Genomic DNA, 48,397 nt, shown 5'->3' on the forward strand with positions numbered 1-48,397 from the left:
CCCCCCCCCCCCCCGCCCCCCCGCCCCCCCCCCCCCCCCCCCCCCCCCCCCCCCCAGGCCAGGGTCAAAAAAAGACGCATCGGAGTTCCGGTCATGGAGGCGAAGGCCAGAACGCCGGCGGCTGGCTGCCGCCGGCGCCCATAACCCCCGCGCCAGGGGATAGGCGGCGCGGGGGAGGCGGGAGACGACTAGCCCTTAGGCTGCGAGCCGTGACGACCCATGCTCATACACATGTCGCGCATGGCCGCGTCGCCCTTCATCATCGGGCAGTCGCAGTCCGCAGCCCGCGCGTGGTCACGGGGCGCCGGCGAGCCCGGGACCTTTTCGACCGGGCGGAAATAGTCGTGCGGGTTCGCGGGAGGCGGGGCGACGCGCAGACGGTAGTCGCCCTGCGGTTCAGCCGGAGCGGCAAGGGCCTGGGTGGCGGCCGACAGGCCGAGCGTAAGCGCCGCAGCGCTGATGGCGGTGAGCGTTCGGAAGGTCATGATCCTTCTCCATTCCGATGGCGCCCGTCGGTTGGACGGGCTGGTCTGGTTGGGCGGCGTCCGTTCGCGCGCCTGCGGTCACTCACTGCGAGTTCATGCAGACGCCGACGCCAACGCGTCAGGCCAGCGGTCTGGGAGGATGAAAGAGCAAGGGCGCGAGCACGCCCTCGCGCGTCAAGTCGGAGGGGGGGAAGCGCACTCCCTCGTAGATGAAGGCATGCGCGATGCCCGCCATCGTGGGGATTGGCGGCGCAACTGTGGCGCAGCCCATCTTGCCAATGCAGTCGAGCGTGACGCCCTTGCACGGCGTCGGCTTGGACCGGGGCTCGGGCGCATCGGCCTTGGGCGACATGCCGGGCATGTCGGCGCAATCCATCCCCGCCATTGCAACATGCTCGGCAGCGACGGCCGCCTCAACCCTCGCCATCATCGGCATGGCGCGAGCGGTCGTCTGGCCGACAAAGCCGACCAGGGCGAGCGCTGCGACGAAGATGCGGATCAGGTTCCACATGGGATGATATGGGTATGCCGGAGCACAGACTAGCGCAAGGTCGGGCGCGATGCTGAAACGCGGGCGCCACTTAGTAGTACGCACCGCTCGCGCGGCCCCCTCGCATTCCGCGCTCTCCGCCAGGGACCCAAGGCTCGACGCCGGGTGTGCGATGGCGCCCTCAATCCGCCATCCAGGGGTGCTGAGGATTGGCGCGGAACAACGGAACCTCGTTCATGACCCTGCTTCGATCCGCCGCCTTCGCCGCCGTGTTGGCCTTGGCAGGTTGCACCACGAAGGCGCCCGAGACCTTTGCCGAGCCGAAGGCCGCGGGCGAGCCTGCGTCCGCGACGGATTATGGTGTCGACATTCCGACTCGCGACCCCGCAGTCGAGCCTAAGCAGCGTTAGCGCGATCTAGGGTACATCGGCCTCGAGTTGGTTTAGCCAAAGATGCGCTGAGCCGTCCGAAGGCGCCCGCCAGTCGCCCCGCGGAGAGAGGCTTCCTCCTGAGACCACCTTGGGGCCGTTCGGCATGGCCGAACGCTTGAACTGACTGAGCTCGAAGAACCGGTAGAGAAATGTCGCGAGCCAACCCTTGATCTGGCTCAGATCGTAGCTGTTGCGGGCAGCGACAGGGAAGTTGGGCGGCCAATCGCCAGCCTTTGCATCGCGCCAGGCGTGCCAGGCGAGAAAGGCGACCTTGGACGGCCGTAGGCCAAAGCGCGTGATGTAGTAGAGGTTGAAGTCCTGCAGCTCGTAGGGCCCAACCTTGGCTTCAGTGCTTTGGAGGGCGCCGACCTCGTCAGCTGGGATGAGTTCTGGGGAAATGTCGGTCGCCAGGACCTCCAGGAGAGTTTGCGAGGCCTGCGCCTCGAACTGGCCGCTTGTTGCGGCCCACCGCACCAGGTGTTGGATAAGGGTCTTCGCCACCGAGCCGTTGACGTTGTAGTGGCTCATTTGGTCGCCGACACCGTAGGTGCACCACCCCAGAGCCAATTCCGACAGATCGCCGGTGCCCAGAACCAGGCCATTTCGCTGGTTGGCGAGTCTGAAGAGATAGTCCGTGCGCAGGCCTGCCTGAACATTCTCGAATGTCACGTCGTAGGTCGGTTCGCCCTTGGCGAAGGGATGGCCCAGGTCCTCCAACATGCGGCGCGCGGAGGGTCTTATGTCGATCTCTTCTCCGGTCACACCCAGCGCATTCATCAGCGCCCATGCGTTGGCCTTGGTTGCGTCGCTCGTAGCGAAGCCCGGCAGGGTGAAGGCCAGGATATTCGCTCGGGGTAGTTCGAGCGCATCGAAGGCCTTCGCTGCGACGACCAACGCATGTGTAGAGTCGAGACCACCCGACACGCCTATGACGATGCTACGGACCTTGGTCGCCCTGAGCCGCTTAACCAGGCCCTGCACCTGGATGTTGAAGGCTTCATAGCAATCCCTGTCCAGCCTCGTCGGATCGTTCGGCACAAACGGAAAGCGATCAATCTTCCGCCGTAGGCCGACATCCTCATAGTGGGGATGGTGGGAGAAGCGAATTCGACGGAAATGCCGTTCGGGATGCCCAGCGGCGACCGCTGCATTGTTGAAGGTGGCCGTGCGCATTCGCTCCAGGCGCAGTCGCTCTACGTCGATATCGGCGATCGCCAACTGCGAATTCTGGGGAAATCGCGTCGTCTGGTCCAGCAACACGCCGAGTTCGTGGATTGTGGCCTGACCATCCCACGCCAAGTCCGTAGTGCTCTCACCAGGTCCAGCCGCGGAGTACAGGTAAGCGGCTTGGCAACGGATGGACTGGGAAGCACACAAAAGCGCCCTGTCATCGGCTTTGCCGACCACGATGTTCGACGCTGATAGATTGCAAAGGATCAGGGCTCCTGCGAGCGCCGCCTGTGAGGAGGGCGGCGTGGCGGACCACATGTCCTCGCAAAGCTCCGCGTGAAACGTGAAATCGGGCAGATCCTCGGCTTCGAAGATGACATCCGTACCGAAGGGGACAATCTGTTCGCCGAACCGCATTTCCAGGCCGGTCACACCTGCGCCAGGCGCAAACCAGCGATTCTCGTAGTATTCGCGGTAATTGGGCAGGAATGACTTGGGGATCACGCCGAGAATGCGACCTCGGCTGATGGCCACAGCACAGTTGTATACTCGGCCGTTGTGCGGCAGCGGCGCACCAACGAGCAGGACCGGGGCCAAATCGATGCTGGCGGCCGCCAGGCCGACGATTTCATCGCGTACTTGCTGCAGAAGCGCGTCCTGGAGCAGCAAATCGTCGATCGCATAGGCGGAGAGGCCAAGCTCCGGAAAGAGCATCAGATCCACGCCCGAGTCGTGGCCGCTTCGGAACAGCGCCAGGGTTTCTGCGGCGTTGGCCGACGGATCGCCAACAGATACGCGCGGTGTGCAGACGGCGACCCGGACGAAGCCGTGTTGGTGAATTGCGGCGAACCGGGCGGCGTTGGTCATTGGTTTCCTCGTCATTCGAGCAGCTAGCAGGCGCTGCAGGGCTCACCCCGCTCTCAACGCTGGCGCCTGGCATGCGAGATCAAGGGCGGTCCAATGGCCGCGGCCCAGGTGACGCGCAGCGTTCAGAAAGCGTCTCGATCACCCGACATTCGCCGGCAAGACCGTTGCAGCCGGCTTCAACCATCCGCTTCAGTTCGGAGCGAAGCGCCTGGAGTTGCGCGATCTTGCTTTCGACCGACGCCAGTTGCTCCTCGGCGAGTATGTTGGCGTCGCCGCAGGCTTGGTCTGGATCGTCGGCCAGGTTCAGCAGCGTGCGGATCGCTTCGATTGGGAAGCCAAGCTGGCGGGCATGCTTGATGAACGCTAGGCGCTGCGCTGCGCCGTCGTCGTAGACGCGCCGATCACTTGCTGTTCGACGCGGCTCCGGAAGGAGGCCGATCTGCTCATAGAAGCGGATGGTCGGAACCTTCACGTCCGCGGCCTTGGCGAGTTTTCCGATGGTCAGGGCAATCATGGCGCCTCCGCGTGACGCAGCGAAAATAGCCGCTTGATTCTCTAGTTACTAGAGGATGTAGGTTGGCCAAATGTCGAGCTGCTGCACTTTCCAAATGGCTGACGGAGCTGGCCGGTACGGCTGCGCTTCGCGTTGGACGGCGCTCGACTCTTACGGCGCAACGGTCGCCCTGGCGCGCGCGGGGGCGCCGGCACGGCGAGCTTCGCATTCGCCCTTGGCCTAGGAGGGGCGGTTGGTGCAGGTCTCGTCCTGGAGGCGCAAGATCGGGATGCTCCTAGCGGCCCTGGTCCTTAGCGTGCTCGCGTTCGGACCGGGCCTAGACGGCCTGCTATGCCGAGATGCTGGGAGCCTGAGCGCAGCCGCTACTGAAATGCGCACGTCAGTCGCCGCCGCGGATTCAGGCATTCCCGTCGGGCCTGAAAGCAGAGCTGGCGTTTGCTTCTTCGGGCACTGTCACCACGCTACGCCGTACATTCCGGCGCCGGCGGCCGCAGCATCGTTGCCGACCAACCTGACGAGCATCGCCCACCCGATCGTGCGGACCAAGGTGCTCACGTCGGATCCCAAGTTCAGCTTCATCCGCCCTCCTAGAGCCTGACGGGCCCGGGCCGACGCGCCCATTCCGTCACGTTCACGAGGGACATCATGAATTCCAAGTTTTGCAGGCCCCCGTTGGCGCGCCTGCTCCTCCTTGCCAGCTTGAGCACGGCGAGCGCCGCCATGGCAGAGCCGGCTCCTCCCTATGGCGCCCTTCTGGCGCAGGCGCGCATCAGCGCCCCGCGCCTGGCGGAGACTGAAGCCGATATCGCCCAGGCGCAGGGCCTAGCGCGCCAAGCGATGGTCCGACCAAATCCGATCCTGGGCGTCGAACTGGAGAACTTCTCCGGGTCCGGGCCCTATGACGGTCTTGATCGATCCGAAGCCACCGCGTCGATCGAGCAAACCCTCGAACTCGGGGGAAAGCGTTCGATCAGAATCGCGGCCGGGCAGGCCGGGGTCCGTGCTGCGCAGGCGCAGGCGGAGTTGGCGCGCGCTGAGTTTGCAGCTCAGCTCGCGGTCGCCTACGCCGAGGCCGAGGCTGCCGCCGCCAAGGTCGCCCAGGCTGAGGATGGCTTGATCGCCGCCGAGACCGACGCAAAGGCCGCGCGGGAGCTTGTCGATGCCGGCCGGGAGGCAGAGCTGCGCGCGCTGCAAGCGGCTGCGGAGCGGGATGCTGCGCAGGCCGAACGCGATCAGGCGCAGAGCGTCCGGGACGCGGCTTTCGCGAAACTATCGGCGCTCGCGGGATCGCCAACGCCATTCGATTCAATTTCCGAGAGTCTGTTGGTCCGCGCGCCAGCGGTGACAGCCAACCCTGACGCGACCGCGCCGGCGGTCCTGGCCGCACGCCTCGGGCGTGAAGCCGCCGCTGCAAGAGTGCGGGTGGAGGCGCGGCAGGCGGTTCCTGATGTGACGATATCAGCAGGCGTCCGCCAAATTCGGGAGGACGACTCGACAGCCTTCGTCGCGGGCATTTCTGCACCGCTCCCCCTCTTCGACCGCAATCGCGGCGCAACCGACGCGGCGCGCGCCGAACTGTCGGCGGCGGACGCGCGACTACGGCAAGCCGAGTTCGACGCGGTCGCTGACTTGCGCGCAGCCCAGTCGCAAGCGCGAAGCGCCGCCTCGCAGGCCGCCGCCGCGAGCGCCGGAGAGTCCGCCGCCGCCGAGGCCTATCGGCTGGCGCGGCTGGGCTATGAGGCTGGTCGATTGCCCCTTCTTGAACTGTCGAGTGCGCGACGCGCCCTGGTCAACGCCAGGATCCGCACGCTTGACGCCCGGCTGGCGCTCGTTCGCGCCGAAGCCGAGATCGCCCGGTTGACCGGGCGCACCCCCTTCGGAGCCTAGGATGCCGTTCGACAAGAAGACCCTTTTTACAGCCGCGGCGCTCGTCGCGGCGCTCGGTGCTGGCTTCGGGATCGCCAAGCTCTCTGATCGGCCCCCAGTCGCAGAGGCTGAAGCCGAAGCGGGCGAGGGGCATGCCGAGGGCGGCGGAACCGAGGTGAAGCTCACCGCCGAACAGGCGCGAGCAGCCGGAATCGCCATCGTGACGGTATCGCATGGAGGCGCAGGCGACCTGCGGCTGAGCGGGCGAGTTGAGGCGACGCCGAGCGCCCGGGCCGCCGTAGCCGCTCCGGTGTCGGGGGGCGTCGTGCAGCTTTTGGTCGCGCCGGGCGCGAGCGTCAGAGCCGGCGCGGGCCTGGCGGTCATCCGCAGCGCCGAGGGAGCCGCCGTGCGCGCGGAGTCCATAGCGAGCGGCGCGGAGGCCGATGCAGCGCGCGCGGCGCTGGCGCGTGAGGAGCGGTTGTTCAAGGCAGGCGTCACCGCGCGTCAGGATTGGGAAGCGGCGCGGGCCGCCGCCACACGCGCCAGCGCTGAGGCCGCCGCCGCGCGCGCCAAGGTCGCCGCATTCGGTACGCCGGGTGAATCGGGGACGACGATTGTTCGCAGTCCGATCGTGGGCGTGGTGACCAGCCTGCAGGTGGCGCCCGGCGGGTTCGTCGGTCAGGGCGGACCAGTGGCCGAGGTGACCAATCCAGCTCTGGTCGAGGTGGTGTTCAACGCGCCGGCGGAGGCTGCGGCCAAGCTTCGCGTCGGCGCGCCTCTGACCGTGTTGGGAGCAGATGGCGCAGAAACCAAGGCCGTCATCGCTGGAATTGCGCCGATGGCGCAGAACGCGACGGGTGCGGCGGTCATCAGGGCTCGCCTGAGCGACGGCCGGCTGACGCCGGGCGCCGCCGTGAGCGCCGCCTTCTCGACCGAAACCGGAGGCTACCCGACCGTGCCCTCGGAAGCGGTGCAAACCGTCGGCGGGCGACCCGTGGTCTTCATCGCAGAAGAAGACGGCTTCCGAGCCCAGCCGGTGACACCCGGCCGATCTGGCGCGGGGTTCACCCAAATCGTCGGGGGGTTGAAAGGCAGCGAGCGCATCGCCGGTCGCGGCGCCTTTGTGTTGAAGGCTGAGCTCTCCAAGGGCGAAGCCGGGGACGAGGACTGACGCCATGTTGAGCAACCTCGTGGCGCTCTCGGTGCGCCACCGAATTGTCGTCGTGCTCCTCACCCTCCTGGTGGCGGCCTGGGGCGTCTCAGAGCTATTCCGGCTCCCGATCGATGCGGTGCCAGATATCACCAACAAGCAGGTGCAGGTCACGACCATTGCGCCCGCCTTGTCCCCCGAGGAAATCGAACAACGGGTGACCTTCCCCGTCGAGACGGCGATGGGCGGCATTCCCGGCCTCGTCGAGACCCGTTCGATTTCCCGAAACGGCTTTAGTCAGATCACCGCCGTGTTCGAGGACGGCACGGATCTCTACTTCGCGCGCCAGCAAGTGAACGAACGCATCGAAGCGGTGCGGGAGGAATTGCCGGCCAATGCGAAGCCGGAGATGGCGCCGATCACCACCGGCCTTGGCGAGGTCCTGATGTGGACGGTGGAGTTCCGTCCGGTCGCGGGCGCCCGCGCCGGGGTCGCAGGGCCTCAGCCGGATGGTTCCTACCTCACGCCGGAAGGCCAACGTCTCGTCACCGAGCGGCAGAAGGCGACCTACCTTCGGACGGTCCAGGACTGGATCGTCACGCCACAATTGCGCACCACGCCTGGGGTCGCGGGCATCGACACAATCGGCGGCTACGTGAAGGAGTATGTGGTTCACCCTGACCCGGCCCGGCTGTCCTCGTATGGGGTCGGGCTGAACGAACTGGTCGAAGCCGTCGAGCACGCAAACACCGTGGCCGGCGCGGGCTACATCTCGCGGGGCGGGGAGGCCTTCGTGGTCCGCGCAGACGCCCGGGTGATGTCGCTCGAGGACCTCGCATCTGCGCCTGTCACGAACCGCAACGGCCTGGTGGTGCGGGTCTCCGACGTCGCAAAGGTAGAGCTTGGCCAAGCGGTTCGGCTCGGAGCTGCTCAGGAGAATGGCCACGAAGTGGTCATCGGCACCGCCCTGATGCTGGCGGGCGAAAACAGTCGGACGGTCGCCCATGCCGTCGCCGAACGGCTCGAAGAGATAGGCCCGTCGCTGCCGCCGGGGGTCGCAGTGAAGACCGTCCTCAACCGCACGGACCTGGTGGATCGGACGATCCGCACCGTGCAGCGCAACCTCGCGGAGGGTGCGTTGCTGGTCATCGCCGTACTCTTCTTCCTCCTGGGGAACGTGCGTGCGGCGGTCATCACCGCGTTGGTGATTCCGCTCTCATTCCTCATCGGCGTGATCGGCATGAACCGGTTCGGCGTGAGCGGAAACCTGATGAGTTTGGGCGCCCTGGATTTCGGCCTGCTCGTCGATGGCGCGGTCGTCGTCGTGGAGAACACGCTCACCCGTATGGGGCTCCGCCGACAAGACGTAGGCCGTGATCTGACCCTCAGCGAACGGCTGGAGGAGGCGGTCGGGGCCGCCAAGCAAATGGTCCGGCCAGCCGCCTTCGGCCAAGCCATCATCCTGCTCGTCTATGCGCCGCTGCTGGCGCTGGAAGGCGTCGAAGGCAAGATGTTCCAGCCCATGGCCGCAACAGTCATGCTGGCTCTGGCCGGGGCCTTCGTCCTGACCTTCACCTTTGTGCCGGCCATGACCGCGCTGCTGATCAAGCCTCCTGCCAAGGTGCATGAGACGAAGGTCGAGGCGGCCGCGCGCCGCTGGCTCGAACCGGCCACGCGCTGGGCGGTCGGACGACCGGTGCAGATCGGCGTTGGGGCCGTTGTCGCGGTGCTGATCGGCTTGCTGACCTTCTTCTCTCTGGGACGGGAGTTCATCCCGACGCTCGATGAGAAGGACGTGCTGCTGCAGGCGGTCCGCGTGCCGAGCGCCTCGCTTGAGCAGTCCATCGAGATGCAGGCGCGGCTCGAGAAGGTGCTGATGCGCATTCCGGAGGTGGCTTTCGTGTTCTCGAAGACCGGGACGGCCGAGGTCTCGACGGACCCGATGCCGCCAAGCTTCAGCGACACCTTCATCGTCCTCAAGGACCAGAAGGATTGGCCTGACCGTAGTCTCTCGAAGGCCGAGGTCGCTGAAAAGGTCGAGAAGGTCGCGGCGACACAGATCGGCAACGCCTACGAGCTGACGCAGCCGATCCAGATGCGGTTCAACGAGCTCATCTCCGGGGTTCGGTCGGATGTGGCTGTAAAGATCTATGGCGACGACTTCGCGGCGATGGAGCGTACAGCCAACCAGATCGCTGATGTGCTGCGTGGAACGCCTGGGGCCGCGGATGTCAGGGTCGAACAGGTGTCAGGCCTGCCCATGATCACCGCCGAAGTCGACCGCGCCGCGGCGGCGCTCTATGGCCTTCACGCCGCTGACGCTGCCGACGCGGTGCAGATCGCTTTGGCCGGCCGCGAAGCTGGCTGGGTATACGAGGGTGACCGCCGCTTTGACGTCGTAGTTCGGCTTCCCGATGACGCCCGCAACGATCTTGCGACGGTGGCTCAAACCCCGCTGGCGGTAAACGATGGCGCGAGCTTTGTTCCGCTGGGCTCCGTCGTGCGCTTTCGCGAGACCGAGGGGCCAAACCAGATCAGTCGAGAGAACGGAAAACGCCGGATCGTCGTCCAGGCGAACGTCCGTGGCCGAGACCTGGGCGGCTTCGTCAGCGACGCGCAGGCGGCGGTGGCAAAGGATGTCGCGCTTCCGGCTGGAACCTGGCTCGATTGGGGTGGGCAGTTCGAAAACCTCCAGCGGGCCGAGGCGCGCTTGGCGATCGTCGTTCCCGTGGTCTTCCTGCTAATCGTGGTGCTGCTCTACTTTGCTCTGGGTTCGGCAGGCCAGGCCGCGCTGGTGTTCGCGTGCGTCCCGCTAGCGCTCGTCGGAGGCGCGCTCGCGCTGCTTCTGAGGGGCATGCCCTTCTCGGTGTCCGCCGCAGTCGGGTTCATCGCGGTTTCGGGGGTCGCGACACTGAACGGGCTGGTGCTGATGCAGGCGATCCGGGAGCGGCTCGATGCCGGACTGGCGCCCGACGAGGCAGCGGTGGACGGCGCGATGCGGCGTCTTCGAGCGGTCTTGACCACCGCCCTCGTGGCGATCCTAGGCTTTATGCCGATGGCATTGGCCCACGGCGCGGGCGCCGAGGTTCAAAAGCCGCTGGCGACGGTCGTGATCGGTGGCCTTTTGACCGCGACGATCCTGACCTTGGTTGTCCTTCCGACCTTCGCCGGCCGGGTTTTGGCGCGCAGACGGGTGACGGGGGTTTCGCCATGACCTCTCTATCGCCCCAGGACCATGCACAGCGGCGCACCTTGCTGATCGTGCTGGTTCTGAACGTCTTGCTCTTCGCGGGGCTCGGAGTCGGCGGCGTGCTCGCCGACTCCAGCGCTCTCATCGCGAACGCGGCCGACAACGCCTCGGACGCCGTCGTCTATCTGTTGAGTTTCCTCGCTGTCGGCCGGGCGCTGCACTGGAAACAGCGGGCGGCGCGCATCTCCGGCGTGCTCCTGCTGGTCTTCGCCGGCGGTGTCTTGCTCGACGTCGGGCGGCGATGGCTGTTCGGGGCCGAGCCCTTCGGCGGAACGATGATCGTGATGGCGCTCGTCGCTGCGGCGATCAATCTGATCTGCCTGCTCTTGATCCGCCGGGCTCAAGGTAAGGACGTCAACATGCGTGCGGCAGAGACCTTCAGCTTCAACGACTTCGCCTCCAATGGCGGCATTCTCGTCGCCGGCGGTTTGGTCATGTGGCTGAAGCAACCCTGGCCCGATCTTGTGGTCGGTCTGATCGTGGCCCTCATTGCTGCGAAGGGCGGATTGGAAATCCTCGAGGACGCTCGCCAGAGCGGCGAGGAAGATCCTGGAGCCGAGCGATGATCAGGGACCGCCGTCGGCGTGATGCATTCGCTGCGGAAGCGGCATCGGCACGCCTGGCGTTTGCCCGTGGCGACCTCGACGAGGCCTTTCGCAGACTCGAACGAGCGCACGTTCTCGGTCAGCCATGGGCCGGGCCTCATAGCTGGACGCACTGGATGATGCTGCGCGTCGGTTGGCGCCGACGAGATGCGCGCGAAGTTCGTGGTCAAATCCTTAGGCTAGCGGCCGGAGGAGCGCTCTCCTGGCTTGGCTGGCTGCCGAGCGGAAATACCGGCGGCGCAAACGTGTCGGCCGTCCTGCCGATGGCCCTGCCGCCGGATTTGGAGGAGCTCTGCAGGTGATCGCCACGCGTCAGTCGCACCCGATTTCGATTATGAGGAGGATGCTTCATGCAAGTGCCCAGTTCAGCTGTGCTCGCACGGATCTACACTGACGAAGACGCCCTCCATGGCGACGAACCGCTGACGACTGTGATCGTCCGGCGGGCGCTGGAGGCCCAACTCGCCGGAGCCACGGTGCTTCGAGGCAGCCTCGGCTACGGTCATTCGGCTCGGCTACACGCCCATCGCACGCTGAGCCTGGACGACAACATGCCCGTGGTGATCGAAATCGTGGATGCTGAGGCGCCGCTGCGGAGTTTCATCGAAACGCTCCGGGAATTCCGGGACATCGGCCTTATCACCTTCGAGAAGGTCGAGGTCGTGCGTTACGGACTGCAGGGTGACCGCTAGACGTCATCGCTCGGCGGCCGGTTACGACCAGCTAAGATCGTATGCAGGGATTCCGGACGCAGGTGGGTGTAGCGGCGCAACATCTTCCAGTCCTTGTGTCCGGTCACCAGCGCGACCTGCTCAATTCGATAGCCGGCCTCGAAAAGACGGCTGGTTCCGTCGTGCCGAAGATCGTGGAAGTGCAAATCGTCAATGTTCAGCTCGCGGCACGCTCTGGTGAAGGCCGTCCCAGCCGACTTGTGGACATAGGGGAAGATCCGGTCGTCCTCGTTGGCCCGGATCGCGCGCTGCTCTTCAATGAGGGCCAACGCGTCGTATCCTGACACCGCGAGGAGGGGGATCCGCTGGTCGTTCCCCTTCTTCTGCCGCGGATCCTTCCGGTCGCGAATGGTGAGCATTTTCGTCCGCGTATTGAGGTCGCTCCAGGTGACCCTGCAGATCTCCTCCTGGCGCATGGCTGTGGCGATGGCGAACCTGATGATGCGGCTCATCGGCATGGTGAGGCGTTCGTTGGCGTCAAAGTGGGCGAAGAGGGCGGAGAGCTCTTCCTCGCTCGGTCTGCGATCTCGTTCGTTGCTCTTGCCGACCAGTCCGAGGCGCTTAAGGGCGATGCGAGCCAGTTCGACGGGCTCGACCTTCACCGGCACGCCGTGAACCGCCGCCGCATGCGAAAGGATTAGGCGGATCGCGCCGATGTCCATGCTGACAGTTACCGGACCAGCTCCGGCCGCCGCTCTGTTCCGGCCAAATTGGACAAGACGCTCGCGATCGACCTCCACCAGCTTGAGCTTCCCCAGTGTGCGCTTGAGCATCTGCAAAGTGGCGTCCTTAGAGCGACCAGGTGCGCGTCCGACTTCCTTCATGTCGTCGATGTGTAGGTCGATGAGTTCGCCGAAGGTGCGGATGCGAGCTAGGCGGGTGGCGAGGGGCGTTTCGCCGCGATCGATCTGGCGTTCGGCGTCGAACGCCCAAATCTTGGCATCCTCGTGCCGAAGGAAGGTCTCGCTGAGCGTGCGGCCTTTGCGGCGGACTTGGGCCCGCCAGCGGCCGGATTTTTGTTTGCGGATCGAGGCCATTTTTGCGTGCAGAACGGGTGCAGTGAGTTGGCGAAAGGGGGCGAATTCCGTCGAAAAATGGCGTAGAACCGCGCGTCCGGCGGCCAGCCTAACTCCTTAGGTTATATGGAAAAACTAGCGCAATTTCAAGCACATAGGCTGTCTATTGCACCTATGATGGACTGGACGGACCGGCATTGCCGCAGTCTGCATCGCACGCTGTCGAGCCGGGCGCTGCTCTATACCGAGATGCTGACCACCGGGGCCGTGCTGCATGGCGACCGTGAGCGGCTGCTGGCCTATGACCCCGCCGAGCATCCGGTCGCGCTGCAGCTGGGCGGCTCGGAGCCGGCCGACCTAGCCGCCGCGGCGAAGATCGGCGAGGCCGAAGGCTATGACGAGATCAACCTCAATGTCGGCTGCCCCTCAGACCGGGTGCAGAGCGGCCGGTTCGGCGCCTGCCTGATGCGGGAGCCCGAGTTGGTGGCTGAGTGCATGTCGGCCATGGGCGCGGCGGTGAAGATCCCGGTCACGGTGAAGTGCCGGATCGGAGTCGACGACCAGGATCCTGAGCAGAGCCTGTTCCAGCTCGTCGATCTCTGCGCCCAGGCCGGGGTGTCCAGCTTCGTCGTCCACGCCCGCAAGGCGTGGCTGAAGGGATTGTCGCCGAAAGAGAACCGCGACGTGCCGCCGCTCGACTACCCGCTGGTGCACCGGCTGAAGCGCGAGCGGCCCGACCTGACCATCGCCATCAATGGCGGGATCGGTTCTCTGGATGAGGCCGAGCCGCACCTGGGCGCCGTCGACGGGGTTATGCTTGGGCGCGCCGCCTATCACACGCCGGCGCTGCTGGGCGAGGTCGATCGGCGGGTGTTCTGCATGGCCGTCGAGGACGTGGACGCCTTCCGGGCGGTCGAGCTCTACCGACCCTATGTCGCGCGCGAGCTGGCGCGCGGGACGCATCTGGCGGCGATGACGCGCCACATGCTGGGGCTGTTCCACGGCCTGCCCGGAGCGCGCGGCTGGCGCCGCGTGCTGACGGTCGAGGGCGTGAAGTCGGGCGCAGGCCTTGAGGTGATCGACGCGGCCCTGGCCCAGGTCCTACGGGCGCAGGATGAGCGCCGTGCGCGTAGCCTCGAAGCTGGCGAGGCGGCCTAGATAGGTCATGCCGAGCAGCGAGCTTTCCAGCCCGCTCTCGATCACCATGGCGTCGACGTCGTTTAGCGCGGCGCCTGCCACCGAGACGCGGCCCAGCTTCACGGCCGCGGCGCGGGTCTCGCCCGACGCGGTGACGACCTTGTAGTTGTAGTCGAGCTTGTCGGTGGCGATGCCGAGGCGCTGGGCGTCGGCCAGGGTCAGGGCGACGGCGCTGGCGCCGGTGTCGACCAGGAAGCGCACGCGCGAGCCGTTGACGTCGGCCTCGGCCCAATAGTGGCCATCGCCGCCCTTGGCGATCGAGGCCGGCTGGGCGTGGGGCGCGGACTGCGGTGCAATGGCGAGCGCCGCGCGCAGTTCCGGCTTCGGATCCGTGAACGTGTTAAGGGCCTCGGCCGCGCCCACCGCAGACACGGCGCCCAGAAGCGCCACCATCGCCAGTTTGAGCATGTCCCACACCTTGCCGCTTCGGCTTCACCGCGGGCCGTTTTCGACCCTGTTCGGCGCGGACCTTACGGCGGCGAGGTTTGCAAGGCGTGAATCGGGAGTTTCCGAAAACCTAACTGCAGCAAAGGCTTAAGGTTAAAACATTCCCAACTTTTCGGGTCGGATCCGACTGCGGCGCGAAGGCAGTTCGGCCATGATCCGGGCCCGGTCCTCGTCGCTCAGCTTGGCCCAGCCGGCGACCTCGCTGAGGCGGCGATAGCAGCCGAGGCAGAGGCCGCTCTCGCCATCGACGACGCAGACCTTGATGCAGGGGGTCTTGATGGGGGCGGGCGGCGTGACGGGAACGTCGGTCATGGGTCCGGGAGGGGGCGGCTGATCAGGGGATAGCGTAGGTGACGGTGGCCTGGGCCGCCAGTCGGTCGGGATGTTCGGTCCAGAGCCGAACGTCGCATACTGCGTTGCGCCGCCCGAGCCGCAGCATTTGCGCCTCGGCGTACAGGTCCCCAGGCTTGGCGCCGCGCAGGAAGTTCATCACCAGCGAACTGGTCACCGCCATCAGCTGGTCGCCGATGTGTGCAAGGATCAGCGCGTAGGCCGCGGTGTCGGCCAGCGCCATCAGGTTCGGGCCGGAGATCAGCCGCCCCGGGCGCAGCATGCTGTCGTGGTAGGCGCGCACGAGAACCGCCCGTCCGGGCGCGACTTCCGTCACACGGGGGAAGTGGGCGTCGGATCCGTCGGGAAAAGCGCGCCGAAGCAGGGTGTTGACCTGGTTGGCGTCAAGCGTGAGCGAAAGTGTCATGCCTTAGCTTTGCGTCGCGCGGGGATCATTACAAGGTGTTTATGTTTCGTAGTAGATGCGGCGTTTCATTGCTTTAATTTAATCTGCGAATACTAATCATTGCCGGGAATTCATTTGAGTGTTCGTGCCCCCGCGAGCAGTTTCCCCTCATCGAATTTCGAGGGAGTTACGCCATGAAACTGTTCGCCATCGCCCTGACGTCCGCTGGTTTGCTGGCTGCGGCCGGTTCCGCTTCGGCGGCCGTGAGCGACGTGGATTATCTGAAGGCCAACCGCTGCCGTGGACTGGCCGCCTCGGGCATCGCCAGCGTCGACACCGCGTCGATGGACGCCTTCATCAAGAGCGAGGGCCGCACGCGCAACGCCTTCGTCACCGATCGCGGCAAGACCGAGTTCGACAAGGCCAAGCGCGAAGGCAAGACCGACAACACTGACCGCAAGGCGCGCCTTGTCGCTGAACTGAACGGCCCCTGCCAAGCCTACAAGGGCTAACGCCCCGACCGCCTGTCGGTCCCCACCCGGCAGTCGCTTCCCGACTGAGCGCCCGTGTCTCCCCCGGCCGGGCGCTCTTTTCTTTTGCGGCGGAACCAGGCTTGGCCATAGGCTTTGATGGATGGAGGCTGTGGCTGGGCGATTGGGTCGGTGATGGATTTGTTGAGGCCCGGCGAGACGTGCTGGCGCAAGGAGCGCGCGGGCCGCGCCGCCTTTCTGGTCGATACCGAGGCCTACTTCACGGCGGTCTTCGAGGCGCTGCGCAAGGCGCGCCGATCGGTGCTGCTGCTGGGCTGGGGGTTCGATCCGCGGGCGCGGCTGTTCCCGGACGGCTTCGATGGCCCCTCCGATCCTGACGAGGTGGGCCGCATCTTGGTGGCGCTGGCCAAGGCGCGACCGGATCTCGACATCCGGGTGCTGATCTGGAAATCGGCCCTGCCGATCGCGGCCAGCCAGCAGTTCTTTCCGCACAAGGCCCGCAAGTGGTTCCGCGGCACCAATGTGAAGTTCTGGCTCGACGACCACGTGCCGTTCGGCGCCTGCCATCACCAGAAGGTGCTGGTGGTCGACGACGCTCTGGCGTTCTGCGGGGGCGGGGACATCAGCGTCGATCGCTGGGACACGCCCGGCCACCTGGAGCATGACCCGCGGCGGATCATGCCCGACCAGCACCATCACGCCCCACGCCACGAAGTGATGATGATGGTCGACGGCGCGGCGGCGCAGGCCCTGGGGGACCTGGCGCGCGAACGCTGGCGCCGCGCCACGGGGGAGGCGCTGCCCAAGCCTGAACCGACGCAGGAGGATCCCTGGCCGGCCTACGTCCCTGCGCACCTGAGCGACGTCGATGTCTCGATCCAGCGCACCGAACCGGCCTGGGACGAGCGTCCGGAAGTGACCGAAATCCGTCGCCTGACCATCGAATCGATCCTGGCGGCCAAGTCGGTGATCTATCTGGAGAACCAGTACTTCGCCTCGCCGCTGTACGCCGCGGCGTTGGCCAAGCGGCTGGCGGAACCGGACGGGCCTGAGGTGGTGCTGATCTCGACCGGCCAGAGCCCGAGCTGGTTCGACCAGCTGACCATGGACCGGGCGCGATCCAACATGCTCTGGCGGCTGCGTTCGGCCGACGTTTTCGGGCGGTTCCGCGCCTGGTATCCGACGACCCCGGCCGGGACGAAGATCATCGTCCACTCCAAGGTGACCATCATCGACGAGGGCTTGGCCCGGGTGGGGTCGGCCAACCTCAACAACCGCTCAGGCGGCTTCGATACGGAGGTCGAGCTCGGCGTGCAGGTGGAGGACGGCCGTGAGGAGCGCACCATCGGCGCCCTACGAGACCGGCTCATTGGCCACTTCCTGGGGTGCACGGGCGAGTCCGTGGCCAAGGCCAGGGCCGAGCGCGGAGGGATGATCGCGGCGATCGAGCACCTGAACGCGCAGGGGCGGCTGTCGCCGATCCTGCCGATGAAGCAGACGCTGCTGGGCGAGATCATCGCCACCTATCACCTCGGCGATCCGTACTCGGTGGCCGACTCATGGCGGGCCACGCGCCGACGCGACCTGCTCTACACCGAGGACCTGATGCACACCCGGTTCATGCCACGCTGAAGTCCATCACCAGCGGCAGGTGGTCGGAGGCCACTCGGGTCAGGGGATCGAAGGGAGCGAACACGTTCTCGACCTTGATCTCCGGGCTGACGAAGATGTGGTCGATGCGCAGCACCGGCAGAGCCGAGGGAAAGGTCGAGGTCGGCGAGCGTTGCGGCGAGAGCCGCCGCGCCGCGGCCAGCTTGGCCGCCAGGGTGCGATAGACCACCGACGAACCGGTGGCGTTGAAGTCGCCGAGCAGGATCGTCGGGCCTTGGCGCATCGGGTGCTCCAGCCAGGCCGGGCCGGCGAGCCAGGCGGCCTGGATCTGCTGCTCGCGGGGCACCAGGCCCAGATGGGTGTTGATCACCTGCACGGGGCGGCCCTCCACCTCGGTCGAGATCCACACCGCGCCGCGCGGCTCCAACCGCGGAATCGGCGCGTAGCCGGGCAGGGGCCCGGTCTGAATCATCCGCTCGGGGTAAACGGTGAGGATGGCGTCGCCGTAGAGCTCCTCCTCGACGCGCAGGGCCGGATGGAAGTGGAAAGCCATCTTCAGCCGCCGCGCGATCTGGTGCGCCTGGTCGACGCCGCCGGTTCGGGCGCGGCCGACGTCCAGCTCCTGCAGGGCGACGATGTCGGGTTCGAGTCGGGCGATCACCTCGGCCACGCGGCCGACGTCGAGGCGCCGGTCCGTGCCGACGCAGCGGTGGACGTTGTAGGTGAGGATGCGCGGCATGGAGCTCAGGGATGCACGCCGCGGGCGCGCGACGCAACGGCTCCAACGCTGGTGCAAGGCGAAGGTTCGCGAGATATCCGCCACAGGTCTGCGGGCCGCTACCTTCGAGCCGTGTGCGGGTTTGCATTTCCGCCCGGATGGAGGCCAAGTGAACCGCGATAAGTTGATGTGACGCTTACGTAAGGGTCATCTTCACATTGTCACGCGAGGCGCGTATGTTCCGCGCCCAACGAAATACGCTGTAAATGCTCGCGCCTGGGAGCCGCCTATGAACCTCGACTTTTCGCCTGAAGACGCCGCCTTCCGTGAGGAGGCCCGCGCCTTCATCGCCCAGAATTATCCCAAGCAACTGCGCGAGAAGCAGGATCGCGGCGAAGAACTGAGCAAGGAGGACTATCTCTCCTGGCACCGCATCCTGGCCAAGAAGGGCTGGGCGACGCCGTCGTGGCCGGTCGAGTTCGGCGGCACCGGCTGGACCCCCACCCAAAAGTACATCTGGTCGGAAGAGCAGGCTCGCGCCGACACCCTGGGCATCCTGCCGTTCGGCGTGTCGATGCTGGCCCCGGTGATCTACACCTTCGGCACCCAGGAGCAGAAAGAGAAGTTCCTGCCGGGCATCCGCGACGGCCTGGTGTGGTGGTGCCAGGGCTATTCGGAGCCGGGCGCCGGTTCGGACCTGGCTTCGCTGAAGACCAAGGCTGAGCGCGTCACGGGCGACGACGGCAAGGAGTACTACATCGTCAACGGCCAAAAGACGTGGACGACGCTCGGCCAGCACGCCGACTGGGGCTTCTTCCTGGTCCGCACCGACCCGGACGCCAAGCCGCAGTCGGGCATCTCGTTCCTGCTGATCGACATGAAGACCCCGGGCATCGAGGTGCGCCGCATCACGACCCTGGAAGGCGGCCATGAGGTCAACGATGTCTTCCTCGACAACGTGAAGGTGCCGGTCGAGAACCGGGTGTTCCACGAAAACCAGGGCTGGACCTGCGCCAAGGCGCTGCTCGCCCACGAGCGCACTGGGATCGCCGGCGTCGCCCGCTCGAAGCGCGGCCTGGAGAAGGTCCGCGAGATCGCCTCGACCGAGCTGTCGGACGCCGGCGGCAAGCTGCTGGCCGACCCGTTCTTCAAGCGCAAGGTCGCCGAGCTGGAGATCGACCTGACGGCGCTGGAGTTCACCGAACTGCGCACCCTGGCCGGCGAAAGCAGCGGCAAGGGCCCGGGCCCGGAAAGCTCGATCCTCAAGATCAAGGGCACCGAGATCCAGCAGCGCCTGACCGAACTGGTGCTGGAAGCGGTCGGCCACTACGGCGCGCCGTATCTGCGCGACCTCGGCCACAACACCAACATCGGCCCGGACTACGCCGACGGCGTGGCCGGCAACTACTTCAACATGCGCAAGACCTCCATCTACGGCGGGTCGAACGAGATCCAGCGCAACATCATCGCCAAGATGGTGCTGGGCCTCTAAGCGCCGATCGTCTTAAGTCAGAAAACAACACTTATTTCCCGCCTGGGCCGGAGCGCCCGGGCGGGGTGATGCACGGGGAAACCAGATGGATTTCAGCTTCACCGAAGAACAGTCGATGCTGCGCGACACCGTCGCGAGCTATCTGGCCGATCACTACAGCTTCGAGCAGCGCCGTGACGCGCTGAAGGCCGAGCCGGGCTGGCGTCCGAACGTGTGGAAGGCTTTCGCCGAGGAACTCGGCATCCTGGGCGCTCCGTTCGCCGAGGAACTGGGCGGCCTGGGCGGCGGCTCGACCGAGAACATGGTCATCATGGAAGAGCTCGGGAAGTCGCTCGTCGTCGAGCCCTACCTCGGCACCGTTGTGATCGGCGGCGGCTTCCTGAAGCATTCGGGCTACGCCGGCGCGGCAGACCTGATCGGCGGCATCATCGGCGGCGAGACGATCATCGCCTTCGCCTATGCCGAACCGCAGGCCCGCTACACCTGGCAGGACCTGAAGACCATCGCCAAGAAGGACGGCGCCGGCTACGTGCTCAACGGCCAGAAGGCCGTGGTCATCGGCGCGCCGTACGCCACGCACCTGATCGTCACCGCCCGGACCGGCGGCGGCCAGCGCGACGCCCAGGGCGTCTCAGTGTTCATCGTGCCGAAGAACGCCAAGGGCGTGACCACCCGCGACTACCCGACCGTCGACGGCTTCCGCGCTTCGGAAGTGACCTTCGAGAACGTCGCGGTCGGCGCTGACGCGCTGATCGGCGCCGAGGGCGCGGGCCTGTCGCTGGTCCAGAAGGTGATCGACGAAGCCGTCGTCGCCACCTGCGCCGAAGCCTGCGGCGTGTTCCGCAAGCTGCACGAAGGCACCCTGGAATACACCAAGCAGCGCAAGCAGTTCGGCCAGCCGATCAGCCAGTTCCAGGTCCTGCAGCACCGCATGGTCGACATGTTCATCAACCTCGAGCAGTCGATCTCGATGACCTACATGGCCAACATCAAGCTGGCCGACGACGACGTCGAGCGGGCCAAGGGCGCTTCGGCGGCCAAGGTGCAGATCGGCAAGGCGGCCAAGTTCATCGGCCAGAACGCCATCCAACTGCACGGCGGCATGGGCATGACCGACGAAATGGCCATCGGCCACTACTTCAAGCGCGCCACCATGATCGAGAGCGCCTTCGGCTCGACCGATCATCACCTGGCTCGCTACGAAAACCTGAGCCTGGGCGCCGCGGCCTAAGCCGCCGACGCAAAGCGACATCGAAGCGCGTCCGGTCCGCCGGGCGCGCTTTTTTTGTGCCTGGCCGACTCTGACGCAGAAAAAGTTCGTCGCGAATGTCGGGACGGCCCGACCTGCGTCGTCCTGGGGTGCGTAACCCCCGGAGGAGTCCCCCATGCGAATGATCTTTGTGAACCTGCCCGTGAAAAGCGTGACGGCGTCCCGCGATTTCTTCGGCGCGCTGGGATTCACGTTCAACGAGCAGTTCTGCAGCGCCGACACCGCCTGCATGGTCATCGAAGAGAACATCTTCGCGATGCTGCTGGAGCATCACCGGTTCAAGGATTTTGTGACCGGCGACATCGCCGACGCGCACAAGACGACCGAGGTCCTGACCTGCCTGTCGGCGAGCAGCCGCGCCGAGGTCGACGATCTGTTGAGCAAGGCGCTGGCCGCCGGCGCCAAGCCCTGGAAGCCAAACACCGACATGGGCCCGATGTACGGCTGCAGCTTTCAGGACCTGGACGGCCACGTCTGGGAGCTGATGTACATGGACCAGGCGGCGATGGCCGAAGGCGCCGCGCCGCAGGCGGCCGACGCCTAGCGGCTCACCCGAAGACGGCCGCCAGCCGCGCGTGCTCGGCGGCCATTTCGGCGCGGAAGCTGTCCTTGGACCAGAGGCGGTAGTCGCCCTGGGCGTAGGCCTGGGCGTTGCGCCAGTAGAGGAACGCGTTCAGCGCATTGGCGCGGCTGTTGTCGCGGGTCTTGGTCGCCACGCCGGGCGAGCCCATGACGATGGAATTGGCAGGTATCACCGTGCCTTCCTTCAGGAAGCTGCCGCCCGCGACGATCGAGCCGGCGCCGATCACGCAGCCGTCCATGATCGTCGCGCCGATGCCGATCAGGCAGTTGTCGCCGATGTCGCAGCCGTGCAGCGTGACGTGGTGGGTGATCGAGCAGTTCTCGCCCACGATGGTCGGCGTGCCCGAGCCGACATGGATCATCACGAAGTCCTGGATGTTGGTCCGCCGCCCGATCACCACCTTCTGGCTCTCGGCGCGCACCACGACGTTGCACCATATCGAGGCCTCCGGCGCGATCTCCACCGCGCCGAAGATCCGCGCCGACGGATCGATCCAGGCCGAGCCCTGGTCTTGGACGTCGGGGCCGAGGAAGGGGGCGGTGGTCATGTCTGGAACTCCGATAGCGAACTGGGCGCCACAATCGGAGATTTCCCAAACGTCAGACAAGCGCCGCCCTTGCCAAACGCGGGCCAACCGCGCCTAACCGCAGGGTCATGGCCCTTCGCGACTTCGCCCTCCTGGTTTTCGTCTGTCTGCTTTGGGCGGCCAACAACATCGTCTCGAAGTATGTCGTGGCCTACCTGCACGCGCCGCCGCTGTTTTACGCGGCCGTCCGGTTCATCCTCGTCGCGGCGGCGGTGTTCCCCTGGCTGCGCAATCCGCCGCGGCCTCTGTGGCGCCTGCTGCTGATCGCGGTGTGCATGGGCGCCGGCTCATTCGCGTTCATGTTCATCGCGCTGAAGACCGCCAGCCCCTCGTCGGCGGCGATCGTGAGCCAGCTCATGGTGCCGACCACCACCTTCCTGTCCTTCATGCTGCTGGGCGAGCGGCTGAACCGCCGCCGCTTGCTGGGCATCAGCCTGACCCTGATCGGCGCCCTGGCGGTGATGTGGGACCCGCACGGCTTCACCCTGACCGGCGGCCTGGCCTTCGTGCTGGTCTCGGTGGTGCTGGGCTCGCTGGGCTCGGTGCTGATGAAGCAGATGGAAGGGGTCAAGCCGCTGCAGTTCCAGGCCTGGGTGGGACTGGCCTCGGCTGCGGTGCTCATCCCGATGTCGCTGATCTTCGAGCCCGGCGGCGTCGAGGCGGGCCTCTCGATCGGCTGGCGGTTCTGGGTCGCGGTGATCTTTTCGGCCCTGGTGGTCTCGGTGTTCGGCCACACCGCCTACTACTGGCTGATCCAGCGCTACGAGGCGAACCTGATCTCGCCGTTGACCCTGATGACCCCGCTGGCCACCATCGGTCTCGGAGTCGTCATCACCCATGACCCGTTCGACGCCCGCATGGCCTTCGGCGCCGCGGTGGCGCTGGCGGGCGTGCTGATCATCGCCATGAGGCCCAATCAGATCATGCTGCTGCTGCTCAATCTTCGGGGGCGCGCCCGATGAACTTCATCGAAGCCGTCTCGCCGAATTTCAACGAGCGTAAGGTCCCGCCGGACATCATCGTCCTGCACTACACCGGCATGCAGACCGGCGAGGAGGCGCTGGCCTGGCTGTGCAACGAGGAGTCCAAGGTCTCGTCGCACTATCTGGTCGAAGAGGACGGGCGCGTGTTCCGCCTGGTGCCCGAGGAGCGCCGCGCCTGGCACGCGGGCGTGTCGTCCTGGAAGGGCGAGACCGACATCAACGGCCGTTCGATCGGCATCGAGATCGTCAATCCCGGCCACGAGTGGGGCTATCGCCCGTTCCCTAAGCCCCAGATCGACGCGCTGATCGAACTGTTGGGCGACATCCGCAGCCGCTGGCAGGTCGAGGACGGCCGGATCATCGGCCATTCCGACGTCGCCCCGGCCCGCAAGGACGATCCGGGCGAGCTGTTCCCCTGGAAGACCCTGGCGCAGGCGGGGCACGGCCTGTGGGTGGAGCCGAACGCCGCCCCGGGCGCCAGCTTGGCCGAGGGCGAGGAGAGCGCCGGGGTGTTCGCGCTGCAGGCGGGGCTGACGCGGCTTGGCTACGACTGCGCGCCGTCCGGCAAGTACGACGCCGACACCACCACCATCGTGCGGGCCTTTCAGCGCCACTGGCGGCCGGAAAAGGTCGACGGCGTCGCCGACGGTATGACCCGCGCGCGGCTGATCGGCCTGCTGCGAGCGGCGGCCGGGGCGTGAGCGCGCCGGCGATCCGCGCGACGGCGGCGCAGGACGCCGAACAGGTGCTGGCGCTCTATCGCGCCGCCGCCGGCGGGGCGGGCGGCCTGGCGCGGCGTCCGGACGAGATGGACCTGGCCTATGTCGAGGGCTTCCTCGCCAAGGCGCGCGCCGGCGGCGTGAGTTTGGGGGCCTGGATCGATGGACGGTTGGCCGGCGAGATCCATGCCAGCCGTATTGGTCCGGAGCAGTTCGCCCATGTGCTGTCGGACCTGACCGTCGCCGTCGACCCGGCCTGGCAGGGCCGGGGCGTGGGGCGGGCCCTGTTTGCGGCGCTGTTCGAAGCCGCGCGAGCCTTGTCGCCCCAGGTTACGCGTATCGAGCTGATGGCCCGCGAAGGCAATATCGACGCCATCCGCCTCTATGAGCGGCTCGGTTTCGTGATCGAGGGGCGCTTCGTCCAGCGCGTGCGCATGCCCGACGGACGGCTCGAGGACGACATCGCCATGGGACTGCTGCTGGCGCCGGCTTGACGGCGGGGGCGAGCAGCGTCAGCAGTGCTGGCCACGAGATTTCCGCCTTCCGGCATACCATTATTTCGAAATTGAGGGACGTTTTGATGCGCAACCTGTTCAGCGTTGAGGGCAAGGTCGCCCTGGTCACCGGCGGCAGCCGCGGCATCGGCGAGATGATCGCCCGCGGCTATGTCGAGAACGGCGCCAAGGTCTACATTTCCTCGCGCAAGGCCAATGTGTGCGACAGCCTGGCCGAGGAGCTGTCGAAGTACGGGACCTGCATCTCGCTGCCCTTCGACCTGTCGAACATGGAGGGCATCACCGGCCTGGCCGCCGCCCTGGCCGAGCGGGAGGACAAGCTCGACATCCTGGTCAACAACGCCGGCGCCACCTGGGGCGCGCCGATCGACGAATATCCCGAGGACGGCTGGGACAAGACCGTCGACCTCAACGTGAAGTCGATCTTCTTCCTGACCCAGAAGCTGCTGCCGCAGCTGCGCGCCGCGGCGACGCACGAGAACCCGTCGCGGGTCATCAACATCGCCTCGGTCAACGGCATCGAGCCGCCGGCCCTGGAGACCTACGCCTATTCGACCTCGAAGGCCGGCTGCATCATGCTGACCCGCCACCTGGCCAAGCGGCTGGCGCCCGAGCACATCCTGGTCAACGCCATCGCCCCCGGCCCCTTCCAGAGCCACATGATGGCCGCCACCCTGGCCCGGGCCGGCGACGCCATCGCCAAGTCGAACCCGCGGGGCCGCATCGGCACGCCCGAGGACATCGCCGGGGTGGCGATCTTCCTGGCCAGCCGCGCGAGCGCTTACACGACGGGCGCCGTCGTGCCCTGCGATGGCGGTTCGGCCGAGTTCTAGACCACGTTCGTCATCCCCGGCCGCGCAAGCGCGCCGGGGAGCCATAGGCGCGAGCCCGGCCCGCTAGGCCCGGCGTATGGATGGCTGGGACCTGCGGCCCGGCCATGACGAACCAAGAGAGAAGGTTCGCACGCCATCCCGGTCTTGCTGCGCAAACCGGGATGGCGGCTATTGGCGCTACCCCCGCCGTCCTCTTCCCCCGGGGCGGATCGGGGCCGGCGACCAGCCGCCCTTGCCGGGTTTGTGGACGCCGCCGGCCTTACCGCCGTTCAGGGCCTGGTGGCCGTGCTGCTTCAGGGAAAGCTGGCGTTCGATGATCGCGCGGGCGCGCTCGGACGCGGTCGGTTCGTGGGCGGATTCCGGGTGCGGCGCCGGCGCGCGCGGTTCGTCTGATTTCGGCATATTGTGTCCAGTCGACATGAAGCGCCCGCGCGCATGGGCGCGGCGGGGCAGGGAACAGGCGTCAGCCTGGGGTTCCTCAGGGCCTCAATCGATCACAGCACACACGTAGATATCCTCTGCCGGACAGCTCGCTAGAAGCTAGGCGCGAGGAGCGGGTTCCGCAAGGCTGGGCTGGAGGCGCTGCTCCAGCCCCGCAATCAGCAGGTCGACGCCGAACTCGAACCCCGCGTCGATGTCGGGCGGTCCGCCTTGCAGCGCCCAGGCCAGGTTCGGCTGCAGCTCCAAGGAGGGCGGGGCAGGGCGGGCGCCTTGCGCCTCGTTCGCACGGCGCGTGACCTCGAACCGCGACCAGCCGACCACATAGGACAGCGCCGTCCCGTAGGCGGCGATGGCGTCGGCTGGGGCAAGGCCGGCGTCGCGCATGATCCCCAACGACAGCTCCAGCGGGCGCGCGGCGCGCGGGCCCGAACTGTAGTCGTCGGGGAACAGGCGGGTGATGTCGCGCGTCTCGACCAGCCGGCGGCGCAGGACGCCGGCCATCCGCTTCAGGTCTGCACGCCAGTCGCCGGTCGGAGCGCCATAGTCGAGGTCGGCGATCAGGTGGTCGAAGAGCAGCAGGGAGAGGCCTTCCTTGCTCTTCACGTGCCAGTAGAGCGCGGGGGCCTGGACGCCCAGTTCGGCGGCGACGCCGCGCATGGTCAGCCGGTCGTACCCTTCGCGTTCGAGCAGGCGCGCGGCGGCCTGGACGACGTCTTCACGCGACAGCTGGGGGCCGGGCTTACGGGGCATGGCGACCTTATTGACGCAAGCGGGGCGTCGGCGCTAGCTTGTTATTTAACGGCGTTAAATAAAGGTGCCCCCATGCAGGCCCCGCTTCCGCCCGTCCCGGTCCCGCCGCCGCGGCCGCTGCCCCTTTGGCAGGTGCTGCGCGTCGCCCGAGGCAACACGCTGGCGGTGATCCCGCAGGGCGCGTTCGTTGAGCCGGTGTTCGCCCAGCGCAGCCCGCTGGGGCCGAGCTTCCTGGTCAGCGCGGCGGAAGGCGTCAAGCACGTGCTGCTCGACGCAGCCGACAACTATCCGAAGGCCGCGATCCAGAGCCGGCTGTTCGAGGCTTTTCTCGGCGAAGGCGTCCTGACCAGCGAGGGCGAGGTCTGGCGGCGGCATCGCCGGCTGATGGCGCCGGCCTTCGATCCGCACAGCGTCCAGGCGGCCGTTCCGACCATCACCGCCACCGCACGCGAGGTGATCGGGACCTGGCGGCCGGGGCAGGTGATCGATGTCTCAGAGGCGATGGGCGACCTGACCCTGAAGATCATTGCGCGGGCGATGTTCTCGGCGGCTGGGGACGACCTGGGGCCGGTGATGGAGCGGACCCTGCGATCGGCCGAGGCGGTGCTGGAGCGGTTCGGGCTGGCCGACTTCACGCCGGGCTTGAGAGGGCTGCGGGCCCGCGACCGCGAGCGGCGGATCGCAGCCCTGTTCACCGTGTTCGACGCCTGGATCGCGCGGCTGATCGCCGAGCGCCGCGCCGCGCGTGGCGACGGCGACCTGCTCGACCGGCTGATCGCCGCGCGTGACCCAGAGACGGGGCGGGGGCTGAGCGACCGCGAGGTGCGCGACCAGTTCGTGACCATCTTCATCGCCGGCCACGAAACCACCGCGGTGGCCCTGACCTGGACCTGGTACCTGCTGGCGCTGCACCCGCAGGTCGAGGCGAGGCTGCATGCGGCGCTCGACGCCTCGCCCGACGCGCCGCCGACCTATGCGCGTCAGGTGATCGAGGAGGCCATGCGCCTGTTCCCGCCCGTGCCGCGCATCCCGCTGCGCCAAGCCAGGGCTGAGGACGAGATCTGTGGCGTGCGCATCCCCAAGGGAGCGCTGGTCTGCGTCGCGCCCTGGGTCGTGCATCGTCATCGCGACCACTGGGACGATCCGGAACGCTTCGACCCGGACCGTTTTGCGGGCGAGCGGCCGGCGCGCTACGCCTATCTGCCGTTCGGCGCGGGGCCGCGGGTCTGTATCGGCGCCTCGCTGGCCATGACCGAGGCGGTCGAGGTGCTGTGCGAGATCGCCCGCCGCTACCGCCTGAAGCTGGTCGATCCGGGCGAGGTGGGCATGAAGCCGCGGATGACGCTGCGCCCGGTGGGACGAATTGGGATGGAGCTGGTCGCGCGGGAGCCTTGACCGGCGGCGCGGGGCGGCCCAATTAGCGCGCGGACCAGACGGCCGGGCGATCGCGGCTGCTTTCGGGCAGTCGAGGAAAGTCCGGGCTCCACTATGACATGGCGGCGGGTAACGCCCGCCGGGGGCGACCCCAGGGATAGCGCCACAGAGAGCAGACCGCCCCGGTTTCGATCGGGGTAAGGGTGAAAGGGTGGGGTAAGAGCCCACCGCGGACCTGGTGACAGGGACGGCATGGCAAGCCCCGCCAGGAGCAAGACCGAATAGGGATTCCGCGCCCCGCAAGGGGTAGGGCCGTCATAGGCCTGAGGCGTCCGGGTAGGTCGCGAGAACCGTCCAGCAATGGGCGGTCCAGAGGAATGATCGTCGCGCCCGTTCGCGGGCGGCACAGAACCCGGCTTATAGGCCGTCTGGTCCGTACTTCCGTCCCGCTTATCCACCGCCGTCCACAGGTAGGGCGGCTATACTTAAAGTGTTCATTGTATGTTCTGTGGATATCAGCTGTGGATGACTGCATCTCAGCCGTAACGTCTTTGGGATTCCCCAGAAATTGCGGCCTGGAGTCATTGTCTCCCAATTGATCCCATGTTAACCCAATCAGCATCCGTTGAGGATCGGCGGCGCGTCGGAGCTGGAGGCTCTGCGGGTCCGAAACGGGGTGAAGTTGGCGGCTCGCTCGGAGCCGCGATCTGGGGCGCGGCGAGATGTTTCTCTCGACCTTCGAGAAACAGGTGGACGCCAAGCGGCGCATCGTGGTGCCGCAGGAATTCCGCGCGCTCGTCTCCGGCCCCTTCGACGGCATCGTCTGCTTTCCCTCGATCGAGGCCGACTGCATCGAGGGCGGCGGCCGCGCCCTGTTCGACCGCTACGTCGCGCTGATGGACGAGATGCCGTTCGGCGACCCGGTGCGCTCGGCGATCGAGCTGTCGGTGCTGGGCGGGCAGGCGAAGATGAGTTTCGACACCGCCGGCCGCATCACCCTGCCTGAGCAGCTCTGCGACCAGTTCGGCCTGACCGATTGGGTCGTGCTGGTCGGCCTGGGCGACCGGTTCCAGATCTGGGAGCGCGAAGCGTTCCAGGCCCATCGCGCCGCCCAGCGCGAACTGGCCCGCGCCGGGCTGGCCGAGCTCCGCGCCCAGCAGCGCGCGGCCAAGCTGGGAGCCGCTTAAGTGAGCGCGCCCCACACCTCGGTCCTGCTGGATGAAGTTATCGCCGCGCTGGAGCCGGCGAGCGGCAAGCTGATCATCGACGGCACCTTCGGGGCCGGCGGCTACAGCCGCGCCTTCCTGGCGACCGGCGCCGATGTCGTCGCCTTCGACCGCGACCCGAGCGCGCGCAAGTTCGCCGAGGGGCTGGGCGAGCGTTTCCGCCTGGTCGAGGGGCGCTTCTCGCAGATGGCCGACGAACTGGGCGAGGGCGTCGCCGATGGCGTGGCGCTGGACCTTGGCGTCTCGTCGATGCAGCTCGACCAGGCCGAGCGAGGGTTCTCGTTCATGCGCGACGGGCCGCTGGACATGCGCATGGGCGCCGACGGCCCCACCGCCGCCGACATCGTCAATACCGCCGAGCCGGCCGAGCTGGCGCGGATCTTCTATGTCTACGGCGAGGAGCGGCAGTCGCGCCGCGTGGCCGCTTTCATCGCCCGCCGCCGGGCCGAACAGGCCTTCACCCGCACCCTGGATCTGGCCGAGGTGATCGAGCGCGCCCTGGGCGGGCGCCGCGGGGCCAAGGTGCATCCGGCCACCCGTTCGTTCCAGGGCCTGCGCATCGCGGTCAACGAGGAGCTGTCCGAACTCGAGGCCGGCCTGGTCGCCGCCGAGCGGGTGCTGAAGCCGGGCGGCCGGCTGGCGGTGGTGACCTTCCACTCGCTGGAAGACCGGATCGCCAAGGCCTTCTTCACCGAGCGTGCGGGCAAGACCCCGGGCGGCTCGCGCCACGCGCCGCCCGTCGAAGCCGGCGCGCCGCCGAGCTTTCAGCTGCTGTTCAACGGCGCCCGCGCCCCCAGCGAGGCCGAGACCGCGACCAATCCGCGCGCGAGATCGGCCAAGTTGAGGGTGGGGGTTCGCACCTCCGCTCCGGTATGGAAGGAGGCGGCATGAGTCTCCTCACCCGCAAGATTCGGGGCTTCCGGCTGGTCGACGTGGTCGCGCTGGGGGTTCTGGTCGCTGTGATCCTGTCGGTCTACCTGGCCAAGACCATGGCCGGGCGCGAACGCGCGGAAATCGCCGCGGTCGAAAAGCAGATCGACGCCGAGAAGGCCCGCATCCGCCTCTTGCAGGCCGAGGTCGCCCACCTGGAGCAGCCCTCGCGGATCGAGTCGCTCTCGACCGCCCATCTGGGCATGGGGCCGGTCGGCGCCAAGCACGAGACCACCATCGACAAACTGGGCGAAGTCGCCCTCGGGAAGCCAAAGCCGTGAGCCTTGCTCATCCATCGTTCGAAGCGCCGGGCTGGCGCTGGCTCAAGGCCAAGGTCTGGGGGCTGGAGCACGCCTTCGAGCGCGCCAAGGCGGCCGGCAAGGCCGAAGACGACACGCGCATCCGCATCTTCTTCGTGCTGGCGCTGTTCGCGACCGCCTTCCTGCTGCTGGCGATCGGCGCGACGCGCGCGGCCCTGTTCTCGGACGCCGGCCGCAGCGGCGGCTACGCCGCGCCGGTGGGGGCCTCGCGCGCCGACCTGGTCGACCGCAACGGCGCCATGCTGGCCGCCGACCTGCTGCACTATGGGCTCTATGTCGACCCGCGGGAGATCTGGGACGCCGACGAGACCCGCCGGGCCCTGCGCTCGGCCCTGCCGAACCTGAACCGCCAGCGCCTGGAGAAGGTGCTGAGCGGCGAGCGCCGCGGCTTCGTGGCCGCAGGCCTGACGCCGGAAGTGCGCGCCCGCATCCACGCCCTGGGCCTGCCGGGGGTGACGTTCGAGCCGGAGGAGCGCCGGGTCTATCCGCTGGGCACGACGGCCGCCCACCTAGTCGGGTTCGCCGACACCGGCGGCGTGGGCCTGGCCGGCGCCGAGCGGGCGTTGAACGACACCATCCGCGGCAATGCGGCCTCGAAGACGGCGGTGGCGCTGTCGATCGACCTGCGGGTCCAGGCCGCGCTGGAGGATGAACTCTACAAGGCGGCGGCCGAGTTCCAGCCGCGCGGCGCGGTGGGCATCGTGACCAACGTCCACACCGGCGAAATCCTCGGGATGGCCAGCTATCCGACCTTCGACCCGAACCAGGTCGCCAAGGCCGACGACAACGCCAAGCTGAACCGTGCGGCCGCGTCGATCTACGAAATGGGTTCGACCTTCAAGGCGTTCACCGTCGCCATCGGTCTGGACACCGGCGTGGCCAATCCGTCGTCGACCTTCGACGCGCGCGTCCCGTATCAACTCGGCTATCGGACGATCAAGGACTACCACGCCGCCCGGAAGATCCTGACCCTGGTCGAGGTGTTCCAGCACTCGTCCAACATCGGCACCGCCAAGCTGGCCGAAAGCGTCGGGGCCGAGCGCCTCAGCAAGTACTTCACCGCTCTGGGCCTGACCAAGCCTGCGCAGGTGGAACTGATGGAGTCGGCCCGTCCGCTGACCCCGCGCAAGTGGGACATGGACGCGGTGGCGTCGACCTCGTTCGGCCACGGCATGAACGTCAGCCCGCTGGCGCTATCCAGCGCCATGGGCGCGCTGCTGAACGGCGGCTATATGGTGCCTCTGACCATCAAGAAGCTGGAGCCCGGCCAGAAGCCGCAGGTCCAGCGGGTGCTGTCCGAGCAAACCTCGATGCAGATGCTGCAGATCATGCGCGCCAACGTCATCGGCGGCAGCGGCAAGTCGGCCAACGCCCCGGGCCTGAGCGTCGGCGGCAAGACGGGCACCGGCGAGAAGTACGACCCGACGATCCGCGGCTACTCGACCCAACGGCAGGTGTCCTCATTCGCCGCCGTGTTCCCGACCGCCGGCACGGTGCAGGAAGACCGCTACTTCGTGCTGATCCTGATGGACGAGCCGCACGGCACGGCCAAGACCTACGGCTACTCCACCGGCGGCTGGGTCGCCGCGCCGGCCGCCGGCCGGGTCATCGACCGTATCGCCCCGTTCCTGGGCGTCCAGCGCCAGCCCGACCTGATCAAGGTGGTTGGCGAGGGTTCGATCGCCGCCGGGCCGATCTCGGACGGGCACTGATGGCCAAGACGCTCTCCCAACTGGTCCACCAGCCCTTTGCGAGCGATCCGACGATCGCCGGTGTGACCGCCGACAGCCGCAAGGTGAAGCCGGGCTTTCTGTTCGCGGCCCTGCCGGGTTCCAAGGTCGACGGCAAGGCGTTCGCCGCCAAGGCGGTCGAGGCGGGCGCTGCGGCCGTCATCGCCGCCGAGGATATGCCGGAACTGGGCGTTCCGGTGATCGTCACGCCCGATCCGCGCCGGGTCTACGCCCTGGCCGCGCGGGCGTTCTGGGGCGCGCAGCCACCGGTGGTCGTCGCCGTCACCGGCACCAACGGCAAGACCTCGGTCGCCGCCTTCTGCCGGCAGATCTTCAACCGCCTGGGCCATCGCGCCGCCAGCATGGGCACCCTGGGCGTGCGGGCGACGGGGCCGGGCCTCGACGAGCAGATCACTCCGCCGGGGCTGACCACGCCGGACGCCGCCGACGTCGCCGAGCTGATGTCGGTGATGGTCGCCAAGGGCGTGACCCACCTGGCCATGGAGGCCTCGTCGCACGGGATCGACCAGCGGCGGCTGGACGGGGCGGAACTGACCGCGGCCGGCTTCCTGAACCTGACCCAGGACCATCTCGACTATCACCACACCATGGAGGCCTATCGCGACGCCAAGCTGCGCCTGTTCGAGGCCTTGCTGCCGCGCGGCGGCGTGGCCGTGCTGAACGCCGACTCCGACGCCTACGGCGCCTTCGCCGCAGCGGCCATCGGATCGGGCCAGTCGGTGCTGTCGGTCGGCGAGGCGGGGCAGGGGCTGAAGCTGGTCGGACATGCGGCGACGCCCGACGGCCAGACGCTGAAGATCGAGGCCAAGGGCAAGACCTATGAGGTCCGTTTGCCGCTGGCGGGCGCGTTCCAGGCGTCGAACGCCCTGGTGGCCGCGGGCCTGAGCATCGCCGCCGGCGAGGCGGTCGGGGACGTCCTGACGGCGCTGGAAAGCCTGGAGGGGGCGCCGGGCCGCCTGCAACGGGTGGGGACCAGCGCCAAGGGCGGCGAGGCCTATGTCGACTACGCCCATACGCCCGACGGCCTGGAGACGGTGCTGAAGTCGCTGCGCCCGCATGTCGAGGGCAAGCTGATCGTGGTGTTCGGCGCCGGCGGCGACCGTGACCGCGCCAAGCGCCCGCTGATGGGGCTGGCCGCCGCCCAGCATGCCGACATCGCCATCGTCACCGACGACAATCCGCGCACGGAGGTCCCTGCCGACATCCGCGCCGAGATCCTGGCCGGTGCGCCGGGCTCGCGCGAGGTCGGCGACCGTCGCGAGGCGATCCGCGCCGGCGTGGCGTTGATGGGCCCGGGGGACGTGCTGGTCGTGGCTGGCAAGGGCCACGAGCAGTACCAAATCGTCGGTTCGACCGTTCACTTCTTCGACGACGTGGCCGAAGTGGCCGCGGCGCTGGAGGCTGCGCATGTCTAAGCCGCTCTGGACGTCCGACGAGATCGCCGCGGCGACCGGCGGGGCGCTCTCCGGCCCGGCCTTTGCGGTCGGCGGTGTGTCGATCGACACCCGCAGCATCGAGACCGGCGACCTGTTCGTCGCCCTGGTCGGCGCCCGCGACGGGCACGAGTTCGTGCCGCAGGCGCTGGCCGCAGGCGCCGCGGCCAGCCTGGCCTCCAGGAGCGTCGACGGCGCCAGCATCGTCGTAGACGACACGCTCAAGGCCTTGGAAAAGTTGGGGGAAGCCGCGCGCGAGCGCGCGCCCCAGGCCCGTCGCGGCGCGGTCACCGGCTCCGTCGGCAAGACCAGCGTCACCCAGGCGGTCCGGGCGGGCATCGAACGGGCCGGCCGCGCCCATTCGTCGGTCAAGAGCTACAACAACCACATCGGCGTGCCGCTGACCCTGGCCCGCATGCCGCGGGACACCGAACGGGCGATCTTCGAGATCGGCATGAACCACGCCGACGAGATCACGCCGCTGTCGCGGTTCGTACGGCCGCATGCGGTGGCGATCACGACGGTCGGCCCGGTGCACGTGGAGAACTTCCCTGACGGCGAGGTCGGCGTCGCCAGGGCCAAGGCCGAAATCTTCGCCGGCATCGAGCCGGGCGGCGTGGCGGTGCTGAACGCCGACAATAAGTGGTTCGAGCTGCTGGCCGAGGAGGCCCACAAGGCCGGCGCCACGGTGCGCAGCTTCGGGACGGGCAAGGACTGCGACGCCCAGCTGGTGGATTTCGCGCCCGAACCGGGTCGCGCGGTGATCAAGGCGCGGCTGCACGGCAAGGCGCTGGACTTCCCGATCCTGCAGACCGGCTTCCATTGGGGCCCGAACAGCATGGCCGTGCTGCTGATGCTGGAGGCCCTGGACGTCGGCCTGGACGACAGTCTTGCGGCGCTGGGCGCGTTCGAGCCGCTAGCCGGCCGCGGCGCGGAGAAGCTGGTGAAGCTGGCCGGCGGCCTCTTCACGCTGATCGACGAAAGCTACAACGCCAACCCGATTTCGATGGGCGCAGCGTTCGCCAGCCTGGGTGCGCGCAAGACCGTCGGACGGCGTATCGTCGCCCTGACCGACATGCTGGAGCTCGGAGCCGAGGCGCCCGCCTTCCATGCTGGCCTGGCCGGGCCGCTCGAAGCGGCTGGCGTGGACCTGGTGTTCGCCGCCGGGCCGCTGATGAAATCCCTGTGGGACGCCCTTCCGCCGACTCGTCGCGGGGGTTACGCCGAAAGTGCGGCGGAGCTGGCGCCGCTGATCAGCGCGGCCGTGGGGCCCGGTGATCTGGTGATGGTGAAGGGGTCCAACGGCTCGAGGGCCGGCGCGGTCGCAGCTGCGCTGAGCGCGCTCGACGTGCGTTCGGGGGAGACGGGCTGATGCTTTACTGGCTGTATCAACAGCTCGCCGCGGACGGCTATGTGCCGTTCCTCAACCTCTTGAAATACCAGACCTTCCGCACCGGTATGGCGCTGTTCACGGCCCAGCTGGTGGTGGTGGCCATGGGCTCGCGCTTCATCCGCTGGATGCAGGCCAAACAGGGCAAGGGCCAGCCGATCCGCGCCGACGGCATCGAACGTCACGTGGTCGAGAAGGCCGGCACCCCGACCATGGGCGGGGTGATGATCCTGGCCGGCCTGCTGGTCGGCACGCTGCTGTGGTCGGATCTGACCAACGTCTATGTGTGGGCGGTGATCCTGGTCACGGCCGGCTATGGCGTGCTCGGCTTCACCGACGACTACGCCAAGGTCACGAAGCAATCGACGGCGGGCGTGTCAGGCAAGATCCGGCTGGTCATGGAGGCGGCGATCGCGGTCGCCGCCGTGGCGCTGATGGTGGTCTTCGGCACCAGCCCGCCGGAAACGCCGGAACTGGCGACCTCTGTGGCGTTCCCGGTCTTCAAGCAGCTGCTGATGCCGCTCGGCTGGTTCTACCTGGCGTTCGGGGCCTTCATCATCGTCGGCGCGGCCAACGCCGTGAACTTCACCGACGGCCTCGACGGCCTGGCGACCGTGCCGGTGATGATCGCGGCCGCCGCCTTCGGCTTCATCGCCTATCTCGTCGGCAACTACGTCTTCGCCCAGTACCTGAAGCTGCACTTCGTCCCGGGCGTGGGCGAGATCGCGATCTATTGCGGCGCGATGATCGGCGCCGGCCTCGGCTTCCTCTGGTACAACGCCCCGCCGGCCAAGATCTTCATGGGCGACACCGGCTCGCTGGCGCTGGGCGGCGGCATCGGCGCCGTGGCCGTGGCCACCAAGCACGAGATCGTGCTCGGCATCATCGGCGGTCTCTTCGTGATGGAGACCCTGTCGGTGATGATCCAGGTCGCCTCGTTCAAGCTGACCGGCAAGCGGGTGTTCCGCATGGCCCCGATCCACCACCACTTCGAAAAGCTCGGCTGGTCCGAGAGCACCGTCGTCATCCGCTTCTGGATCATCGCCGTGATGCTCGCCCTGCTGGGCCTTGCGACGCTGAAGCTGCGGTAAGGGGAGGGCTGGCAGTCTCATGATCCCGGTCCGCGGCTTAGAAGGCAGGACGGTCGCCGTGTTCGGCCTGGCCCGCACAGGGCTGACGGCCGCACGCGCCCTCGTGCTCGGCGGGGCCAAGGTCGTGGTCTGGGATGAGAAGCCGGAGAGCCGCGCCGCGGCGCAGGCCGAGGGGCTGGAGCTGCTGGATCTCTCCACCGCCGACTGGTCGCAGTTCGCCGCCCTGATGCTGTCGCCGGGCGTGCCGCTGACCCATCCCAAGCCACACTGGACGGTCGAGAAGGCCAAGGCCGCCGGCGTCGAGATCCTGGGCGACATCGAGCTGTTCGCCCGCACTGTGAACGCCGCGCCCGAGCACAAGCGTCCGAAGATCGTCGCCATCACCGGCACCAACGGCAAGTCGACGACCACGGCGCTGATCGGTCACATCTGCGCCGCGGCCGGCCGCGACGTGCGGGTCGGCGGCAATATCGGCCAGGGCGTGCTTGGCCTGGACGACATGCACGGTGGGGCGGTCTACGTGCTGGAGTTGAGCTCCTACCAGCTGGACCTGACCTCAAGCCTGAAGCCCGACGTGGCGCTGCTGCTCAACGTCTCGCCCGACCACCTGGATCGACACGGCGGAATGGAAGGATATGTGACGGCCAAGCGCCGTATCCTGCTGAACCAGGGCAAGGGCGACACCGCCGTGATCGGCGTCGACGATCCCTGGGGACAGCGGATCTGCACCGAGATCACCGCCGCCAACCGTCGGACCATCGTCCCGATCTCGGCCTCTAAGGCTATCGGCCGTGGGGTCTATGTCCTGCAGGGCCTGCTCTACGATGCGACGGGCGAGCGGGCGGTGGAGGTCGCCGACCTGCTGCGGGCGCGCTCGCTGCCCGGCCGTCACAACTGGCAGAACGCGGCGGCCGCCTACGCCGCGGTGCGCGGCCTGGGCCTGACCTCGCAGGAAGCGGCCGACGGCCTGATGAGCTTCCCGGGGCTGGCGCACCGGATGGAGACGGTGGGCGCGGTCGGCAGGGTCCGCTTCGTCAACGACAGCAAGGCGACCAACGCCGACGCCGCGCGCCAGGCGATGTCGAGCTATCCGAAGTTCTACTGGATCGCCGGCGGCGTGCCGAAGGCCGGCGGCATCGACAGCCTGGGCGACCTCTTCCCGCGCATCGAGAAAGCGTACCTGATCGGCGACGCCCAGGACGACTTCGCCGCGACGCTTGATGGCAAGGCCCAGTTCGCCAAGTGCGGGACGCTGCCGGCGGCCGTGGCGGCGGCCTATGCGGAGGCCTCGGCCTCGGGCCAGGACGCCGTCGTGCTGCTGTCGCCGGCCTGCGCCTCGTTCGACCAGTTCGCCGATTTCGAAGAGCGCGGCGAGGCGTTCCGCGCGGCGGTGCAGGGGCTGAACCGCCCGGCCGCGAAGGGCGCGCGCGCCTAAGCTCGCGCCGTCACCAGCCAGCAGCCGGCGACCATCGGCACCACGCCATCGACCGCCTCGGCCTCCAGCGCCGTCGTCACCGCGTCGCGCACCTTGCCGCGCGTCGTCTCGTCCGCCTCCCGCAGAGCTGAGGCGACTGGGCCCATCCGCAGGCTGAGCGTGACGAGATCGTCCAGAGTGATCGGGGTCGGCGCATCGAGCCGGGTGATGTCGACGTCGCTCCAGCCGCTGCGGCCCAGGATGCCGCGCACGCGCTCAGGATCGGCGAAGGCGAAGCGCCCGGGCGCCAGCGGATCGGTCGGCGGAGAAGGCGGCAGGTACGGGGCGGCGGCGCGCCCGGGGATGATCGCCATCGGGTTGTCGGCGGGGCTGCGCCAGCAGGCGAAAACCAGCTCGGCGCCGGGTTTCAGGCCGCTGCGGATGTTGGCGAAGGCGGCGTCGAAGTCGCTGAAGAACATGACCCCGAACCGCGACATGGCCGCATCGAAGCTCGCGCCGCCGAAGTCGTAGGTCTGGGCGTCGGCCTGCACGAACCGGGCGCCGGGCGCGGCCTGGCCGGAGGCGATCTCGATCAGCGGCGCGGAGATGTCGACGCCGAGGCTCAACCCCTCGGCGCCCAGCCGGCGGGCCATGGCCAGGGTGGTTGCGCCGGCGCCGCAGCCGATGTCCAGAACCTGCTTGCCGACGCCGGGAAAGGCGCGGTCGACCAGGGCCTCCTCGATCGGCCGATTGAGGGCGTCCATCATGTCCTGCAGGTCGCCCCAGGCCTGGCCGCCGGTCTTGTTCCAGTAGGCGGCCTGATCGGTCGGGGCGGAGGGGGCGTCGGTCATCGAGGCGTCCTTCTTCGGCTGGAGGGCGATGTCGCCCCGCCCGGCGAAAGATTTCAAGTCGCAGGGCGCCCAAGGCCGGGCTTGGTTAAGGTATTTTAAGCATGCCGCGGGCATCTGGAGGATACGGGCCGCCGCGCCCGCGGAGACGCCCATGAGTCACATCCATCGCCCCCAGCAGGCCCACGCCTTTGCGCGGAGCGACCGCTCGTCGGTCGGGATCTGGTGGTGGACGACGGACCGCTGGATGTTGGGGGCGGTGGCCGCCCTGATCGCCATCGGCGTGATGATGTCCTTCGCCGCCAGCCCGGCGGCGGCGGCGCGGATGAACGTCGGCGATCCCTTCCACTTCGCGGTGCGCCAGTGCGTGTTCGCGGTCACCGGCGCGGCGATCCTGATCGGGGTGTCGATGCTCGACGCCAAGGGGATCCGGCGGGCGGCGTTCTTCATCTACCTGGTCGCCATCGCGATCATGCTCATCCTCCCGTTCCTGGGGCACACGGCCAAGGGCGCGACCCGCTGGGTGCAACTGGGCGGCTTCACCCTGCAGCCGTCGGAGTTCATGAAGCCAGCGTTGATCGTGCTGGTCTCGTGGATGTTCTCGGAAGGCCAGAAGGGGCAGGGGGTGCCGGGCGTCTCGATCGCCTTCGGCCTCTATTTCCTGTCGGTAGGGTTGCTGCTGATCCAGCCGGACGTCGGCCAGACGGTGCTGATCACCATCGCCTTCGGGGCCGCGTTCTGGATGGCCGGGGTGCCGCTGTCGTGGGTGATGCTGCTGGGCGGGGTGGCGGTGACGGGCCTTAGCTCGACCTACTTCCTGTTCCCGCACGTGGCCAGCCGCGTGGATCGTTTCCTCAGTCCCGACCGCGCCGACACCCACCAGGTGGACCGCGCCGCCGAGGCGATCGCCGCTGGCGGCTTCTTCGGTCGTGGTCCGGGCGAGGGCGTCATGAAGCGCCACGTGCCCGACCTGCACACCGACTTCATCTATTCGGTCGGCGCCGAGGAGTACGGCCTGATCTTCTCGCTGCTGCTGATCGCGCTTTTGGGCTTCATCGTCACGCGCGGCCTCTATCGCGCCATGAAGCTGACCGATCCCTTCGAGCAGGTCGCTGCGGCGGGGCTGTTCGTCCTGGTCGGGCAGCAGGCCTTCATCAATGTGGCGGTGAACCTGAACATGATCCCGACCAAGGGCATGACTCTTCCGTTTATTTCGTACGGCGGCTCGTCGATGTGGGCGATCTGCCTGACGTTCGGCATGGCGCTTGCGCTGACTCGCCGTCGACCGGGCGCCTATTCCCAAGGCGAGGGCCTCGCCAAGGCCGGCGCGTTCGCCTAAAGGCTCGTGATGCGCAAGATCGCTGTCGTCGCCGCCGGGGGAACCGGCGGGCATCTGTTTCCCGCACAGGCTCTGGCCGAGGCGCTGATCGCCCGTGGATGGCGCATCGTGCTGGCCTCCGACGAACGCGCCGCCGCGTTCGCCGAGAGCTTTCCGGCCGAGGAGCGCATCGGGCTGTCGGCCCGCACCTTCCAGCGCGGCGACGTGGTCGGCATGGCCCAGGCGGGCGTGGCGATCGTGCGCGGCGTGATGCAGGCGCGCGCGGCCTTCACCCGGATCGACCCGGCCGTGGTCGTCGGCTTCGGCGGCTATCCGTCGGTGCCGGGCCTGCTGGCCGGCATCACCCAGGGCCGGCCGACCCTGTTGCACGAACAGAACGCGGTGATGGGCCGCGCCAACCGCCGGCTGGCCGGGCATGTCCGCGCGGTCGCCTGCGCGTTCCCGGTGCTGCAGAAGGCACCGGGCCGCGTGGCCGAGAACGCCGTCGTCGTCGGCAATCCGATCCGGCCCGACATCCGCGCCCTGGCTGACTATCCTTATACGCCGCCAACCGCCGAAGGCCCGATCCGCATCCTCATCACCGGCGGCAGCCAGGGGGCGCGACTGCTCTCCGAACTGATGCCCGAGGCGATCAAGAAGCTGCCCGAGGACCTCCGCCACCGGCTGGATGTCCAGCAGCAGACCCGCAAGGAGTCGATGGACAACGCCCGGCGGATCTATGCCGACGCGATGGTCCGGGCTGAGATCGCGCCCTTCTTCCGCGACATGGCCACACGCCTACGTGACGCCCACCTGGTTATCGGCCGCTCCGGCGCCGGGTCGGTCTGCGAGTTCGCGGTGGCCGGCAAGCCGGCGATCCTGGTGCCGCTGGCCATCGCCCTTGACGACGACCAGGGCCAGAACGCCCGCGTCATGACCGAGGCCGGCGGCGCGGAAGTGGCCCGCGAGAGCCAACTGACCGTCGAAACGATGGCGAGCGCCCTGCAGAAGCTGCTGACCAACCCCGACCGCCTGGCGCGCATGGCCGCCGGCGCCCGTTCCATCGCCAAGCCCGATGCGGCCGAACGCCTGGCCGACCTGGTCGAGAGAACCGCCGTCCAAAAATGAACAAGCGCCCCGTCCCCTTCGCCCTCGGCCCCGTGCACTTCATCGGCATCGGCGGCATCGGCATGAGCGGCATCGCCGAGATCATGCTGCGCATCGGCTACACGGTGCAGGGCTCCGACGCCAAGGCCAGCGCCAACACCGAGCGGTTGGAGAAGCTGGGCGCGAAGGTGTTCATCGGCCAGGGCGCAGCCAATGTCGAAGGCGCTTCGGCGATCGTCTATTCGACCGCGATCAAGGCCGACAACCCGGAGATGGTCGCCGCCCGCGAGAAGCGCCTGCCGCTGGTCCACCGCGGCGAGATGCTGGCCGAACTGACCCGGCTTCAGTACTCGGTCTCGGTCGGCGGCACCCACGGCAAGACCACGACCACCTCGATGGTCGCCGCCCTGCTGGACGCTGGCGGGCTGGACCCGACCGTGATCAACGGCGGGATCATCAACGCCTACGGCACCAACGCCAAGGTGGGCGAGGGCGACTGGATGGTGGTCGAGGCCGACGAGAGCGACGGCACCTTTCTGAAGCTCAAGTCGACCTGCGTGATCGTCACCAACATCGATCCTGAACACCTGGACCACTACGGCGACTTCGAAGCGGTGAAGAAGGCCTTCCAGGACTTCGTGGAGAACGTGCCGTTCTACGGCTTTGCGGCCGTCTGCACCGACCATCCGGAAGTCCAGGCCATGGCCGCGCGGGTGCAGAATCGCCGGGTCATCGCCTATGGAACCAACCCCCAGGCCGAGGTCCGCGCCGAGAAGGTCAGCATGGGGCCGGACGGCTCGCGGTTCGACGCGGTGTTCGCGCCGCAGGATGGGCCGGCGACGCGGCTGGAGAACCTGCACCTGCCGATGGCGGGCCAGCACAATGTGCTGAACGCCACCGGCGCGATCGCAGTGGCGCGGGAACTGGGCGTGTCCGACGAGGACATCCGCAAGGGCTTGGCCGGGTTCGGCGGCGTAAAGCGCCGCTTCACTACGACCGGCGTGGCGAACGGCGTGCGGATCATCGACGACTACGGCCACCACCCGGTCGAGATCGCCTCGGTGCTGAAGGCCGCGCGCGCGGTGACCGAGGGGCGTGTCGTCGCCGTGGTCCAGCCGCATCGCTTTACCCGCCTGCACGACCTGTTCGACGAGTTCTGCGGCTGCTTCAACGACGCCGATACGGTGATCGTGGCCGACGTCTATACCGCGGGCGAGAGCCCGATCGCCGGCGCCGATCGGGACGGCCTAGTCGAGGGGCTGCGCCGGTTCGGCCATCGCCGGGCGCTGGCGCTGGAAAGCCCGGCCGACCTCGCACGGATCGTGCACGAGGAGGCCAGGACGGGCGACCTGGTGGTCTGCCTGGGCGCGGGCGACATTACGGTCTGGGCGCACGCGCTGCCCGGGCAGCTTGAGGCGTTGAACCGATGAGCTGGCGAGACAACCTGCCCCAGGTACGCGGCCGCCTGCTGCGCGACGAGCCGCTCGCCCCGTTCACCTGGTTCCGCGTCGGCGGCGCGGCTGAGGTGCTGTTCCTGCCGGCTGATGAGTCCGACCTGAGCGATTTCCTGGCGGCGCTGCCGGCCGACGTGCCGGTCACGGTGCTGGGCGTCGGCTCCAACGTCATCGTCCGCGACGGCGGCGTCGAAGGCGTCGTGATCCGACTGGCCGGCAAGGCTTTCGCCGAGATCTCGATCGACGAGGAGGAGGGCTGGGTCATCGCCGACGCCGGGGCGCTGGACGCCATGGTCGCCAAGGCGGCGGCCAAGGCCGGCCTGGCGGGGCTGGAATTCTACGCCGGCATTCCCGGCACCATAGGCGGCGCCCTGACCATGAACGCTGGCTGCTACGGCAGCGAGACCAAGGACGTGCTGGTTTCGGCCTGGGGCTTTGACCGCAGCGGCGAGATCGTCAGCTATTCGCTTGAGGACTTCGGCTACACCTATCGCCACAGCACCGTCCCGCCAGGCGAGGTGATCTGGATGCAGGCGGTGTTCCAGGGGCGTGCGGACGAACCGGCCGCCGTCGAGGCGCGCATGGCCGAGATCACCGCGCGCCGCGAGACCACCCAGCCGATCCGCGAGAAGACCGGCGGCTCGACCTTCAAGAACCCGCCGGGCCATTCGTCCTGGAAGCTGGTCGACGAGGCCGGCTGGCGCGGCAAGCCGTTCGGCGGGGCGATGTTCTCGCCGCTGCACGCCAACTTCATGATCAACACCGGCGAAGCCACCGCGGCCGATCTCGAGGGGCTGGGCGAGGCCGTGCGGGCCGATGTCAAGGCCAAGACGGGAATCGAGCTGGACTGGGAGATCAAGCGGATCGGCCGAACGGCCTGACCGCTTGCTGATCCTGGTCAAACACGGCGCGCCGCGCCTGGAGCCCGGGACGCCGCCCTCGCAATGGGCGCTCGGGCCTGAGGGACGCGACCAGGCTGCGCGCATCGCCGGCAAGCTGGCGGACTTCTCGCCCTCGGCCGTGGTGTCCAGCCTCGAGCCCAAGGCCGTCGAGACCGCCGCCGTGATCGCCGGCGCGTTCGGCCTCCTCGCCGAGCTTGATGCCGGGCTGGGCGAGCAACGCAACGACGAAGGTCCGTTTACGGACGCCGTCAGCTTCCAGGCCGCCGTCGGCCAGATGTTCGCCCGGCCGCGTGAAGTCGTGATGGGGAGGAGAGCGCCGACGAGGCCCATGCGCGCTTCGCCGGCGCCCTAGAACGGCAGCTCGCCGCGCATCCATCGCAGACATTGGTGGCGGTGACGCATGGGCGCGTCATGACCTTGTGGGCCAGTCTGCGCTTTGGCCTTGATCCGATGCCGTTCTGGCGCGCGCTGACGCTGGGCGCGGCGCTGGTGGTCGCCGCGGACGCCGAGTGGCGGGTGATCGAACCCTAGGCCGAGGGGGCGGTGGCCAGAATGTTGCGGCGGCGGCCGGCCCGCACGGCGGCCCCGGCGACGCCGAAGCCGACAATCATCATCGCCCAGTTCGCCGGCTCGGGCACCGCGGCCGAAACGAGGCGCAGTTGAGCGCGCAACTCGGCCGAGCTGTCGTCTTTTTCTCGGGTCCGGAACTCCTCGACCGGGTTGCCGTCATGGACGAGGCCCGAAATGTCGAGCGCGTAGTACTTGCCGTCGATCTTCACCAACTCGGCCGTCTTCAGCGACGTAGCCTGGACCTCGCAGCCGTCAGGGGCGGCAGAGTCGCGTCCGCGCTCTGCGCAGCCCGACGTGCCCTGGTCGACACCATAGACAAAGTTGCGCGCGCCCGGATCGACGCCGTCGACGATGCCCGTGGCGGCGGCGTTGGTGATCGCCTCATTGCTGATCCTGGCCTCGTGACCGGGAAAGGTTCCGATGTCGAGCCGCTGTGCGCCGTCAGCCGTCCCGACCGTGTCCCAAGGCGCGCGAGCTCGTGTCGCGTCGTCTGAACTGGCGGCATTAGCGCTGTTAGGGGCCGACCAGACATCGGCGAAATCGGTGAATAGGATTGTAGCCGCGACAGCGGGAGCGAAGGCCGCGCCAAGCGACAGGATCGCTGTGGCGGCGACCCCCATGGAGCGCGCCTTCATCTGGAACCTCTCAATGACCCGAGCAGGTCACGCCGAACCCGACGACCTTGGTTAACTGGTAGCGGCGTTACGTCGCATTTACAAGCGGGAATAGAGATTGTCGGGGATTCACCCCAGTAAAAGCTTGGCCATTCCGAAGGGCGAAATTCTGGGAAGCCATAGTATTCGTCGAAGGATTCACTTGTGAGGATAGTTAACGCGATCCGGGGTTGAGCTTCTTCAACCGATGCGTGAGGCGCGAGGTCGAACGGCAGGACGTGGACAGGACCGCGAGGTGGGGGCGCCTTGACAGGCTTCCCGACGAAAGGCACCCGCCGCGGATGCGCATTGCTTTGCTAGCGGCTGTCGCCGCCACCTTGGTCTCCGCCAACGCGGTCCACGCCGCCGATCTGGCACTCACCGCCGTCGCGCTCCGCGACAAGGCCCTGACCGACCGCACCGCCTGGGACGTGACGGAATCGCTGACCACCGAGGTCGGCGCCCGCCCGCAGGGCTCGCCCGCCATGGATAGGGCGCGTGATTGGGGCGTTGCCAAGCTGAAGGCGCTCGGATTCGAAAACGTTCATGTCGAAACCTTCGAGACCGAGTCCTGGCTGCGCGGCGCTGAGTCCGCCGAGGTGGTCGCGCCGTTCCCTCAGACGCTGCAGATCCTGGGGCTCGGCCGATCGGCGACCACGCCCCCTGGCGGCCTGGAGGCCGAGATCGCGCTGTTCCGCAGCTATGACGAAATGCTGGCCCAGCCGCCTGGCGCGCTGAAGGGCAAGATCGCGGTGGTCACCGAGCCAATGCGTCGCACGCAGGACATCCGCGGCTATGCCGGCGCCGTGCGCGCCCGCTCCGGCGGCGTCGAGGCGGCCAAGCGTGGGGCGGTGGCGTATCTGGTGCGTTCGATCTCGACCGACGACAGCCGATTGCCACATGGCGGCGGCGCGGCGATCTCTGGGATTCCGATGGCGGCGCTGTCGCCGCCCGACGCCGAACTGCTGGAGCGCATGGTCGCACGTGGCAAGCCGGTGCGGATCAAGCTGGCCATGGCCTCGACCTATCGCGCCAAGGCTCCCGCCTACAACGTGGTCGGCGAGATTCCCGGCCGCGAGAAGCCGGAGGAGATCATCGTCATCGGCGGGCACCTGGATTCCTGGGACGCCGGCACCGGCGCGGTGGATGACGCGGCTGGCATCGGGATCACCACGGCGGCGGCCAAGCTGATCGCCGACCTGCCGCAGCGTCCGCGTCGAACGGTGCGCGTGGTGATGTGGGGCGCCGAGGAGCAGGGCGGCTCAGGCGCGGCCTATGCCGAGGCCAACAAGGCCGAGGTCCCCAACATGATCGTCGCGGGCGAGAGCGACCTGGGCGCGGGCGAGATCTTCAACGCCAAGCTGCCGGCGGGCAGCCTCGAGCACCCGGCCATGAGGGCCTTCGCCGCCGCTGTGAACCCGTTGCGGGTGATCATTTCGCGCGACCCGGCCCGCGACGGCGGCGCCGACGTGGCGGGGCTGAAGCGCCTCGGGGCGCCGGTCGTGGAGCTGCAGCAGGACGCCAGCCGCTACTTCGATCTGCACCATTCCGCGGACGACACGCTGGACAAGGTCGACGCCAGGGAGCTCGCGCAGAACGTGGCCGTCTGGGCCGCCTTCGTCTACACCGTGGCGGACAGCGATATCGACTTCCGCAAGACTGCGAGCGCGAGCCAGTGAGCCTTCCCCTATCCGGACACCATGTCGCCCTGTTGCTGGGCGGCCTTTCTTCCGAGCGCGAGGTGAGCCTGTCGTCGGGCAAGGAGTGCGGCGCCGCGCTCGAACGCCTGGGCGCCAAGGTCACCTACGTCGACGCCGGTCGCGACCTGGCCCAGGTGCTGACCGCCCTGAAGCCGGACGTGGTCTTCAACGCCCTGCACGGGGAGTGGGGCGAGGACGGCTGCGTCCAGGGCGTCCTGGAGACCCTGAAGGTCCCCTACACCCATTCGGGCGTGCTGGCCTCCGCCCTGGCGATGGATAAGGCCAAGGCCAAGGCGGTGATGGCCGCGGCCGGGGTCACTGTGCCCGGGGGCGGGCTGTTCAACCGCCATGTCGCGGCGGCTGATCACGTGATGGCGCCGCCCTATGTGATCAAGCCCAACGCCGAGGGATCTTCGGTGGGCGTGTTCATCGTCCGCGAGGGTGCGAATCGCCCGCCGCAGGAGCTGGTCTCGCCGCAATGGACCTTCGGCGAGGAGGTGATGATCGAACCCTATATCCGCGGCCGGGAACTGGCCGTCGCGGTCATGGACGGCAAGGCGTTGAGCGTCACCGACATCATCCCGCAGACCGAATTTTACGATTACGAAGCAAAGTACGCGCAGGGCGGTTCCGTGCACGTCGTTCCGGCCGATATTCCGCAGCATGCCTTTGAAAAGGCGCTGGAATTATCCGAGCTGGCGCATGCTGCGCTTGGTTGCCGGGGGGTTACCCGGTCTGATCTTCGTTATGACGACATTAACGACATTCTGGTCCTTCTGGAGGTCAACACCCAGCCCGGCATGACGCCGACCTCGCTCGCGCCCGAGCAGGCGGCTCACAAGGGGGTGGATTTCGACCGTCTAGTGCTTTGGATCACGGAGGATGCGTATGCCCGCGGCCATGCGGGGGGAGTCGCGAGCTGAAGCGAAGCCCCGGGCCAAAGCGCCCGCTAGCACCAAGTCCGCCCCCCGCGCCAGAAAGCCGGGGGCGGCGTACGCGCCCGGCAAGCTGGGCGCCGCCCGCGGCGTCGGGCTCTCGCCCTGGCATGCGCTGATCGCGGCCGCCGGCGTGGTCACGATCGCGCTGACCGTGACCATGACGACGGGCCATCGCGGGGAGAAACTGGGCGCCTCCATGGGCTCGGCGATCGCCGGCCAGTTCGCCGGCCTCGGCTTCAAGCTGAAGGCGATCCACGTCGAGGGCGCATCCGAAATGGCGACCGCCGACATCCTGCGCGCGGCCGCCGTCTACCAGGACGAGCCGGTCGTCGGCATGGACCTCGAAGCGATCCGCCAGCGGGTCGAAGCTGTGGGCTGGGTCAAGGAAGCGCGCGTCGTGCGCCTGTTGCCCGACACCCTGGTCCTGGCCGTGGTCGAGCGCCGCCAGATGGCGGTCTGGCAGAACGGCGGGCGCAGCCACGTCATCGACGAGACCGGCCGGGTCATTCCAGAGGCCGACCCCGGCCGCTTTGCGACCTTGCCGCTGATCGTCGGCGCCGGCGCCAACGAGGCGGCCGCGGCGATTCTGCCGGAAGTCGCGGCGCGGCCGCGCCTGGCCGAGCGGACCGAGGCGCTGGTGCGCGTCGATGGCCGCCGCTGGGACCTGAGAATGAAGGACGGATCGCTGGTGCAATTGCCGGCGGTCGACGAGGGCGCGGCCCTGATCCAGCTCGAACAGCTCGATCAACGCTCGCGCATTCTGGAACTGGGCTTCGAGCGGATCGACCTGCGCGATCCGACCGTGGTGGCCGTGCGCCCGCGCGACGGCGTGCTGCCGGGCCAACTGGTCGCCAACGGCGCGTGAGACTGAAGGAAGGACGTACGGACTTGTCGACCCGGGTTGAGGAACGCAAGGAAAGCCGCGAGGGCCTGAAGGCCGCGCTCAGCCGCCAGCCTGTGGTGGCGGCCGTGGACCTTGGAGCGTCCAAGGTCACCTGCTTCATCATGAAGCCGGAGGGCGTGCGTCGCGGCGACCGCACCCTGACGGCGGCGGGCGTCGGCTACGTGCAGTCGCGCGGCGTGCGCGGCGGGGCGATCATCAATCTCGACGAGGCCTCCGACGCCATCGCCCAAGCCGTTGAGCGGGCCGAGAACGTGGCGGGCGTGCAGGTCCAGGGCGTCACCGTCGCCACTGCCGGCGGCCAGCTGGCCAGCCACCGTATCGCCGGCCGCGTCTCGCTGGGCGCGCGCCCGATTTCGGACGGCGACCTTGTCCGCGCCATTCAACAGGCCCTGGGCCAGATCAAGATTCCGGGCCGCCGCGCCGCCCACATCCTGCCGGTCGCCTGGAGCGTCGACGGCCAGGCCGCGATCCGCGATCCGCGCGCGATGTTCGGACGCTCGCTGGGCGTGGAGCTGCTGGTCGTCACCGTCAGCGAGGCCGTCTACCAGACGCTCGGCGCCTGCGTGGAGCGCGCCCACCTGCAGTTCGAAGGCGTGGTCGCCGCGCCGTTCGCCTCGGCGCTCGCGGCCCTGGAAGAGGACGAGATGGACCTGGGCGCGGTCTGCATCGACATGGGCGGGGGCTCGACCTCGGCCGCAGTATTCTCCGGCGGCAGCCTGATCCACGTCGAAACTCTGCCGGTCGGCGGCAGCCACGTCACCGCCGACATCGCCCGCGGCCTGTCGACCTCGGTCGCGGGAGCCGAGCGCATCAAGACCCTGCACGGTTCGGCGATCGCCTCGGCCAACGAGGACCGCGAGATGATCGAAGCCCCGCCGCGCGGCGACGATCCGGGCGCGGGCCCGGTCATCGCGCCGCGTTCCCTGCTCAAGGGCATCATCGCCCCGCGGGTGGAAGAGACCCTCGAACTGCTCCGCGATCGCCTGAAGGCGTCGGGCGCTCCGGTCGAGGCCGGGGCCGGCCTGGTGCTGACCGGCGGCGCCAGCCAGTTGGCCGGCGTGCGCGAAGTCGCCGTGCGGGTGTTTGACCGCCCGGTGCGCCTGGGCCGCCCGCGCCGGGTGCCGCAC

General features: G+C 68.1%; 49 protein-coding genes, 1 other RNA gene and 1 pseudogene. 36 read left to right on the forward strand and 15 right to left on the reverse strand.

All coding sequences use genetic code 11. The features are described 5' to 3' along the window. Positions 1 to 188: 188 nt before the first annotated feature. From OUA97_RS17665 to OUA97_RS17685, 5 genes are all read right to left on the reverse strand, one after another. Positions 189 to 485 (reverse strand): hypothetical protein, encoded by a 297-nt coding sequence (locus tag OUA97_RS17665; RefSeq protein ID WP_267233349.1) that lies wholly within the window; start codon positions 483 to 485, stop codon positions 189 to 191. A 118-nt stretch (positions 486 to 603) separates the two neighbouring features. Further along, entirely contained in the window at positions 604 to 996 is a 393-nt protein-coding gene (locus OUA97_RS17670) for a hypothetical protein (RefSeq protein ID WP_267233350.1), read from the reverse strand. Between the two features lie 395 nt (positions 997 to 1,391). Beyond that, positions 1,392 to 3,443 carry an NAD(+) synthase gene (locus OUA97_RS17675; protein ID WP_267233351.1) on the reverse strand — a complete coding sequence of 684 codons (2,052 nt, stop codon included), beginning with the start codon at positions 3,441 to 3,443 and terminating at the stop codon, positions 1,392 to 1,394. Between the two features lie 79 nt (positions 3,444 to 3,522). Continuing rightward, the gene (locus tag OUA97_RS17680) at positions 3,523 to 3,957 is read right to left on the reverse strand and encodes a MerR family transcriptional regulator (protein WP_267233352.1); all 435 of its coding nucleotides are present in this window, start codon (positions 3,955 to 3,957) and stop codon (positions 3,523 to 3,525) included. A 453-nt stretch (positions 3,958 to 4,410) separates the two neighbouring features. After that, positions 4,411 to 4,536, reverse strand: a complete 126-nt coding sequence (locus OUA97_RS17685) for a hypothetical protein (RefSeq protein ID WP_267233353.1) — start codon at positions 4,534 to 4,536, stop codon at positions 4,411 to 4,413. A 66-nt stretch (positions 4,537 to 4,602) separates the two neighbouring features. On the opposite strand from OUA97_RS17685, the gene OUA97_RS17690 reads away from it, so the two are divergent. From OUA97_RS17690 to OUA97_RS17710, 6 genes are read left to right on the forward strand one after another with little or no spacing between them, the layout of a single operon-like run. Beyond that, positions 4,603 to 5,844, forward strand: a complete 1,242-nt coding sequence (locus tag OUA97_RS17690; RefSeq protein WP_267233354.1) for a TolC family protein — start codon at positions 4,603 to 4,605, stop codon at positions 5,842 to 5,844. 1 nt (position 5,845) lies between these two features. Further along, on the forward strand, positions 5,846 to 6,994 hold the full coding sequence (locus OUA97_RS17695) for an efflux RND transporter periplasmic adaptor subunit (protein ID WP_267233356.1): 1,149 nt from the start codon (positions 5,846 to 5,848) through the stop codon (positions 6,992 to 6,994). Positions 6,995 to 6,998: 4 nt separating this feature from the next. Continuing rightward, positions 6,999 to 10,187: an efflux RND transporter permease subunit gene (locus OUA97_RS17700; protein ID WP_267233357.1), complete on the forward strand. Its 3,189-nt coding sequence runs from the start codon at positions 6,999 to 7,001 to the stop codon at positions 10,185 to 10,187. Then, positions 10,184 to 10,789, forward strand: a complete 606-nt coding sequence (locus tag OUA97_RS17705) for a cation transporter (protein WP_267233358.1) — start codon at positions 10,184 to 10,186, stop codon at positions 10,787 to 10,789. Before OUA97_RS17700 ends, OUA97_RS17705 begins: the two co-directional genes overlap by 4 nt. Then, the gene (locus OUA97_RS23475; protein WP_416362443.1) at positions 10,786 to 11,130 is read left to right on the forward strand and encodes a DUF3703 domain-containing protein; all 345 of its coding nucleotides are present in this window, start codon (positions 10,786 to 10,788) and stop codon (positions 11,128 to 11,130) included. Before OUA97_RS17705 ends, OUA97_RS23475 begins: the two co-directional genes overlap by 4 nt. Positions 11,131 to 11,178: 48 nt before the next feature. Beyond that, entirely contained in the window at positions 11,179 to 11,520 is a 342-nt protein-coding gene (locus OUA97_RS17710) for a DUF190 domain-containing protein (RefSeq protein ID WP_267233359.1), read from the forward strand. On the opposite strand, the gene OUA97_RS17715 is transcribed toward OUA97_RS17710, so the two are convergent. Further along, on the reverse strand, positions 11,517 to 12,596 hold the full coding sequence (locus OUA97_RS17715) for a tyrosine-type recombinase/integrase (protein ID WP_267233360.1): 1,080 nt from the start codon (positions 12,594 to 12,596) through the stop codon (positions 11,517 to 11,519). The genes OUA97_RS17710 and OUA97_RS17715 overlap by 4 nt on opposite strands. A gap of 105 nt (positions 12,597 to 12,701) precedes the next feature. On the opposite strand from OUA97_RS17715, the gene dusA reads away from it, so the two are divergent. Next, positions 12,702 to 13,733 carry a tRNA dihydrouridine(20/20a) synthase DusA gene (gene dusA / locus OUA97_RS17720; RefSeq protein WP_267233361.1) on the forward strand — a complete coding sequence of 344 codons (1,032 nt, stop codon included), beginning with the start codon at positions 12,702 to 12,704 and terminating at the stop codon, positions 13,731 to 13,733. Here the strand turns inward: dusA and OUA97_RS17725 are convergent. From OUA97_RS17725 to OUA97_RS17735, 3 genes are all read right to left on the reverse strand, one after another. After that, positions 13,677 to 14,180 carry a TIGR02281 family clan AA aspartic protease gene (locus tag OUA97_RS17725; RefSeq protein ID WP_267233362.1) on the reverse strand — a complete coding sequence of 168 codons (504 nt, stop codon included), beginning with the start codon at positions 14,178 to 14,180 and terminating at the stop codon, positions 13,677 to 13,679. The genes dusA and OUA97_RS17725 overlap by 57 nt on opposite strands. A gap of 132 nt (positions 14,181 to 14,312) precedes the next feature. After that, positions 14,313 to 14,531: a DUF1289 domain-containing protein gene (locus OUA97_RS17730; protein WP_267233363.1), complete on the reverse strand. Its 219-nt coding sequence runs from the start codon at positions 14,529 to 14,531 to the stop codon at positions 14,313 to 14,315. A 22-nt stretch (positions 14,532 to 14,553) separates the two neighbouring features. Next, positions 14,554 to 14,976 (reverse strand): PaaI family thioesterase, encoded by a 423-nt coding sequence (locus OUA97_RS17735; RefSeq protein WP_267233364.1) that lies wholly within the window; start codon positions 14,974 to 14,976, stop codon positions 14,554 to 14,556. Positions 14,977 to 15,149: 173 nt separating this feature from the next. Between OUA97_RS17735 and OUA97_RS17740 the strand changes: the two genes are divergently transcribed. Continuing rightward, positions 15,150 to 15,467 (forward strand): hypothetical protein, encoded by a 318-nt coding sequence (locus OUA97_RS17740; protein WP_267233365.1) that lies wholly within the window; start codon positions 15,150 to 15,152, stop codon positions 15,465 to 15,467. A gap of 153 nt (positions 15,468 to 15,620) precedes the next feature. Further along, positions 15,621 to 17,078, forward strand: coding sequence for a phospholipase D-like domain-containing protein (locus OUA97_RS17745; protein WP_267233366.1), 1,458 nt, complete (start codon positions 15,621 to 15,623; stop codon positions 17,076 to 17,078). On the opposite strand, the gene OUA97_RS17750 is transcribed toward OUA97_RS17745, so the two are convergent. Beyond that, the gene (locus tag OUA97_RS17750) at positions 17,065 to 17,796 is read right to left on the reverse strand and encodes an endonuclease/exonuclease/phosphatase family protein (protein ID WP_267233367.1); all 732 of its coding nucleotides are present in this window, start codon (positions 17,794 to 17,796) and stop codon (positions 17,065 to 17,067) included. The two genes, OUA97_RS17745 and OUA97_RS17750, sit on opposite strands and share 14 nt — an antisense overlap. A 268-nt stretch (positions 17,797 to 18,064) precedes the next feature. On the opposite strand from OUA97_RS17750, the gene OUA97_RS17755 reads away from it, so the two are divergent. From OUA97_RS17755 to OUA97_RS17765, 3 genes are all read left to right on the forward strand, one after another. Further along, positions 18,065 to 19,267: an acyl-CoA dehydrogenase family protein gene (locus OUA97_RS17755; RefSeq protein ID WP_267233368.1), complete on the forward strand. Its 1,203-nt coding sequence runs from the start codon at positions 18,065 to 18,067 to the stop codon at positions 19,265 to 19,267. Between the two features lie 85 nt (positions 19,268 to 19,352). Then, entirely contained in the window at positions 19,353 to 20,498 is a 1,146-nt protein-coding gene (locus OUA97_RS17760; RefSeq protein WP_267233369.1) for an acyl-CoA dehydrogenase family protein, read from the forward strand. 154 nt (positions 20,499 to 20,652) lie between these two features. Continuing rightward, a complete protein-coding gene (locus OUA97_RS17765; RefSeq protein ID WP_267233370.1) occupies positions 20,653 to 21,081 on the forward strand; it encodes a VOC family protein in 429 nt (142 codons plus the stop codon). A 4-nt stretch (positions 21,082 to 21,085) separates the two neighbouring features. Here OUA97_RS17765 and OUA97_RS17770 read toward each other — a convergent pair whose 3' ends face one another. Next, complete coding sequence (locus OUA97_RS17770) at positions 21,086 to 21,667, reverse strand: gamma carbonic anhydrase family protein (protein ID WP_267233371.1); 582 nt, start codon at positions 21,665 to 21,667, stop codon at positions 21,086 to 21,088. A 107-nt stretch (positions 21,668 to 21,774) separates the two neighbouring features. Here OUA97_RS17770 and OUA97_RS17775 point away from each other — a divergent pair, with 107 nt between their 5' ends. From OUA97_RS17775 to OUA97_RS17790, 4 genes are all read left to right on the forward strand, one after another. Beyond that, positions 21,775 to 22,668: a DMT family transporter gene (locus OUA97_RS17775; RefSeq protein ID WP_267233372.1), complete on the forward strand. Its 894-nt coding sequence runs from the start codon at positions 21,775 to 21,777 to the stop codon at positions 22,666 to 22,668. After that, positions 22,665 to 23,390 carry an N-acetylmuramoyl-L-alanine amidase gene (locus OUA97_RS17780; RefSeq protein WP_267233373.1) on the forward strand — a complete coding sequence of 242 codons (726 nt, stop codon included), beginning with the start codon at positions 22,665 to 22,667 and terminating at the stop codon, positions 23,388 to 23,390. The genes OUA97_RS17775 and OUA97_RS17780 overlap by 4 nt, the downstream gene beginning before the upstream one ends. Then, positions 23,387 to 23,902, forward strand: coding sequence for a GNAT family N-acetyltransferase (locus OUA97_RS17785; RefSeq protein WP_267233374.1), 516 nt, complete (start codon positions 23,387 to 23,389; stop codon positions 23,900 to 23,902). Before OUA97_RS17780 ends, OUA97_RS17785 begins: the two co-directional genes overlap by 4 nt. Positions 23,903 to 23,988: 86 nt before the next feature. Continuing rightward, positions 23,989 to 24,756, forward strand: coding sequence for an SDR family oxidoreductase (locus tag OUA97_RS17790; RefSeq protein WP_267233375.1), 768 nt, complete (start codon positions 23,989 to 23,991; stop codon positions 24,754 to 24,756). Positions 24,757 to 24,933: 177 nt separating this feature from the next. Here OUA97_RS17790 and OUA97_RS17795 read toward each other — a convergent pair whose 3' ends face one another. Next, on the reverse strand, positions 24,934 to 25,158 hold the full coding sequence (locus OUA97_RS17795; RefSeq protein WP_267233376.1) for a hypothetical protein: 225 nt from the start codon (positions 25,156 to 25,158) through the stop codon (positions 24,934 to 24,936). 138 nt (positions 25,159 to 25,296) lie between these two features. Beyond that, positions 25,297 to 25,947, reverse strand: a complete 651-nt coding sequence (locus tag OUA97_RS17800; RefSeq protein ID WP_267233377.1) for a TetR/AcrR family transcriptional regulator C-terminal domain-containing protein — start codon at positions 25,945 to 25,947, stop codon at positions 25,297 to 25,299. A gap of 72 nt (positions 25,948 to 26,019) precedes the next feature. Here OUA97_RS17800 and OUA97_RS17805 point away from each other — a divergent pair, with 72 nt between their 5' ends. The 10 genes from OUA97_RS17805 to murD all read left to right on the forward strand — a co-directional run bounded on the left by OUA97_RS17805 (position 26,020) and on the right by murD (position 36,897). Then, entirely contained in the window at positions 26,020 to 27,342 is a 1,323-nt protein-coding gene (locus OUA97_RS17805; RefSeq protein WP_267233378.1) for a cytochrome P450, read from the forward strand. 34 nt (positions 27,343 to 27,376) lie between these two features. Then, an RNA gene (gene rnpB, locus OUA97_RS17810) (RNase P RNA component class A) lies at positions 27,377 to 27,757 on the forward strand. Positions 27,758 to 28,043: 286 nt separating this feature from the next. Beyond that, complete coding sequence (locus tag OUA97_RS17815; RefSeq protein ID WP_267233379.1) at positions 28,044 to 28,508, forward strand: division/cell wall cluster transcriptional repressor MraZ; 465 nt, start codon at positions 28,044 to 28,046, stop codon at positions 28,506 to 28,508. Then, positions 28,509 to 29,438 carry a 16S rRNA (cytosine(1402)-N(4))-methyltransferase RsmH gene (gene rsmH, locus OUA97_RS17820; protein WP_267233380.1) on the forward strand — a complete coding sequence of 310 codons (930 nt, stop codon included), beginning with the start codon at positions 28,509 to 28,511 and terminating at the stop codon, positions 29,436 to 29,438. Continuing rightward, a complete protein-coding gene (gene ftsL / locus OUA97_RS17825; RefSeq protein WP_267233381.1) occupies positions 29,435 to 29,758 on the forward strand; it encodes a cell division protein FtsL in 324 nt (107 codons plus the stop codon). The genes rsmH and ftsL overlap by 4 nt, the downstream gene beginning before the upstream one ends. Beyond that, positions 29,755 to 31,509 carry a peptidoglycan D,D-transpeptidase FtsI family protein gene (locus tag OUA97_RS17830; protein WP_267233382.1) on the forward strand — a complete coding sequence of 585 codons (1,755 nt, stop codon included), beginning with the start codon at positions 29,755 to 29,757 and terminating at the stop codon, positions 31,507 to 31,509. Before ftsL ends, OUA97_RS17830 begins: the two co-directional genes overlap by 4 nt. Then, positions 31,509 to 32,963, forward strand: a complete 1,455-nt coding sequence (locus OUA97_RS17835) for a UDP-N-acetylmuramoyl-L-alanyl-D-glutamate--2,6-diaminopimelate ligase (RefSeq protein ID WP_267233383.1) — start codon at positions 31,509 to 31,511, stop codon at positions 32,961 to 32,963. The genes OUA97_RS17830 and OUA97_RS17835 overlap by 1 nt, the downstream gene beginning before the upstream one ends. Next, positions 32,956 to 34,353, forward strand: a complete 1,398-nt coding sequence (locus tag OUA97_RS17840; protein ID WP_267233384.1) for a UDP-N-acetylmuramoyl-tripeptide--D-alanyl-D-alanine ligase — start codon at positions 32,956 to 32,958, stop codon at positions 34,351 to 34,353. Before OUA97_RS17835 ends, OUA97_RS17840 begins: the two co-directional genes overlap by 8 nt. Continuing rightward, complete coding sequence (gene mraY / locus OUA97_RS17845) at positions 34,353 to 35,462, forward strand: phospho-N-acetylmuramoyl-pentapeptide-transferase (protein ID WP_267233385.1); 1,110 nt, start codon at positions 34,353 to 34,355, stop codon at positions 35,460 to 35,462. Before OUA97_RS17840 ends, mraY begins: the two co-directional genes overlap by 1 nt. A gap of 19 nt (positions 35,463 to 35,481) precedes the next feature. Continuing rightward, positions 35,482 to 36,897: a UDP-N-acetylmuramoyl-L-alanine--D-glutamate ligase gene (murD, locus tag OUA97_RS17850; RefSeq protein ID WP_267233386.1), complete on the forward strand. Its 1,416-nt coding sequence runs from the start codon at positions 35,482 to 35,484 to the stop codon at positions 36,895 to 36,897. Here murD and OUA97_RS17855 read toward each other — a convergent pair. Then, positions 36,894 to 37,784, reverse strand: a complete 891-nt coding sequence (locus OUA97_RS17855; protein WP_267233387.1) for a class I SAM-dependent methyltransferase — start codon at positions 37,782 to 37,784, stop codon at positions 36,894 to 36,896. The genes murD and OUA97_RS17855 overlap by 4 nt on opposite strands. 94 nt (positions 37,785 to 37,878) lie before the next feature. On the opposite strand from OUA97_RS17855, the gene ftsW reads away from it, so the two are divergent. From ftsW to OUA97_RS23480, 6 genes and pseudogenes are all read left to right on the forward strand, one after another. Then, positions 37,879 to 39,063, forward strand: coding sequence for a putative lipid II flippase FtsW (gene ftsW, locus OUA97_RS17860; RefSeq protein WP_267233388.1), 1,185 nt, complete (start codon positions 37,879 to 37,881; stop codon positions 39,061 to 39,063). Between the two features lie 9 nt (positions 39,064 to 39,072). Beyond that, a complete protein-coding gene (gene murG, locus OUA97_RS17865; RefSeq protein WP_267233389.1) occupies positions 39,073 to 40,170 on the forward strand; it encodes an undecaprenyldiphospho-muramoylpentapeptide beta-N-acetylglucosaminyltransferase in 1,098 nt (365 codons plus the stop codon). Next, on the forward strand, positions 40,167 to 41,579 hold the full coding sequence (murC, locus tag OUA97_RS17870; protein WP_267233390.1) for a UDP-N-acetylmuramate--L-alanine ligase: 1,413 nt from the start codon (positions 40,167 to 40,169) through the stop codon (positions 41,577 to 41,579). The genes murG and murC overlap by 4 nt, the downstream gene beginning before the upstream one ends. After that, positions 41,576 to 42,484, forward strand: a complete 909-nt coding sequence (gene murB, locus OUA97_RS17875; RefSeq protein ID WP_267233391.1) for a UDP-N-acetylmuramate dehydrogenase — start codon at positions 41,576 to 41,578, stop codon at positions 42,482 to 42,484. The genes murC and murB overlap by 4 nt, the downstream gene beginning before the upstream one ends. A gap of 4 nt (positions 42,485 to 42,488) precedes the next feature. Continuing rightward, positions 42,489 to 42,857 carry a histidine phosphatase family protein gene (locus OUA97_RS17880; protein WP_267233392.1) on the forward strand — a complete coding sequence of 123 codons (369 nt, stop codon included), beginning with the start codon at positions 42,489 to 42,491 and terminating at the stop codon, positions 42,855 to 42,857. Between the two features lie 11 nt (positions 42,858 to 42,868). Continuing rightward, positions 42,869 to 42,916 (forward strand): annotated as a pseudogene (locus OUA97_RS23480) (hypothetical protein); the annotation flags it as partial. A 116-nt stretch (positions 42,917 to 43,032) separates the two neighbouring features. Here the strand turns inward: OUA97_RS23480 and OUA97_RS17890 are convergent. Further along, positions 43,033 to 43,695 (reverse strand): PEPxxWA-CTERM sorting domain-containing protein, encoded by a 663-nt coding sequence (locus OUA97_RS17890; protein ID WP_267233393.1) that lies wholly within the window; start codon positions 43,693 to 43,695, stop codon positions 43,033 to 43,035. A 347-nt stretch (positions 43,696 to 44,042) separates the two neighbouring features. Between OUA97_RS17890 and OUA97_RS17895 the strand changes: the two genes are divergently transcribed. From OUA97_RS17895 to ftsA, 4 genes are all read left to right on the forward strand, one after another. Continuing rightward, the gene (locus tag OUA97_RS17895) at positions 44,043 to 45,407 is read left to right on the forward strand and encodes a M20/M25/M40 family metallo-hydrolase (protein WP_323690954.1); all 1,365 of its coding nucleotides are present in this window, start codon (positions 44,043 to 44,045) and stop codon (positions 45,405 to 45,407) included. Further along, on the forward strand, positions 45,404 to 46,351 hold the full coding sequence (locus OUA97_RS17900; RefSeq protein ID WP_267233395.1) for a D-alanine--D-alanine ligase: 948 nt from the start codon (positions 45,404 to 45,406) through the stop codon (positions 46,349 to 46,351). Before OUA97_RS17895 ends, OUA97_RS17900 begins: the two co-directional genes overlap by 4 nt. Continuing rightward, entirely contained in the window at positions 46,317 to 47,231 is a 915-nt protein-coding gene (locus OUA97_RS17905; RefSeq protein WP_267233397.1) for a cell division protein FtsQ/DivIB, read from the forward strand. The genes OUA97_RS17900 and OUA97_RS17905 overlap by 35 nt, the downstream gene beginning before the upstream one ends. Positions 47,232 to 47,254: 23 nt before the next feature. Then, on the forward strand, positions 47,255 to 48,397 hold a 1,143-nt coding region (gene ftsA / locus OUA97_RS17910), incomplete at its 3' end, for a cell division protein FtsA (RefSeq protein WP_267233396.1).

The organism is Phenylobacterium sp. 58.2.17 (assembly GCF_026411515.1).
GTDB lineage: Bacteria > Pseudomonadota > Alphaproteobacteria > Caulobacterales > Caulobacteraceae > Phenylobacterium.

Bases quoted from the DNA above. Each gene is read 5' to 3' on its own strand.
- OUA97_RS17675 (WP_267233351.1), bottom strand. From the start codon at position 3,443: ATGACCAACGCCGCCCGGTTCGCCGCAATTCACCAACACGGCTTCGTC.
- murB (WP_267233391.1), top strand. From the start codon at position 41,576: ATGAGCTGGCGAGACAACCTGCCCCAGGTACGCGGCCGCCTGCTGCGC.
- OUA97_RS17760 (WP_267233369.1), top strand. From the start codon at position 19,353: ATGGATTTCAGCTTCACCGAAGAACAGTCGATGCTGCGCGACACCGTC.
- OUA97_RS17665 (WP_267233349.1), bottom strand. From the start codon at position 485: ATGACCTTCCGAACGCTCACCGCCATCAGCGCTGCGGCGCTTACGCTC.
- OUA97_RS17735 (WP_267233364.1), bottom strand. From the start codon at position 14,976: ATGACACTTTCGCTCACGCTTGACGCCAACCAGGTCAACACCCTGCTT.
- OUA97_RS17755 (WP_267233368.1), top strand. From the start codon at position 18,065: ATGAACCTCGACTTTTCGCCTGAAGACGCCGCCTTCCGTGAGGAGGCC.
- OUA97_RS17790 (WP_267233375.1), top strand. From the start codon at position 23,989: ATGCGCAACCTGTTCAGCGTTGAGGGCAAGGTCGCCCTGGTCACCGGC.
- OUA97_RS17815 (WP_267233379.1), top strand. From the start codon at position 28,044: ATGTTTCTCTCGACCTTCGAGAAACAGGTGGACGCCAAGCGGCGCATC.
- murD (WP_267233386.1), top strand. From the start codon at position 35,482: ATGATCCCGGTCCGCGGCTTAGAAGGCAGGACGGTCGCCGTGTTCGGC.
- OUA97_RS17695 (WP_267233356.1), top strand. From the start codon at position 5,846: ATGCCGTTCGACAAGAAGACCCTTTTTACAGCCGCGGCGCTCGTCGCG.
- OUA97_RS17680 (WP_267233352.1), bottom strand. From the start codon at position 3,957: ATGATTGCCCTGACCATCGGAAAACTCGCCAAGGCCGCGGACGTGAAG.
- OUA97_RS17780 (WP_267233373.1), top strand. From the start codon at position 22,665: ATGAACTTCATCGAAGCCGTCTCGCCGAATTTCAACGAGCGTAAGGTC.
- OUA97_RS17730 (WP_267233363.1), bottom strand. From the start codon at position 14,531: ATGACCGACGTTCCCGTCACGCCGCCCGCCCCCATCAAGACCCCCTGC.
- OUA97_RS17800 (WP_267233377.1), bottom strand. From the start codon at position 25,947: ATGCCCCGTAAGCCCGGCCCCCAGCTGTCGCGTGAAGACGTCGTCCAG.
- OUA97_RS17705 (WP_267233358.1), top strand. From the start codon at position 10,184: ATGACCTCTCTATCGCCCCAGGACCATGCACAGCGGCGCACCTTGCTG.
- OUA97_RS17835 (WP_267233383.1), top strand. From the start codon at position 31,509: ATGGCCAAGACGCTCTCCCAACTGGTCCACCAGCCCTTTGCGAGCGAT.
- OUA97_RS17770 (WP_267233371.1), bottom strand. From the start codon at position 21,667: ATGACCACCGCCCCCTTCCTCGGCCCCGACGTCCAAGACCAGGGCTCG.
- OUA97_RS17750 (WP_267233367.1), bottom strand. From the start codon at position 17,796: ATGCCGCGCATCCTCACCTACAACGTCCACCGCTGCGTCGGCACGGAC.
- OUA97_RS17775 (WP_267233372.1), top strand. From the start codon at position 21,775: ATGGCCCTTCGCGACTTCGCCCTCCTGGTTTTCGTCTGTCTGCTTTGG.
- OUA97_RS17670 (WP_267233350.1), bottom strand. From the start codon at position 996: ATGTGGAACCTGATCCGCATCTTCGTCGCAGCGCTCGCCCTGGTCGGC.
- OUA97_RS17805 (WP_267233378.1), top strand. From the start codon at position 26,020: ATGCAGGCCCCGCTTCCGCCCGTCCCGGTCCCGCCGCCGCGGCCGCTG.
- OUA97_RS17710 (WP_267233359.1), top strand. From the start codon at position 11,179: ATGCAAGTGCCCAGTTCAGCTGTGCTCGCACGGATCTACACTGACGAA.
- ftsW (WP_267233388.1), top strand. From the start codon at position 37,879: ATGAGTCACATCCATCGCCCCCAGCAGGCCCACGCCTTTGCGCGGAGC.
- OUA97_RS17690 (WP_267233354.1), top strand. From the start codon at position 4,603: ATGAATTCCAAGTTTTGCAGGCCCCCGTTGGCGCGCCTGCTCCTCCTT.
- OUA97_RS17905 (WP_267233397.1), top strand. From the start codon at position 46,317: ATGCCCGCGGCCATGCGGGGGGAGTCGCGAGCTGAAGCGAAGCCCCGG.
- OUA97_RS17745 (WP_267233366.1), top strand. From the start codon at position 15,621: ATGGATTTGTTGAGGCCCGGCGAGACGTGCTGGCGCAAGGAGCGCGCG.
- mraY (WP_267233385.1), top strand. From the start codon at position 34,353: ATGCTTTACTGGCTGTATCAACAGCTCGCCGCGGACGGCTATGTGCCG.
- OUA97_RS17840 (WP_267233384.1), top strand. From the start codon at position 32,956: ATGTCTAAGCCGCTCTGGACGTCCGACGAGATCGCCGCGGCGACCGGC.
- OUA97_RS17685 (WP_267233353.1), bottom strand. From the start codon at position 4,536: ATGAAGCTGAACTTGGGATCCGACGTGAGCACCTTGGTCCGCACGATC.
- OUA97_RS17725 (WP_267233362.1), bottom strand. From the start codon at position 14,180: ATGCTCAAACTGGCGATGGTGGCGCTTCTGGGCGCCGTGTCTGCGGTG.
- OUA97_RS17740 (WP_267233365.1), top strand. From the start codon at position 15,150: ATGAAACTGTTCGCCATCGCCCTGACGTCCGCTGGTTTGCTGGCTGCG.
- OUA97_RS17890 (WP_267233393.1), bottom strand. From the start codon at position 43,695: ATGGGGGTCGCCGCCACAGCGATCCTGTCGCTTGGCGCGGCCTTCGCT.
- OUA97_RS17715 (WP_267233360.1), bottom strand. From the start codon at position 12,596: ATGGCCTCGATCCGCAAACAAAAATCCGGCCGCTGGCGGGCCCAAGTC.
- dusA (WP_267233361.1), top strand. From the start codon at position 12,702: ATGGAAAAACTAGCGCAATTTCAAGCACATAGGCTGTCTATTGCACCT.
- OUA97_RS23475 (WP_416362443.1), top strand. From the start codon at position 10,786: ATGATCAGGGACCGCCGTCGGCGTGATGCATTCGCTGCGGAAGCGGCA.
- OUA97_RS17765 (WP_267233370.1), top strand. From the start codon at position 20,653: ATGCGAATGATCTTTGTGAACCTGCCCGTGAAAAGCGTGACGGCGTCC.
- murC (WP_267233390.1), top strand. From the start codon at position 40,167: ATGAACAAGCGCCCCGTCCCCTTCGCCCTCGGCCCCGTGCACTTCATC.
- ftsL (WP_267233381.1), top strand. From the start codon at position 29,435: ATGAGTCTCCTCACCCGCAAGATTCGGGGCTTCCGGCTGGTCGACGTG.
- OUA97_RS17795 (WP_267233376.1), bottom strand. From the start codon at position 25,158: ATGCCGAAATCAGACGAACCGCGCGCGCCGGCGCCGCACCCGGAATCC.
- OUA97_RS17700 (WP_267233357.1), top strand. From the start codon at position 6,999: ATGTTGAGCAACCTCGTGGCGCTCTCGGTGCGCCACCGAATTGTCGTC.
- murG (WP_267233389.1), top strand. From the start codon at position 39,073: ATGCGCAAGATCGCTGTCGTCGCCGCCGGGGGAACCGGCGGGCATCTG.